Genomic DNA, 57,671 nt, shown 5'->3' on the forward strand with positions numbered 1-57,671 from the left:
TTGGGGATTAGCCAAGCGGTAAGGCAACGGACTTTGACTCCGTCATTCATAGGTTCGATTCCTATATCCCCAGCCATCTTCACACCACAAGGTGAAGTTAAGATTCATTGTATTGAGAGCCATTAGCTCAGTTGGTAGAGCACCTGACTTTTAATCAGGGTGTCGAAGGTTCGAGTCCTTCATGGCTCACCATTTTTCTTCTAAAGTGTGCGCGTGTGGCGGAATGGCAGACGCACCAGACTTAGGATCTGGCGTTTTACGACGTGGGGGTTCAAGTCCCTTCACGCGCACCATGTTTTTGCGGACGTGGCTCAGCGGTAGAGCATCGCCTTGCCAAGGCGAGGGTCGCGGGTTCGATTCCCGTCGTCCGCTCCATATAGATTTTGCGCCCTTAGCTCAGCTGGATAGAGCGTTTGACTACGAATCAAAAGGCCGGGAGTTCGAATCTCTCAGGGCGCGCCATTTATACTTCGTGATTCTTCAAAGTGACCTGTAGACAGATTCGAACGAATGAGTTCGTTGGAGCATAGGCTTCGATAGCACTACTTCGCAATCGGATGCGTAAGCTTCCGTATCTCTCAGGGCGCGCCATTTATACTTTCAGTACCATTCTATTAACGGGATGTAGCTCAGCTTGGTAGAGCACCTGGTTTGGGACCAGGGGGTCGCATGTTCAAATCGTGTCATCCCGATTTTACACCTATGCGGGTGTAGTTCAATGGTAGAACTTCAGCCTTCCAAGCTGATAGCGTGGGTTCGATTCCCATCACCCGCTTAATTGTTAACGATTAAACCCTTGTGAAGCAAGGGTTTTTTTCTGTTTTTCACCTTGTTGTGTTTTTACCCGCAGTGTGAAGTGAAGAGAACTGATATTATTATGATGGCGAGCACAATAGTATGAATACCATGAATTAAGGGGCTTATATCAATGACGGACAAAGTAATTCGGATCTTCAAAATCATCAACGCCATTCAGTCCAATCCCGGGGTTACAGCCTCGGATCTGGCGATAAGATGTGATGTCAACCTAAGAACCATTTACAGGGATTTAGAGATGATTAGCCATTTTGCACCTGTAACCAACGAGGGCAGAGGTACGGGCTATAGGTTTATGGGGAAGTTTTTTTTGTATCCGCTTGATTTCTCTGAGCAGGAAGCAGTGGCTTTTTCACTATTACCTTCTATCTTGAATCCGGATAAAATCCCTCCAGGTTTCCATACAGCCTATGATAAGGTTATGGGCACCCATCTGAAAGAAAAATCCAAATCCAATGGAATACTTGAGAACATAGCCGATATTATTCAAATGGGCAAACCTGCTTACCGCAAAGAAAGCCGAAACTTCCTGCAGCCGATAATCGGAGCGATTGTGGAGCAGCGCAGCATTCGGGCTATCTATCATTCCCAGTCGCGCAATGCTGTTACTCAGCGTGAGATTGATCCATATTACTTGATTCCGCGGGATCAGCGTTTTTATCTGATCGGGTACTGTCATCTTAAGGAGGCTATCCGAACCTTCCGTATCAGCCGTTTTCAGGAGGTAGAGGTGACCGATAAGGGCTTTGATAAAGGTGATTTTAATATAAAAAAATACCTGAAGAACACGTGGTCCATTAACCGTGGACATAAAAGTATTAAGTTCAAGGTGCGTTTTCATGCTGAAATTGCCCGATACATAAAAGAAGAAGAGCTCTTTGTTCATCCATGGATGAGCGATATGCAGGACGGCAGTCTTTTGTTTGAAGTGACTGTCAATAATGAGAAGGAATTCACCAAATGGATTCTGCAATATGGACCACACGCAGAGATTCTGGAGCCGGCCTCGGCCAGAGAAGGGCTGAAAGTGCAGCTTACCCAGTGGATGGAGCTTTATCAAAAGTGAGCTGCGATGCTGACAGAAATTATTGAGTAGAATTCACCTTGGATACGGTGTTGCCCCGAAGAGCATGTATAGCATTCTTTGAATAATTCAATTGCTAAAATAACCCCGGCCTCATGGCCGGGGTTTATTCATGTTAAAGGAGGCGGTCTTACTCGCCCTGTGGGACAGTCAGTCCCAAGCCTTCAGCTACGCGCTGGCCAAATTCGGGGTCTGCCTTGTAGAAGTGCCCAATCTGGCGGAGCTTGATCTCATCTTTATCAACTGGGGTCATGGCGCCAACAATATTTCGGATCAGACGGGCACGTTCTTCTTCACTGAGCAAACGGTAGAGGTCACCGGGCTGAGTGTAGTGATCGTCATGATTATAGGGTACACTGTCGGCTTTTCCGGTCACTTCAAAGGCTGCCGGCCGATGCGTTGGCGATTCTGCCGCGCCACCAAAGCTGTTCGGCTCATAGTAGACCGAACCGCCGCCGTTATTGCCGTGAATCATGGCACCGTCACGCTGGTTATTGTTCACTTCGGCAACAGGCCGGTTGATCGGCAGCTGGTTATGGTTCGCACCTACACGGTAGCGGTGGGCATCGCCGTAGGCGAAGAGACGGCCCTGCAGCATTTTATCAGGGGAAGCCTCAATCCCGGGGACAAACGAGCCAGGAGAAAAGGTAGCCTGCTCCACTTCCGCAAAATAATTCTCGGGATTACGGTCCAATACCATGCGGCCGACTTCAATGAGCGGATAATCTTTTTGCGACCATACCTTGGTGACATCGAAGGGATCAAAACGGTACGTATCCGCATCTTCTACAGGCATAATCTGAACATGCAGTCTCCAGGAAGGGAAATCTCCTTTATCAATCGCATTGAACAAATCCTCTGTATGGTAATCCGGGTTCTCACCGGCAATTTGCGCAGCCAGGTTCACATCTAGATTCTTTACGCCCTGCTCTGTTTTGAAGTGGTATTTGACCCACACTGCGACTCCTTCGGCATTTACCCATTTGAAGGTGTGGCTCCCAAAGCCGTGCATATGACGAAGTGTTGCCGGGATGCCACGGTCGGACATCAGAATCGTAACTTGATGCAGCGACTCCGGGGAAAGAGACCAGAAGTCCCAGACGGCATTGGGGTTTTTGAGATGGGTCTGCGGATGGCGTTTTTGGGTATGGATGAAGTCCGGAAATTTGATTGCGTCACGGATAAAAAAGACGGGCGTATTATTGCCGACCAGATCGTAATTGCCTTCTTCTGTATAAAATTTCACGGCGAAACCACGCGGATCACGTACGGTATCTGAAGACCCTAGTTCTCCGGCTACTGTCGAGAAGCGGATAAACATCGGCGTACGTTTTCCTATCTCTGACAAAAAAGCCGCCTTGGTATATTTGGACAAGTCCTGAGTGACTTCAAAATAACCATGGGCACCGGCTCCTTTGGCATGAACCACACGTTCGGGTACGCGCTCCCGGTTGAAATGCGCCAGCTTTTCCAGCAAATGCACATCCTGCAGCAGTGTAGGTCCACGGGTACCGGCAGTCATAGAATTCTGGTTATCCCCTACAGGGGCACCCCAGCTTGTTGTAAGTTTATTATGGTTCTCATTCATGAACAATTCCACCTCGGATTAGGATTTGATTTTAGATTAAGTATAAATACTATAATATCAAAAGAAAAAATAATATCAATCCTAAATTATAATTATTTTAAATAAGCTGAAGAAGTGAGCGGGGAAATCTACCTTTTTCTGTTGTGCTTAGGGTAAAGAATGAACGATAATGATTCTGTTAGATTTTCATGGAGTTAAAGCGACTAGGAGGATACAACATGCTGGATCGACTGATTAGGCTGCCGTTCACGATGACGGAGGAGGAGCGCCGGGAGCTGCGCATACATAGGTTTAGTGAGAATGTTTCCAGAGGCAAGCTGTTTGCCAAGATTTTCATAGGCATTGAATCGGTTCTGGCCGCGATTGACCTGACAGCTTCCATTACCAAAGTACACGAGAGCTTTCATTTCAGCTTCTATTTTGCAATGTATGTCTTCATGATCGGATTGAATGTAGCCTTTCTGCTGGGGGCGGCCGCCTATGAGAGAGAAGCCAAGTCGCTAAAGGGAAATCATCGCCTGTATGAGAAGCTGTTCACGTTATATACGTATATTTTTGTGCTGTGGGGTTGCGTCGTAACATTGTCGGATCAGCGGCTCTATGGGCAAGTGATGGCTTTTGTAATCAATCTGGTATGTATATCCGTCATTTTTTATTTCGATAACAAGGTGATGCTGAGGCTGTATGGAGTGTCAGCGGGGCTGCTGTATATTGGGCTTCCCTTTTTTCAACTGTCACTGAACGTGCTGATTGGGCATTATGTGAATCTGACGTTGTTTCTTTTCTTCACTTGGGTGGCGTCAAGGATTCTGTATGTGAACTATTGCAGCAATCATTATAACCAAATTCTGTTAAGAGGCAGCCACCGGAAGCTGGAGGAACAGATTACAAGAAATGAAAAGGTATATCAGGAGTTAGCCCAGGCCAACGGAGAACTGCAAAGGTTATCACTCATTGATGCGCTTACGGAAATTCCGAACCGCCGTGCCTTCGACCAAAGAATGCAGCAGCAGTTACGCTTAGACGAAGAAGCAGGTAAGAGGGTTGCCCTGCTAATGATTGATATTGATTATTTCAAAGCTTTCAACGATAACTACGGGCATGCTGAAGGGGATCGGATTATTAAAGAAGTGGCTCAGGTGATCCAGTCGGAAATGGAGGGGGAACTGCAGTTTGCAGCCCGGCTTGGGGGGGAGGAGTTCGTAGTTGCAGCTTTTGATACCGGAGTGAACGGGGCAATGGAGCTTAGTGAAAGAATCCGCGTGCGTGTTCAGCAAATGTCCATTCATCATGATTATTCCGGAGTCAGCTCCTATATTACGGTGAGTATTGGCGCCGCCACAGGTGAGGTGACCAATCCGGAGGAGATTGCGGGACTAATGGAACTTGCAGATCAGGGGCTATATTTGGCAAAAACGAGCGGCCGCAACAGAGTATCTACCGCAAGCACCAGCATGTAAGTATAAACAGCTTTGTTGTTCCTGGAAGAACATAAGGTTCCAAGTAGCGATACGATACATTACTTTCAGGAATATTAAACAGATAGACCCTGGGGGAGAAACTATAAAAAATCCCGCCTGCAGCACAGAAGCTGGAGGCGGGACAGTTACATAACCAACCTGTTAACCTTTGATATACATCCGGTTGTAATATTCCTCAAGCATCCGTTTGCTCGCGAATTCGGTACGGGTAGTCTCGATGCTCTTGCGCATCATCTGTACCCACTTCTCCTTATCTTCATAGAAGGTTGGGAGGACGCGGTTCAGGAGAGTATCGTAGAGGGCATCGCTGTCATGCTGGTCAAGCACAGCAAAGTCAGTGGTCTCAAAGCCATCACCAATCTGCCAGCCATTCTCGCCGTCGATGCAGGCTTCCGGCCACCAGCCGTCAAGGATGGAACAGTTCAGGACTCCGTTCATCGCGGCCTTCATGCCGGAGGTGCCGCTGGCTTCCAGCGGACGCCGCGGATTGTTAAGCCAAATGTCCGAACCACGTGTAAGCATCGCACCGATCGTCATATCGTAATTTTCGAGGAAGACGACACTTTTCGGATACTTCTTCATCATCGACACGAGGTTGCTGACAATCTTCTTGCCGTTGTCATCCAGCGGATGGGCTTTGCCGGAGAATACGATTTGGATGCGGCCGCTCTCCAGGTAAGGCTCGATAATCTCGGGCTGGGAGAAAATCAGGTCGCTGCGTTTATAAGGGGCAGCCCGTCGGGAGAAGCCGATCAGCAGATTGTCCGCGTTCAGTGAAATACCGGAGCGTTCTTCAATAAAGGTGATCAGCTCGTTTTTGATTTCTTTGTGTGTTGCCCATAGATCGCTGTCTTCTTCATAGGCCTGAATCATACGTTCATCGACCCAGGTCGGTGTATGAATAGCATTGGTGATGCCGATGATCTCCGAACGGCCGGCGACTTCCTTCCACATTTTATTCGCGGTATCGGCATGAAGCTGAGCCACAGCATTGGAGATACGCGACAGACGAAGGCCAGCTACCGTCATATTGAACGGATCGCCGCCGATGCGCTCCATCTGATCACGGGTCAAGCCGTTAAAAGCGCTCATATACTCCAGACGATCCAGCGGATGTGTCTCATTGCCTTCCTTAATCGGTGTATGTGTAGTGAACACAACCTCTTCCCGGGTAGCTTTCCAGGCTTCTTCAAAGGTGCTGCCGCCGGACATTTTTTCACGGATCAGTTCGATGGCTGCGAGCGCCGCATGCCCCTCGTTGAAATGGTAGACGTCAATCGGAATCTGCAGCGCACGCATGGCTTTTACCCCGCCTATCCCGAGGACAATTTCCTGCGCGATCCGCTCTTCCCCAAACCAGCCGTAGAGCTGGCCCGTAATCCAGGCATCGCCATTCTCAGGAATATCCGTATCCAGCAGATACAGGGGATTGTTGCCGAAATGATCGGTTTTCCAAACCTTGCAGACTACATCGATCTTGCGGACCTTAACGGTGACCTTCACGCCTGTATCCTCCAGGAAATCATAGACGTAATTGTGGTAGGAGTCGTAAGGATTGCCGTTAGCGTCAATCTTCTGGTCCGTGTAGCCCTGCTTCCATTTCAGGCCAATGGGGATAATCGGAGCGTCGATATCCTTGGCACCCTTGATATAGTCCCCGGCTAGAATGCCCAGGCCACCGGCGTACATTTTGAAGTCGGAGTGCAGCCCGTACTCCATGCTGAAATAAGCTACTGACGGTAAAGGATTCTGGTTCACTTGATAAGCCTCCTAAATACATAGTAGATTAAAAACTGGCGTTACTGCAGGCTTAATCTAAGGTGCAAACGTTTGCCCAAACGGGCAAAAAAACTTTTCGTGGAAGCGATTGCACACTTATTCTAGCACATTTGCAGAAAAAAAACATACTGAAGTTTAGAAAAAATACATGCTCCGATGAAAGGAATAATTATCCTTATAACTTGGATGCCCCCTTGAAGTAGGTCCGGTTAGCTAGGACTAGGGTAGCGTTGCAATCTCCGGCCCGAGCTGTTTATCCTAAAAACTTTTTTTCACTCATAAAATGAGGATCGGCAGCCGAAATAAATAAAGAATTATTACAACCTAAGGGGGAACCGAACACATGAAAAAAATCTTCAGTATCCTTGCAAGCTGCTTTCTGGCCATCAGCATGATGTCAGGAGCGGTACAAGCCAAGCCCGCAAACAATAATGGTAAGGGTAACGGTAAAGCAGAAGCTACAACTGCGGTACCTGCTAATGGACCAGCGCCAACAGACAAGGACAAAGACAAGGACAAAGACAAGGACAAAGGTAAAGAGACTAACAAAGGCAAGGATAAAGAAACTGTTACTACAGTTACATATGCTACATATGGAAATAAGGGTCACAATGGTTACAGAGGTCTTCTGAATGCTATCGAAAACGTGAAGGACAAGCCGGCAGGGGCAGTGATCGCGGAGCTTCTGTTGACCAAATATAATACTGAACTAACACCAGAAATGAAGGCTGAGCTAGAGGCCATTCAAGATAAGGATGCAGCGTTGTCGGCGCTAGCGGAAATGCTGAACGAAAAAGGCAGTGTAACCGATGCAGTATACGTTCAGAAAGAAGCGATTCTGGCTAACGTAAAAGATCTGAACTCTTATAAGAAGCTTGGTAAGCTATATGCGCAAACCGGCAAAAAAGGAGTGAAGCTCTACGTTAACGGCGAAGAGTCCACCTCAGGTGTTGCTCCGATTGTTACAGCCGGCAGTACATTGGTACCATTCAAAGCGATTGCTGAATCCTTGCAGGCTGAAGTGGTCTGGAATGGTAAAGAGCGCTCGGTTACCATGACCCGCGACGGGATTACAGTGAAGCTGTATATTGATAAAAAGACGGCTTATGTCAACGGTCAGGCTGTCACTCTTCAGGTTGCGCCGACTATCGTGAAGGGCAACACAGTTGTACCTGCCCGGTTTGTCAGTGAAGCTTTGAGAGCTACTGTGAAATGGGAGCCGGAATCCCAATCGGTTGTCATCTACGAAGAGTAGTAGTCTTCAGGAGCACCGGGCTGTATCGCAGTACTTTTTCACAATAGAGTAAGCTCGTATGAAGGAGAAGACACGGCAATCACTGCTGTGTCTTTTTGGGTTAGGGAGAAATGGGGTTTGATAAAACCGGGTAAACCCGAGTAAGATAGAGTGGAACAAGTTAGGATGGTGAACAGATTGGGTATAGTGATAATCGGCAGCCTGAACATGGATATGGTGGTACGCACCAATCGGGCTCCCGATGCCGGAGAGACGTTGTTCGGAGAGGACTTTACCTTGTCTCCAGGCGGAAAAGGCGCAAATCAGGCGGCAGCGGCAGCGCGCCTTGGTGCAGAGGTAACGATGATCGGAAGAGTGGGCAAAGATGCTTTCGGCAGTGAACTGCTTGAGGTCATGCGCCAGGAACAGATCCATACCGGGTATATTGGACAGAGTGAAACACTTGGTACAGGGATTGCTTCCATCGTTGTGGACGGAGAAGGAGAGAACCGTATTATCGTTGTGCCTGGGGCGAATATCGAGATGAGGCCAGCAGATATTGCCGCACTTGAACCGGTAATCAGCCAGGCGGAAATGCTAGTCATGCAGATGGAGACGGATCTCCGGATGTGTGCACATGCTGCTGCCATAGCTGCTAGACAGGGAATTCCGGTGATCCTGAACCCTGCGCCGGCCCGGGCTCTTGAGGATGAATTTCTCCAGCATGTTACCTACCTGACTCCCAATGAGACGGAAGCGGGCATCCTGGCAGGAATGGCCGTAAACAGTATTGATGATGCAGAGCAAGCGGCGCGAATACTGATGCAAAAAGGCGTTCGGAACGTTATCGTGACTCTTGGCCCCAAAGGGGCGCTAATTGTGAATCATGCCGGAAGCCTGCATATTCCGGGTTTTCCTGTACAAGTTGTTGACACGGTAGCCGCCGGTGATTCTTTTAACGGTGCTCTGGCCTGGCAGCTTACCAAAGGTAAGACACTGGACGAAGCGGTCCGATTCGCGAATGCTGTCGGTGCGCTTGCTGTAGGCAAGCAGGGTGCAATTCCATCGCTTCCGTACCTGGCAGAGGTTGAACAATTTCTTCAGGGTGCTGCTGAACAGTAAGTTAATCATTGCTGCACGTTATTACATAAGGAGCTGAAGGAAATGAGCGGCACAGTGACCGTTAGAAATGTAACCCTCGGTGAGGGTGTTCCCAAGATTTGCGTTCCACTGGTTGGAGCTACAGTGTCTGAGCTAGTGACAGAAGCAAAGTCACTGAAGGAGCTGGCACCGGATCTGGTGGAATGGCGGAGCGACTTTTTTGCACAGGTGGAGGATCTCGCGGCTGTACAGCAAACCTTGTCCGAACTCTCCTCTGTCCTTCCTGACATTCCGCTGATCTTCACGTTCCGCAGTAAAGAGGAAGGCGGCGAGCGGGCGATTACGGAGGAATATTATATCCGGCTGAATCAAGCGGCTGCCGAGAGCGGCCACGTGGATATTATAGATGTGGAGCTGTTCAAGGGAGACGATCTCGTTCGTGACTTAATTGCTGCAGCGCATGCCTGCGCGGTGTTCGTAATCGTTTCAAATCACGATTTCCACGGCACGCCCTCCCAGGAGGAGATTATCTCACGGCTGTGCAAAGCTCAGGAGCTTGGCGGTGATCTGCCCAAAATCGCTGTTATGCCGCAGCATGCGGGTGATGTGCTTACTCTGCTTGCTGCTACCCATACGATGCGTGAGCAATATGCAGACCGTCCGATCATTACAATGTCCATGGCCGGAGAAGGGGTAATCAGCCGTCTGGCTGGTGAAATCTTCGGTTCGGCGCTCACCTTTGGCGCCGCACACAAGCCATCAGCTCCGGGACAGGTGGCGGTAACCGAGCTGCGAAGTGTACTGGAGCTGCTGCACCGCAGTCTGTAGAGCTGTAACTCCGCGAGAGACAAGCCAGAGACAAGCCAGTTATTCCAAACTCCCCGGCTGCTGGAGTATGGAGTCTTTTGTAAGTGGTAGCTATAAGAAAACCGTCATCCATTCTGCTGGAATCCTCAGAGGTATTCCGGGCAATGGGTGACGGTATTTTTTTGGATAAGAAGAGAGTTGCCTCGGCCTAGTCCTGTGCCGTAATTCCCCGGGACTGAAACACATCCTTGGCCACAAAGGTTGCATTCAGCACACGCGGAAATCCGGTATAAGGGGCGCAGTGCAGGATGGCCTCCACGATTTCTTTAGGAGCAAGTCCAACATTAAGTGCTGCATTGATGTGAACAGTGAGCTGTGGTTCACAGCCGCCAAGAGTGGTAAGCGAGGATATGGTGATGAGCTGGCGCTGCCGCAAATCCAGTCCACCACGAGTATAAATATCGCCAAAAGCAAACTCGATTACAAACTTGCCCAGATCGGGAGAGATGTCTTTCAGCGATTCGATTACTTTTGCTCCCCCGGTACCGTCTACCTCCATCAGCTTCTCCCAACCGCGATCATACCGTTCCGTTGTCATAAGTTAAACCTCCATTAGAATTGTGATTTCATGCTCTATATCCAGACTACAGCTTAGAGCGCGCTCTAATGCAACGGTTCATTTGCTGTGGTATGATTTCAGCATGAATAACCTACTTACAATTCAGGAAATGTCCCGGCTGACGGGGCTGTCAGCACATACGCTGCGTTATTATGAGAAAGTCGGCATGCTGGAGGGCGTGTCCAGGAATGAGCAGGGCTATCGTGCCTATTCCGAAGCTGATGTGTCTTGGGTACAATTCCTGGTCATTCTGAGGGAGCTGGATATTCCTATCCGGGAAATGAAGCGTTATTCCGATCTGCGCAGCCAGGGTCCCTCCACCGTCCATGAGAGAAGACTGATGCTGGAAGCCCACGAGAGCAGAGTCCAGCAGCAGATGCGAAAGCTTGGTGAGAACCTCAGGAAGATTGCCGACAAGATTCAGTACTATAAAGGAATGGAGGAAGAGGCGGAAGCAGAACTAAAATAGAGCGGCAGCGGGATGACCGCTACCGCTCGAGGGCTTGCCAGGTGTTGACCTAAGAAAGAAGACTATGTTTTTTCATCAAGGGACTCCAGCCTGGATCAACGATTGAATAAAAACGCCAGCTGATCCTTAGATCCGCAATCAGGGTTACTCTTGCTCCGTCCCGGTATACACATGAACCGCATCCCTCAGGAAGGTGGCCGCGCCGGGACGGGTTTTGTCGTAGTAGGCGGTGAACCTCTCATCATCGACATACATTTGCGCTACTCCGGCATGGGCTTCCTTGGTATAGGTATCCCAGTAGAAGGTCAGCCATTGACGGTGCAGATCGGCGGCTTTCTGGGCCAGCACGCTTGCCGGATCACCGTCCTCCATGGCCTGCTCCAGTGCGGCGAACATCTCTGCCTCGAGCTGTTGTACCCTGTCGTGTTGCTCCTCCGTCATATCTCCCAGCTTGCGGTTCGATTTGTCTACAGTCTCATCGCCATATTTCCCGCGGATTTCTTGCCCATACTTCTGCTCGTTATCTTCGATCAGCTTTTTCTTAAAGCCTGCGAATTTCTCTTCATTGCTCATGGTTATTCTCCCTTCGGTTTGTGCCAATGTCCGCTCGACGTTCTGGATCAGTCTGTCCAACTGCTGTCTCCGCTGAAGGAGCTTCCCATGATGCTCGCGCAGGGCCTGGGCGCCGTCAAAGGACGGTGCGGTTACAAGCTCTTTGACCGCTTCAAGGCTTAGACCCAGCTCCCGGTAAAATAGAATCTGCTGCAGCCGGTCGACCTCGGCCTGGCCATAGATACGGTATCCCGAAGAGTTGATTCTCGCCGGCTTAAGAATTCCAAACTCATCGTAATACCGCAGGGTCCGCGTGCTGACTCCCGCAAGCGCTCCTAGCTTCTGCACTGTATACTCCATCTTTTCTTCAGCCTCCAGCTCATTCTCAGCATGTATTTGAATGGATCGCATCACGTCAGCGGTTTGCAATTTTGCAATACAGCTGCTTGCAGAATTAATGTACACCTTTACGTAGCGGCAATGTCAAACATTAATTATCGGAATCCCAATGCCTTTAGTTGAAAAAAAACAGCGGCAGTCTCCCTAGTATACCCACTAAGGGAACTGCCGCTGTCGTGTGATGATCCCGGAAGGATGTTACTTTTTACCGAGCTGTGCCGCGAAATAGGCCTGCAGCTCCGCCAGCTTGCGTGGATCAGCCAAAGCGTCTTCGGCCGGGAAATAGTGCTCGGCAACGAGCTCCCAGGTGGGAACAACCTTTTGTGCGTTCATCGCTTTGATCGCGATCTTGACCGTCTTGCGTTCTCTGGCGTTGGAGAAGGTGTCCACATAATGCTGGGAGCGCCCGAAGTCGAGATCCGGGAAGACGGCACGGAATATTTCAGCGGTCATCTTGGCATCGTCCAGTGCGCGGTGCGCAGATCCGGAAGGCTCCAGCCCGAAGAGGGCCATCGCCCCTTCAACGCTGATATCGTTGCTGAGGCCGCGGGCGCGCAGCACACCTTTGAGCAGATCGAAATAGGTGGCAGACAGCCAGTAGGCATCGTCCATTTTGTGCATGCGGATATCCTGAATGATCCGTTTCATATCCTCACCGCCCCAGGTCAGAAGCAGCACGCCGTCCATGCTCTGATCCAGCCAGGATCGAAAGGCCGTAATCACCTTAGGGAACCGGTCGGCTACGTCGATATCCTCTTGGGGAATTCCGGTTTTTTTCTTAATAAATGAATTCAGGGTAGAAAAGTATACAGGTTTGATCAAAGCCGAGAATTCATCCTTATATTGCAATGAAGCGTCTAACCGGACGGCTCCAATCTCAATGACCTCCATAGGGTGCTCGCTGGCAAATTTGCGGCCGTTGAATTCGATGTCCAGAATAATATAATCCACAGGTAATGCCTCCGTTTCAGTGACTGGCGCTAGGATTGCCTTAAAATACGCCGACTATTCTATTTTAGCAAAAAAAACGCAGGAATGGGGGGTTCAGAGGGAATCCGCTAGTTGCAACACCGTTCTTACGTATTCATGTATGTTTCTTTCTGAAGATCAGGCAAAAAAACTAACTTTGTAAAAATATAAGAGGAAAAATGCAGGAGAAAAGTCGCGGTACGGCGAATTTCCAGGGAGAAGGAAGAAAGGAATATATGATGAAGAACAAGCTGGAATTGGATTTGCAGACATTACAGAACGCTTACTCTTCTTTATGCGGATTATCGATTATAATTACCAACCATGCGGATGAACGGTTAACAGAACCCTCAGGTTTAACGGATATGGCACGACTTCTATTGGGTTTTGAGAGTAAGTCTGCGGAAGATACAATTGTTAGGATTATTGAAAAGGTTAGTGGCATTCCAAAGCCGATCGTATATGAAACCGCCTCTGGATTTAAGCTGCTGGTTGCCCCTGTAAATCTGGATAAGCAGTCTGGCTATTACATTATAGCAGGTGTATGTATAGAGGAAGGCAGCAAGGATCTTATCTCAGCACGAATATATGAAATGATTGATCCCAGGGAATGTGAACGCTGGATTCATGCTCTGGACAGTGTGGCAACGTATAATATAGAGCACACTGCAAGTATACTTCACCAGTTGGAAACTTTGGCAGATACGATTAGTATTCTTCTGGAACGGGAGAGGCGGGAAAATAATACTGCATACAAACTGCAGTTGTTGAACCTTACCCATCTGATTGACTCAAAAAGCCCGGACTGGCTTAAAGGCGTATTGGGTATATTCGCACGTGTTATGGGGCTTGAATATGCAGGATATGCCGGCAGGATCGACGAACAAGGACAATTTACGATCATGGAGACGACTGGCATGCCGGAAGAACACTCCTTAACAGGCGCTTCCTTTTTCCCGGGTGAAGGTTTCCTGGGGCGGGTGGGGCTTACCAAGCAGATGGGGTATTGGGAGAATTCTAACCGGGATCCGAGAAGCTACTTCTTTACGATGCGCGGAGTTCAGCTCAAAGTCCTTATTTGCTATCCCATAAAATATAAAGATCAATTCTTCGGGTTATTATTTGGCGGAGATGCTTCAAGAACGGAAATATCGGAAGACGAGGCGGATATGGGGTTGCTGGCAGCCCATCAGATCTCATCTTCTATGTACTACTTGGATGGTGAAAATATCATCGAACGGCGCAGTCAGCGGATTAAGGCTTTTCAAGAATTATCTCAGGCATTTGTTGCTGTCCAGGACTGGGAAGACTTTCTGCATATGTTTCTTGAATTCATACAGCAGCAGATTCACAGCACTTTTATTTGTCTATTGCTGCATCAACCCGAAAACGATGGAATGAAAATATATACTTCGCTCACTGCTCCCAATGAACTGTACTCTGGATATGCTGCAGAGGCGGAGAATGCCTATTTCGGCGATGGGATGCCTGGTTTTAGCATGCTGCACAGACCATTGGAACGTGAATGGGAAGGCATGGATGTAGTGGAATACCCTTTGGTTTCCGGCCAAAAACTGCTGGGAATCGTTACTATCCATTATAGAGATGATAGACAGCACCAGGAATATGATACGTTCATACAATCAATGAATAGTTTTATAGTAGCAAAATCACTGGTCTCGCAACAAGCGGCACCGTTAATGAATATAGACATCATTCACCTGCTTCAGGATGCTTTGTTCATGTGGAAACCGGAAGCGCATCAAAAGGCGATTCAGATAAAGGAACTCGCGGCTGGATTGTTACAAGAATTAAAGCGTGATCCCGAAGAGATTGAACTGAGCGCACAGGCAGGCCTGCTCTTCGAGTTTGACACGGATTTGCTTGCCGGCTACTTTGGGGAGGCCCCGCTGGTTATACTATTGCGTCAACTGCAAATGTACAGGTCAGGCCGAGATGAGGACATAGGAGGAATTTCCTATGCCTTACTGGGAAAAGTGCTGTTGATCGTTATTATGTTTTTGGAAAAGGGGTACAAGGAGTGGAAGGAAGCTCTTCCTATTCCTGTAGATGAGTCAACCTTGAGCACTGCGGAACAATTCTTACACACCCGGAGTTCATCCGCGGCTACCCAGGTTCCGATGGAGAATAAAGAAAGTCTGACTTCAAGAGAAGAAGATATCCTTAGTTATTTGGTGCAAGGAATGAATAACAAACAAATCGCTGAGAAGCTGTTTATCAGCACACATACTGTCAAAAATCATATCACCAAAATATATGAAAAGCTTGGCGTAACCGGCAGGGCCCAGGCAATTTCACAAATGTATCAGACCTCCATAAGCCGCACGATGAAAAAGCAGTGATCCCATATTTTAGGGGTCATTGCTTTTTTTTTGCTCGGAAAAGGGAAGGGATTCCTGTGGAAATTAGGAATAATTTGTCGATAAATAGGAACTAGGAACCATAGGCACAAGGAACTAGTCCTCTCATAATGAAGGGGAAATATTTCACAAACATCTTCATTTAGAGATAAGGAGTTTTCCGAATGCAATGTATATAGGGTGGAGAATGGAACTCGGGGAATCACATAACGGGGAGAGTAGTCTGTGGAGAGTTTGAAAGCTAACATTATCAGCAATCACTTAAAGGAGTGTTTCAATTGAAATTAAATATCCGAACCAAATTAACAGGCAGCTTTCTGCTGGTTATAGCGTTGCTATTGTTTATTAGTGGCTTGTCCATTGTTAAGATGGGGCAAATGAATGACAATTCATTACAGATGCGCGAGTATAACTTCCCTGGATTAGTCCAAATGGAGAATATCCGTGCTGATCTGTATAAACTCCGGGGCGACCTGATGAAAATCATCCTGGAAACGGATTCTTCTGAATTCGACAAGATCAAAGCAACGATCCAGGAAGATCAGGAGAATCTTGCCGTCAATATTAAGGCCTACGGAGAGCTCTCACTGGATACCGAACAAAGGGCTTCCCTGGAGATCGTCAAACAAAATGTGGAAAACTATAATACAGCGGTTCCTAGCATCATTGAGCTCGGAATGAATAATGAAAGTGAAAAAGGATACAAAGTAATGCTTGATGCCGTTCCTTATCTGCAAAAGGCGCAGGATACGGTGAACCATGAAGCCCAGAATGTAGTGAATGGCGCGAACAAAAATATAGAGGCTAATATTGACAGCTACACCTCTGGGAAAAATACTGTTATCGTCTCTGCGTCAGTAGCTACAATAGTGGCCCTTGTGCTCTCCTTCTGGATCTCGCAGAGCATCGTTGGTCCTGTGTCCAAAATTCTGGCGGTCATGGTCAAATTAGCCGGGGGGGATCTTAGAGAGCAGCTTACCCTGAAAAGCCGGGATGAGCTCGGCAAACTTGGCACTGCCGTAAATGAGATGATCATCAGCTTAAGGAATCTCATTGGCGGGACGGCTGAATCTGCTCAAAATGTAGCGGCTTCCTCCGAGGAAATTTCGGCAACCACTGAACAAATCGCTTCCGGCAGCCAGTCTCAGGCCCAGGCGGCACAAAATATCAATCATTTGATTCAGGATCTGGTCAAAGGTATCGATGAGGTTGCAAAGAATGCTGAGCAAGTCTCGGAGCTATCCATTCTGACACGTCAGGGTGCTGAAGAGGGAAGTAATGCCGTAAGAGAATCCAGTCTGGGTATGAACGATTTGTCGGAAAAGATGGAACTTCTTGAGCAGGACTCCCAAAAGATCGGGGAAATTATTGAAGTCATTGACGAGATTGCCGAACAGACGAATCTGCTTGCCCTAAATGCGGCGATTGAAGCGGCGCGTGCAGGAGAGCAGGGAAGAGGTTTTGCCGTTGTGGCTGATGAAGTCCGCAAGCTGGCAGAACGGAGCAGTGAAGCCACGAAGCAAATTGCTCATATAATCCGGGGGATGCAAAAGAATACAGTACTCAGCGTGCAGGCAGTTAGCGAGGTATCAGCACTGTCAGACCGGACAGAGGGGCTGATCAAGGGAATCGTTGATCGTGTGAATGAAACCACCCAGCAAATTACCGGTATTGCTGCGGCATGCGAGGAGCAGGCAGCGCAAACGAATGAGGTCCTCTTCTCCATTGAGACTATAGCAGCAGGAAGCGAGGAGTCAGCAGCAGCAGCGGAGGAAACAGCAGCGTCCTCGCAAATGCTCGCCGGATTAGCCGACGAATTAAATAACTCCATCTCAGCCTTCAAGCTGGCGTAGGGAGGATCAACTATGCAGGCAACGAGTACTGAACAATATGTAGTATCCCGTCTGGGCAGCGAGAAACATGCTATCAATATTCGTGATATCAATGAAATCATCAAAATGGAGCATATCACAGGAGTACCCAACAGCAAGCCATTTATTAGAGGCGTTATTAATTTGCGGGGCAGGATTGTTCCGGTGATCAGCCTGTGCATGAGATTTGGCATTCCCGAGACGCCTATGGGCGCACAGTCACGTATCATTGTGGTGCGTTACAAGCAGGAGGCGATCGGCATTATAGTGGATGCGGTAGAAAAGGTGACTTTTTTTCAGGAAATAGAGCCTCCGCTCGAATCCCACGAAGTGCAAGGTGCTCAATATTTGGAGGGCATAGGCCAGAGTCCGGACGGGTTGATCAGCATATTGAATGTAGAGCGGTTGTTTGGTGAAGGGTGAGGCATGAAGGAGAGCGAAAACGATGAGTGAATTTCATAATTCTGCATATTTGGGCGTTTTTTTAGATGAGATGGAAGAGCAGCTTCAACTTTTGGATGACTCCTTGCTGGTCCTGGAAAGCGTGGGTTGTCAGCAAGATACCATTCAAAAAATTTTCCGGGCTGCGCATACCTTAAAAGGATCTTCGGCCGTAATGGGTTTTAAGCAGCTCAACGGGCTAACCCATCAGATGGAAAGTGTATTTGAGCTGATCCGCTGCGGGCAACTGGAGGTGACCTCCGAATTATTGAACATTCTATTTGACTGTATTGATTTCATTAAGGAGCTTCGCCGTTCCATCCTTGGCGGTGTAATGGAGGAAGGAGACACAACGATTCTAATGGACCGGCTGGAAGGAATCCGGGATTCGGCTTCCAAGATTCCGCCACTTCATGAACAGTCAGTCAAAAAGCCCGCACCAGCGCTGCATATTGTCTTTGATGATAGTCAGAAAGGGAAAATACAAGCAGCCTTGGACAACAGTTACGAGGTTATGGCGATTCATGTTCATATGGCAGAAGAAGAATCCATGAAATATGTTCGGGCCAAGCTCGTGGAAATCAATCTGACAGAGCACGGGGAAATTGCTGCCTGCTTCCCGAAGCTGGAGTTGATCGAGAAGGATGACCTGTTTGCCGGAACTATAGTGTATGTTCTGATCACAAAACAAATTCAGCAGGACATTATCCGCAGTCTGACACAAATCTCCCAAATCGAATCCGTACGGATTGAATATATTACAAAATTGAATCTGGTCGGAACGGCCCCTGAGCCAGAATCCCGAAAGGCTGCAGCCAAAGCCAAACAGGTCCCGGTAATTTCCGAGAAAAAGGTACAAGTGGCACAGACGGTTCGCGTGGATGTGGAACGCCTTGAAAGTCTTTTGAATCTGGTGGGTGAGCTGATCATTGATAACACCAGGCTTCGGAGTATACGCGCGAAACTAAGCGAACAGTTCAAAAATAATGGCGATATTAATGTCCTGAATGACATTGCGGGCCATTTAAACATGGTCGTATCTGATCTCCAAGAAGGAATGATGAAGACACGGATGATGCCGATTGAGCATTTGTTTGGCCGCTTTCCGCGAATGGTCCGTGATCTGGCCCACAAATCGAAGAAAGAAATCGAATTCATCATTGAGGGCAAAGAGACTGAACTCGACCGTACCCTGATTGAAGAAATCAGCGATCCGCTCATTCATATCCTGCGTAATTCGGTAGATCATGGACTGGAGCTGCCGGAAGAACGTAAGGCTATGGGGAAACCGCCCAAAGGAAGCATAGTGCTCCGGGCCAGCCACCAAGGGAATATGATCGTGATTACCATTGCAGATGACGGCAGAGGCATAGATGCGGATAAAGTGAAAGAAATGGCGGTTCGCAAAGGATTCGTTACTCACGAAGAGGCCAGTCATATGACGGAAAAGGAACTTGTAATGCTGATTTTCCGTTCAGGCGTTTCCACAGCCCAGAAGGTTACCGATCTGTCCGGGCGCGGTGTTGGAATGGATATTGTGAAGTCGCACATTGAGAAGCTAAACGGGGTTATCGATATTGAAACGACCCGGAATGAAGGGACCGTATTTACCATAAAGCTTCCCCTAACCCTTGCCATTATCCGGTCGTTGCTGGTGAAGCTGGGTAAAAGTACATTTGCGGTTCCATTAGTAAATGTGATTGAAATCTTCAGATTGAAGACAGAAGATATACTTACTGTACAAGGGAAGGAAGTCTGTAAATTCCGCAACCAAGTGCTGCCTCTGGTGCGTCTCCACCGCAAATTGCAGGTGCAGGAGGAGATGGAACCGGTTAAAGACCGCTTATTCGTGGTGATCGTCGGATTGGCGGATAAACGGGTCTGTCTGGTCGTCGATCAAACCATTGGCAATCAGGAGATCGTAATCAAATCGCTTGGTAATTATATTGGCAATGTTTCTTATATTGCCGGATCAACGATCCTGGGGGACGGCCATGTAGCACATATACTGGATGTCGGCTTCATTGCCCGTGAGACAGGTTCCTCTTATGAAACATTGATGCCTGTAGACACAGATAGTGAACAGGTGGATGCCGAAAGTGAGAAATATGTGACCTTCAGGCTGTCAGGCCTGGATTTTGGAATTCCGATTGTGAAGATGAAAGAGATTGTTCCTGTACCTGAGATTCATCCTCTCGCCTCAGCGCCTTCACATGTACTGGGGATGATTCATCTGCGGGGAATCCTGTTTCCAGTGTATGATCTACGGCCCCAGTTGGGAATGGACTCCTATGAGCGAACTGCCGGCTCACGGATTATGATCTGCGAAGTAGCAGGGCACGAGGTAGGAATTGTAGTCGATGAAGTTGCGGAGGTATGCCCGCTCTCCAGAGCATACATGGAAGAGACACCGGATTATATGCGTCTGAATTCAGATATGCTTGATGCCATATACAAACAAAACCAACAATTTATCCATTTGCTGAATTTGGAAAGAATGCTGAATTTAGAAACTAAACGGAAAGAGGTTGGTTGACTATGGAGGATGTCTTGAAGAACCAGGTACAGCTGCTCCACTGGAGTACAGATGTAACGTTAAAAAACGTGGACGAATTCCGCGGAGCAGTTCAGAAGCTGGTCGATGGGGAGAAGGCGAAGCTTATACTTGAGCTCACAGAGGTAGCTTATCTGAATAGCGCGGCCCTTGGTGTTATTGCGGATGCCGTACTTGGTGCAGGGCGCACAGGCAAAGAGCTCATTATTGCAGGAGTACAATCAACAGTAGGTGAAATATTCGAAATTGTCCACTTCAGTTCACTGATGAAAATATTCACGGAAATAGACGAAGGCTACATCTATTTTGCAGGTGAAATGGAATGAACAAGCTGAACGATAGGACTTACGGGCAGATCCTGGTCATTCATACAAGAAGCGATATTGCTCTTGCTATGGAGACAACCAGAAGGATTGCACTGCTTACAGAATTTTCAGAGCATGAATCCATACTCTTACAGTTGGTCACTGAAGAAGCCTGCATGAATGCATTTGAGCATGGTTGTCCCTCTGGTAACTGTGAATTTAGAGTGTCGTGGCTGGTTGAATCCGATATCATGGAGATCAGGGTTTGTCAGAATGGAGAGTCCTTTGAACTGGAGAATGAACAAGCCCAGCCGGTCAAAATAGGATCACGTGGTAGAGGACTGGTCCTGATTCAAGGCATTATGGATGAAGTGCGCTTAATTCCTACGGGTCCTTACATAACTCTCTCTATGCGTAAGAAAAGGAAAGTGTAATGAACAAAAGGATATTTGACTTGTGGAGAGAAGAGACTTCCAAAAACTGGGCTTTCGTTATTCTCATCCTTCTTGTCGTATTGAATGTATATAATCTTGTATTTGTTGATAAAAAATTCGGGTATGAGTTTATCGTCGATCTGCTGACACAGTGTGTTATTCTAACCCCGCTGTACATCATGTTTGGACAGCAGAAAGGCCATACGAAGAACCTTAGAGAAAGTGAGCAGCGGTATGAATCGTTATTTCTCTATAATAATGCCGGGATATACGTCGTTGACCTCAGTGGTTACATCAACAGTGTAAGTCCCAATCTTCTGGACCTTCTCGGATATACAGAGGTGGAGATTAAAAAGATTACATTTACTGATCTGTTTCATCCTGCGGATATCCCGTTGATTCAGGAGACCTTTCTCGATATTATGAACGGGACTATTTTGTCCTCCTCCAGAAAACTGCAGATGCGTCATAAAAAAGGAAGATATCTTATCTTTGAATTGTCGAGTGTTGCCCTTATGGCCGATGGGGAAATCCGGGGCGTTATCGGTTTTGCCAAGGATATTACGGAATTTCAAAAGGTACAGGACAAACTCGGGGAAATCCAGACACAGCTCAATAATATTTACGGGAGTATTGATATTATTTTATGGTCGTTTGATGTGACCCGGAATAAGCTGCTTACCATCTCGCCGGCGTGTGAGAGAGTTCTCGGCTATTCTGCAGAGGAATACTATCAATACCCTGATTTATGGTCAGCACAAGTCTATGATGAAGATAAGGATTTGGTGAATGGTAGAATGTCCTCCGTTGTTGAAGGACGCCCCTATAATCCTACGCTTGAGTACCGGATTGTTCATGCAAGCGGAGAAATCCGCTGGGTGGAGAGCCGGATGTTTCCTTTAGTGGACTCCAGAAATGGAATCACGGGTGTAAACGGAGTAGTGCTGGATATTACCCATAAGAAGCAGATTGAAAAGGATAAGCAGATCGACCTTGATTTGGCCAGAGAGGTTCAGAAGAGCGTACTTAGCCAACCGATCGATACCCCTTCTTTATCTATTAACGCGAAGTACGTTCCCTGCCGGAACCTTGGAGGAGATATGTACGCCTGGTACCGCTTGAATGAGCACCGCTACGGAATTCTGATCATGGATGTCATGGGACATGGGGTTTCTTCAGCACTCATTTGTATGTCCATCCGTTCTTTGCTGAGGGGGATTATTAAGGCCCATCTAAGTCCGGAAGAAGTCATTAATGAATTAAATCATCATATGAACAAGCTGTTCAGTGTGTCCAAGGGAACCACGAATTTCTTTTTTACAGCCATTTATTTGATTGTGGACACAGAGAACCAGACGGTTGAATATATCAATGCGGGACATCCCAGCGGACTGCTTATTGATGAGAGCGGAGAAGTATTTCACATGAAATCATCCAGTCTTCCTATCGGCTTGATTCCCCAAATGAATCCTCAAACGCAAACTCTTTCTTTCAATGGAACAGTACGGATACTCTTATATACCGACGGGTTAATTGAAAAAACGGGGAGTTTACTGAAGGATCAGGTAGGTCTGTTGCTTCAGGTTATGGAAGCAAGCAGACTTGAGCCGATTTCGGCGGTTATGGACAATCTGCTTGCATTCAATAAAGTAAACCAGCAGGGGGAGCAGGAGGAGCAGGATGATATCTGCCTCATCTGCATGGAGGTACGCGGTAATACAGCCGTGACAACGGATATACCTTAATCCCGGATCAAATGGCCCTGTCCCAGCGTGATCTCCACAAATCCGGCCATGTGCCGGGCTTGATAACGGATGGGCTTAACGCTGCCCATGATGAGGATATTGCGGACATCGGCTGTGCCTTCAGAGGGAAGAGCGAAAGCTTTGATATAGGGGAACTGCCCGCTAAGGGTCGTATGGATGGCGCCCATCAGGCGGTCCTTTTCGCTTCTGCCCATCAGGTTCATAATCATAGAGCCGCGGCTGTTCAGCTTGGAAAGGACCAGAGCGAAAAACTCGCTGGAGAGCAAATGCCGTGGAGTACCTTCTGCCGTAAAGGCATCCAGGAGGATGTAGTCATACCGGTGGTCCGGCTCACCTTCCAGAATGCTGCGCCCATCCCCGACAATAACATTGTCCTGGCTGCAGCCAAAATGCTGCCTGCTGAGCGCTACAATCTCTGCACTGATCTCTGCGGTCTTAAAGCGTTTCTCTGCAAAGTAACCGGCAATCGTCCCGATGCCATGTCCAATGACAAACACATCTTCGAACAACGAACCGCCCGCCTCCATTAAGTGGATCATTGCCCTTGGATATTCGAAGACCACCCGGCGGGGGTGGTTCAGATCAAGCGCGCCTTGAATGGCGTCTCCCGAAAACTGCAGCACGCGGAATCTGCCTCTCTCGCCATACAATTCTGTGGTGTCGTAAACCTGGATTTCATGCCCTTCTCCGGTGGTGCTTAACCTTGGCTCCAAAGCGATCATTCTCCTTAAACAAGTGAAATGCGTTTATATTCGTTCGGCGTGATGCCGACCATTTTTTTGAACAGCTTATTGAAATAGGCGGGGTCCGGGTAGCCGACCTCGGCTCCGATCTCGTGGATCTTCAGATCATGCGCATTCTTCAGCAGCTGCTTGGCCCTGCGGATACGGATTTCAATTACATATTCGGTCAGGGTCAGCCCGGTTTCCTGCTTGAAGAGTTTGCTCAAATAGCTTGGTGTCAAAAAAACCATCCCTGCCAGCATATTCAAATCGGCATGCTGATTATAGTGGGCCGATACCCAGCGCTTCACGGTTTCGACGGCGGTGCTGGGCAGCTCCAGACGGTGGGTGCGGATTATGTCTAATGCGTCCGAGAAGGCGGAGATGAACATCTGCTTGATCTCTCCAAAGCTCATGCAGGTCTCGATCTGTTCCTCGAGAGAAGGTCTGCTGCCCACTCTGTATACGGCTCCGAATTCCTGCAGCTCCTTGCGTGCTGTGTCCTCAACTTCCCGGCAAGCCCGCAGAATAAGTTCTGGGCAAGCCCGCTGCGATTCCAGCAAAGAGAACATGGAATGGATGTGTTCCAGAACGCCGGACATATTCAGAATCTGCAGTTCGTGGATGAGCGGCTCTCGCACAGGCGGAAAGGGATCACTTAGGCATAGATCCGCAGCCGTAAGCTCCTGAGCAGTAATATAATGCAGAGGCTGCGAATTGTAAATCCCCGCATCACAGGCCAGCTTGGCTTCCAGATAAGCGGATCTAAGCTTGGAGGGAGTGCTGTACGTGCCGCTGACTCCGGCATGGAGGGGTTGTCCGCAGCTTGCCGCCCGGATAGAACCGCCGATACGATCCAATTCCGCAGCAGTTAAAGGCTCGGCAGAATACCAAATCCAGACATATAGACCCTTTCGGATTTCCAGGGGGTCAAGCAATGATTCCTTCTCTTGCCGCAGACTGTCTGAGCAGGCGCAGACGGTATCCGGGGAGCTCCCTTTAAGTACAAATACGGAGAAGTAAGGCTGGGGCAAGGTAAGGCTGCTTAGAAGGATTTCGGATGGCTGCTCGACATGCAGCAGCGAGAGCAGAAGCCCGGTACGCTGGCGTTCTTCTTTTTCCCGCAGCAGCTTCTGCTCTTCATCCAGACGATAGAGCACTTCAAAAAGCTGCTCTTTATTAATAGGCTTCAATAAATAGTCTACAGCAGAGCTGCGGATAGCTTCCCGGGCATAATTGAATTCCACGAATCCGCTCATCAGCAGCGTGCGTATCCGGGGATGACTGCTTTTGAGCGCTTTGATCAGCTCCAGACCATCGACATGAGGCATCCGGATATCTGTAATCACCACATCAATCTGAAGGGAAGGTAAGGCGTCGAGCAGCTGCTTGCCATCGGCATACGTTCCTGTGACAAGAAAGTCGCTGCTCTCCTTGTCAATCATCCGGGCCAGGCCCTCGCGAATCAGAATCTCATCATCTACAATCACAATTCGCAGCACGGAATCCCTCCTTAAGATCACTATTATTATTCCTCCCGGGGAAGGCTTGAGAGCGCATCAATACGCAAGATGACACGAGTGCCTCTGCCGGGTTCGCTGCTTACGCTTAAGCCGAGTTGAGGGCCGTAATGCAGGCGAATCCGCTCGTTCACATTCCTTAGCCCTATGCCGAACATTTCACCGTCTGCTCCGCTTCTCAGGCTATCGTTCAAGGCACGCAGCGTGTCCGCATCCATGCCTACACCATCATCCTCTATGCAAAACACCGCTTTACCATCCTCTTCCCACCCGCTGATGCTTAGTGTACCGGGACCTTCCTTCGGTTCCAGGCCGTGGAAGACAGCATTCTCGACAATCGGCTGCAGAACCAGCTTAATGACAGGAAGGGGTAGCAATGCTTCCGGCACTGCAACATCCAGCCTGAATTTGTCCGGAAAGCGGATCTGCAGGAGATGCAGATAATTCCGCACATGGTCCAGCTCGTGGCGGATCGTAACCATCTCTTCGCTGCGGACAATGCCGTAGCGCATTTGCAGTCCGAGCAGATAAGTCAGCTGTGCGACCCGCGGGTCCTCACTGCTCTCAGCCAGCATGCGGATCGATTCCAGGGTGTTATAAATGAAATGCGGGTTGATCTGGTTCTGCAGCGCCCGCATATCGGCTTTCTGTTTTCTTTTCTCCGTCATGGAGACTTCCTGCAGCAAATCTTTGACCCGGACGATCATCCGGTTAAAATGGCTGCCAAGCATACCGATCTCGTCATTGTATTTGGGATGCAGCCAGACCTCCAGATTGCCATGCTGGACCTGCTTCATCAGCCGGACCATCGATTTCAGCGGCTTTGTCAGGGCATGTGAGATGAACGTGGCGACGAACAGAGCAAATGCAATAATCGCGAGTGTGGTCAGAATCAGCGTATTGCGGTTTTTCTCCACCGGTGAGAGGATACGGGACAGCGGAATGGTAACCATTGTCGTCCAGCCGGTCTGCTGCGATACAGTGTAGACAGCCAGGTAGGGCTGACCGTCCAGTTCTATCTTGAAATGTCCTTGATCCTGATCCACATGACCCAGCAGCTTCTGCCGGGTAAGCTCCTGCTCCTCGGGAGTAGCCATCACCTTGCCGTCACCGGCATACATAAGCTCTCCCTGATCATCCACGACCAGCGTATTCCCCTGAGTCACAGCATTCACAGGGTCCACAATACCCTTGAACAGGTTGATGTCGATATCGAAGACGAGTATTCCAATGCTTTTCAAAGTGCTTACGGAATAGATCGTGCGCAGCACAGTGAAGACTTCCCGCTGTTCGGATCCATTCACCCGGATGCTGTGTCTGCCCTGAATGACTGGTGCCGTTCCTCCCGCTTCGCTGAGGGTCTTCCATGCAGCCAGCCGTTCCTCCGGGAAAATCATATTGATGCCCGCTGCCGTATCATAAAAAACGAAATCATACTGGTCCACCATATAGACGGCCAGGATCTCGCTTTTTGTGGGTTTCAGATAACTGAGGAACATCGACATGGCGGTATTTTTATCCCAATCGGTGTTCTTCTGCGTCAGGTAGAGCTGCACTTCGGTATTGTATAGCGGCAGCGTAGTATAGCGTTTCAAGTCGGCCACATAACGGTCCATCGTATCTGATGCATTTGAGGTCATTTGACCCGCGCTGCCCGTGGCACTTTCCAGAACGGAGTTGAACATGGAGCGGGAGGACATATAGCTGACATAGGTAATGGGCAGGGAGATCAGAAAGACAAAAACGACAATCAGCTTCCGCTCCATCGGCAGGTCAGCCAGGAACAACCACATTTTGCGAAAAATCCTCAGGATTGTTGACACCACGTTGTTATTCCTCTCCGTACATCCCCTTATTTGACTGCGCCGCTGGTTACACCTTCAAAAATATAACGCTGCAGGAAAAAGTACAGAATCACTGTCGGCAATAGGATCAGCAGAATCGCAGCGCAGATCAGGTTCCATTCGCCCGAGTTGACCCCCTGAAAGCGCATCAGGATGGTGGTGACCACACCAAGGCTCTGTTTGGGCATATAAAGATAAGGGATGTACATGTCATTGTAAATGCTGATCGTCTTCAGGATCACCAGCGTAGCTGTCGCCGGGGTCAGAAGCGGGAAGATGATCGAACGGTAGATTTTGAACAGGGAAGCACCCTCCACCATGGCACTCTCATCCAGATCCACCGGAATGTTGCGGATGAACTGCAGATACAGAATGATCTGGATCACGTCTGCGCCGATGTACAGGACAATTGGAGCGCCGAGCGTGTTGTAGAGGCCCATATTTTTGATGATGCCGAAGGTGGCAACCTGAGTAGTGATGCTGGGAATGATGGTAGCGACCAGATAAGCTCCGAATACAACCGGTTTCAGCTTAAAAGAGAAGCGGCCAAGTACATATGCAACCATTGTCCCAAACAGAATGTTCAGGGTCAATGTAATTATGATAATCACTAGGACGTTACCGAAGCCGCTGAGAAGACCTCCGCGCTGAAAGACGGCGACAAAGTTGTCGAAGTTCAGGAAGCTTTTGGGAAGTGCCATGGAGCTGCTTGAATTGAATTCATCCGTAGATTTGAAGGCATTGACGACTACCACATAAGGCGGGAAGAGGACGACAAAGACCCCGACCAGGAGCGAGAAGTATTTGATCCAATTAACAAAACGGAATTTGGTGTGTGCCATGTTTACTTGTCTCCTCCCCGGTTAAGAACCAATTGCTGCACCAGCAGCACGATGACAACAAAGAACAGCAGGATGATACTCATTGCCGATGCCAGGCCGTAGTTGTTAAAAGCGAATGCGGTATCGACCACGCGCTGCACATAGGTCTGGCTCGCGCCTGCAGGTCCGCCTTTGGTGAGTACGAACGGCAGGTCGAAGACTTCGAGCGCACCGGTAACGGTCAAGAAGAGATTTAGTTGAATAACAGCCTTCATATTCGGCAGGGTCACTCTCCACAGAGTCTGAAAGGAGCCGGCACCGTCAATCTTGGCCGCTTCATAAATGTCGCGCGGAATGGCTTGCAAAGAGGCGATATAGATTACCATATTGTAGCCCATGAAGCGCCAGAAGCCGGTGGACGCGAGGGAATAGTTAACGAGACCTTCAGTCCCGAGCCAGCTGGTCTGGGCCAGAGATGAAAGCCCGATGCTGTTCAGGAACAGATTCAGCGAACCATTGGTGGTATCAAAAACATAGCCGAACATAAATGCAACGGCGACCCCGTTCATAATATAAGGCAGGAAGAGCATAATCCGGAAGCCGTTACGTCCCCGCAGCTTGCTGTTCAGTACGACTGCGAAATATATGGCGACGATATTCTGGACAATACCCATGACGAAGTAAGCAAAGTTATGGGTGAATACTTTGAAGATATCGGGATTGCTGAAGACCTCACGGTAATTGTCTAGGCCAACCCACGGCTTCTCGGGGCTGTAGCCGTCCCAGTTCGTGAAGCTGTAGTAGATAAGTTTGATAGCCGGATAATACGTAAATGTAGCCAGCAGTACCAGTGGAATAAGCAGAAAGGATACGATAATAATCGTCTTCTGTTTGTTATAGGATAACGTTCCGAACATGGCTTGACCTTCTTTCCTTAAGCTGTTGACGGCAAAATGGATTATCCGAAAAAGGCGATAATCCATTTTGCGCCATATTTATGGAGTTTATCAGTTACAGCCTGAACCCAAGATCAATAGCCGAGGTCTTTTTTAGCTTTGGCCCACGCTTTGTTCCATTTGTCGAATACAGTCTGCGGATCTTTGGCAAGTACAAACTCTTGAGCCATTGCCGGCAGGTCGAGCTGTGCTTTGTTCGTTATTTCGATTACTTTTGCATTATCCACAGTGCCCTCTTGAAGCGTTACACCGGTGGACTGGAATTCTTTAAGCTGTGTCAGATTGGATTCTCTGTCTTTCAACGGAGAGATAAATCCGGCGAAGTCTTCATAACCGGAATCCTCAATCATCCATTTGACGAAGGCTTTAGCTGCATCTACATTTTTGCTGTCCTTAGCCACGCAATAGAAGAAGTCAGGACTGAGCGGAGCGGTAAGAGTCCCCGAGTTGTCATATGGCAGCGGGAAGAAGCCGACGTTGTCTGAGGTTCCACCTGCGCCGATGACTTGATTGATGACCCAGTTACCCAGGAAGTACATGGCGAATTTGCCGGATGCGATGTCTTTCTTCGATTGTTCCCAGTTGGTGGAGTTGATGTCTTTTTCCAGGTAGCCTTTTTCGTTAAGCTCTCTCAGGAGGCTGAGTGACTTGCCGTATCCATTATCCATAGTAAAAGGAGTGTCCGAGGTCAGCTTCTCATTAGGGAAGTCGGGTTTGCCTTCAATGATACGTGGAACAGCATAGACCCAGTCATTCAGCGGCCATTTGTCTTTGAAGTTGGAAGCGAGCGGAATGATACCTTTAGCTTTGAGTTTTTCACAGGCGGCCAGGAATTCATCCCAGGTCTTGGGGGTTTCTGTGATTCCGGCATCGGCGAACGCTTTTTTGTTGTATACGATACCGGAGGTGGAGTTACCCGTTGTAATTCCGTAGAGCTTACCTTCATAGGATTTGAAATCTTTAAAGGTAATTTGATCGTTCAGGCCAAGATCGTCCAAGGAAGCGAAATATTTTGGCAGATCGGAGTTAGGTATGGCAGGAACGAACATGACATCAGGCAACTCCCCGCTAGCCATTCTTACTTTGGCCTGCTGGTTGTAATCGGTATTGGAGGCTTCGAACTCAACCTTGATGTTGGGATACTTTTCATTAAAACGCTTTGCATATTCGTCATACTCTTTGCCGATCATGTCGGTTCTGTTGGTCAGGAAAGTGATTTTGCCGCTGATGTCGGTGCCGCTTGCGGCTGCCGGTTCAGTGGTTGCTGCTGCATCACCACCGGTACTCTCTGGCGCCGTAGTCGCTGCTGGCTCGTCTGTGGCTGTAGCAGCATTCTTATTGTTGTTGGAGCCGCAGCCTGTCAGGGATAAAGAGAAAATCATGATGATAACAAAACATAACGAAAATAACTTGTTTCTCATTGCGCTGTCCCCTTTTCGTTTAATTGTTAGCGTTTACATGACTTATTATAGCGGTAAACCTTGTGTTGAGAAATGGATTGAATTATTATTTATTGTCTTTATTTATTCTGTTTAAATGAATATAATTAGCCTGTTGCTAACATTAGGATAACAAAATACAATGGAAATGAACATTATTCGTGAAAGCGCTAGCTTACAATCATTTAGGGTGCATGCTTCTGAATCGAGTCTTGTACGAGGAGATTACAGGAAGTCTATGCCCACAAAACTTTTAGGAGGTTCCATGAAGCACATACAACTGAATTTGGACCATTGGCAATTTAGAGCTTGTGGAGAGGATGAATGGCTGCCGGCGGTCGTTCCGGGAACGGTGCATACTGATCTGCTCTGCAATGAACGAATTCCACACCCTTTTTATGGTAAGAACGAGCATGAACTGCAATGGATCGATAAGAAAGACTGGGAATACCGGACCGTCCTGCAGCTGGACGGGGAGTGGCAGGACCTGGATTGTACCGAGCTGATCTTCAAAGGACTGGATACCTATGCGGATGTCTATGTAAATGATGTGCATGCGCTCTCGGCGGACAACATGTTCCGGGCCTGGACCGTGGATGTGAAAGGGCTGCTGCGGACCGGGGACAATGAGATTCGCGTAAGATTCCGGTCTGTCGTGAATGAAGATCTGCCGAAGCTGCAGCAGCTGGGCTATGCGCTGCCGGCACCTAATGACCAATCCGAGCTGGGCGGACTTGGGGAACAGCAGATCAGTGTATTTGCCCGCAAAGCCCCGTATCATTACGGCTGGGATTGGGGGCCAAGATTCCTGACGAGCGGCATCTGGCGTGAGGCTGTGCTGGAAGGCAGGGATACTCTTGCTATTACAGATTTGTATATCCGGCAGAATGTGGTGAACCGGGAAGAAGCCCGGGTGACTGTGCTCGTGGAAGTGGATGCCCCCTCCGGCTGGAACGGTCAAATGCGGATCAGCAGCGGTGGTCAGGAATGGATGCAGTCCGTTACAGTACAGCCGGGCAAGCAGACATTGGAGCAGGAGGTCGTCCTGAACCAACCCCGTCTATGGTGGTGTAATGGCCTTGGTAAACCTGAGTTGACTGCTTTTCGGGCAGAGATGCTGCAGGAAATGAAGGCCGTGTCGCAAGCTGAAGTTACCACCGGGCTGCGGGAGATCAAGCTGGTACGGAAGCCGGATGACCGTGGCGCTTCCTTTTATTTTGAGCTGAACGGTGTGCGGGTCTTCGCCAAAGGTGCCAATCATATTCCGAATGACAGTTTTTCTACGGAGGTTACGGAGGAGCGTTATCGTCACGAGATTGCTTCGGCAGCAGCTTCTCATATGAACATGCTGCGTGTATGGGGCGGCGGCATTTATGAAGAGGAAACCTTTTACCGGCTGTGTGATGAGTATGGGCTGCTGGTCTGGCAGGATTTCATGTTTGCCTGCAGCATGTACCCTGGGGATGAGCTTTTCCTGGAGAATGTGCGTGAGGAAGCCGTCTATAATGTGCGCAGATTGCGCAACCATCCGTGTATCGCTTTGTGGTGCGGCAATAATGAGATGGATTCGGCGTGGTCTCACTATGAGGACAACATGGGCTGGGGCTGGAAGGAAAAATACAGTCAGGAGATCCGCGAAAAGCTGTGGGAGGATTATGAAGCGGTGTTCCACCGTATTCTGCCGGCGGCAGTGGCCTCCTGTCACCCGGAGGTGGACTACTGGGCATCTTCACCGATGCGGGATCTTACCCATGACCTGAATCAGCATGCCACGCGAATGGCCGGGGAAGGGGATGTGCACTACTGGGGGGTATGGCACGGAAGCGAGCCTTTTGAGAACTACAATATTAAGATTGGCCGCTTCATGAGTGAATACGGATTCCAATCCTTTCCGGAGCTGAAGTCTGTACTGAGCTATGCAGAGGAGAGCGATATGGCGCTGGAATCCGAAGTCATGCTGGCTCACCAGAAGAACGGGCGCGGCAATCTGCTCATTAAGGAATACATGGATATCTATCTGCCGGAGCCAAAGGATTTCAGAAGCTTCCTCTATATGAGTCAGATCCTTCAGGCGGAGGCGATGCGGATCGCAATTGAAAGTCACCGGAGAAACAAGCCGTATTGCATGGGTACGCTGTACTGGCAGATGAACGATTGCTGGCCTGTGGCTTCCTGGGCGGGCATGGATTATTACGGCCGCTGGAAAGCGCTGCAATACACAGCTCGCAATAGCTATAAGGAGCTTCTGCTCTCCATTGACAGCTCGGACGGGGACAGCCTCAAGGTCCATGCCGTATCTGACCGTCAGGAAGCGGTTGAAGGCGAACTGCAGGTCCGGCTGCATGACTTCAGTGGTGCTGTGCTGCAGGAATGGTCACAGCCCGTGACCCTGGCAGCGGACTCCGCAGACATCGTATTTACAGCCGGACTTGCCGGACTGCTTGAAGGACGTGAGCCAGGCAATCTGCTGCTGGCTGCATCTTTGCTGGTTGACGTCCAACCGCTGGATCACAAGCATCATTATTTTGCATCCGCCAAAGAAATTATACTGCCCCGGCCGCACCTCACGGTGGCGGAGGTTCCCGGCAGCAGCGGACTTAGCTTAAAGGTGACCACGGATGTACTGGCGAGAGGGATATATCTGACAGCGGAAGAGGAAGGGATTTTCTCGGATAACTTCTTTGACCTGCTTCCGGGTGAGGCTAAGACTGTCGAATTCTTCCTGCGCGGCAGCGGGGAAGCGGACTTCGTTCCGGCTGCTCCGAAGGGTCTTGAGATCCGCTCGATGGCAGATTATGTGGAACAGAGCCTTTAGTTAAAACTTAGAAGAGAGAAGGAATTAGGGCCATGGCGATATGGATACAGGAAGACAAGGGGATATTCCATCTGCAGAGCAAGGGCATGAGTTACATCATCCAGCTGGTCAATGATTATCCAGCGCATGTCTACTGGGGGAAAAAGCTGCGCCACGGCAGCAATCTGGATGGCTTGCACCCGCTGGTGACCGGTGGCTCGCTTGACCGCCTGCCGCAGGAATACCCGCAGTACGGTACAGGGGATTTCCGCGTTCCGGCTTATCAGGCCAAGCTGGAGGATGGGACCCGGATTACGGAGCTGCGCTACACCGGTTACCGGGTGCTGGCAGGCAAGCCGAAGATTGCCGGACTTCCTGCGGTGTACGTGGAATCTGAGGAGGAAGCCGATACCCTGGAGCTTATGCTGCGCGACGAGTATGCCAAGCTGAACGTTGTCCTCCGATATACCGTGTATAACGAAATGGATGTCATTGCCCGCTCTGTTGAATTAGTGAATGACGGGCAGGCTCCTCTGCAATTGCTGCGGGCACTGAGTACCTCCGTGGATTTCCCGTCCGCAGATATGGATATGATCTACCTGTCCGGTGCCTGGTCGCGGGAAGGCCGTCTCACCCGCAGACAGCTGGAGCAGGGCAGTATTTCGATTGAGAGCCGCCGGGGGATGAGCAGCCATCAGCATAACCCTTTTGCCGCGCTGGCGAAGCGTGGAACGGATGAGCGCCAGGGTGAGGTGTATGGCTTCTCTCTAGTGTACAGTGGAGGCTTCGAAGCTGTGGCGGAGGTGGATTCCTTTGGAATGACCCGGCTGGCTATGGGGGTCAACTCCTTTGACTTTTCCTGGCTACTTGCGCCGGGGGAGAGCTTCCAGACACCGGAAGCAGTAATGGTCTACTCGGCAGAGGGCCTTGGCGAAATGTCGAGAACCTATCACAGGCTGTACCGGACACGTCTCAGCAGAGGCGAGTACAGGGATAAGGAACGGCCGATCCTGGTGAACAACTGGGAAGCGACCTATTTTGACTTCAACACCGACAAGCTGGAGGCGATTGCCGCTGAAGGCGCGAAGCTCGGGATCGAGTTATTCGTGCTGGACGATGGGTGGTTCGGCAAGCGGGATGCCGATAACTCCTCACTTGGCGACTGGGTGGAGGACCTGCGCAAGCTGCCGGGTGGCCTCTCCGATCTGGCAGCCCGGGTGAACGGCCACGGGCTGAAGTTCGGCTTATGGGTAGAGCCGGAGATGATATCACCGGACAGTGATCTCTACCGCAGCCACCCCGACTGGTGTCTGCATGTCCCGGGCCGCCGCCGCAGCGAACTGCGGTGGCAGCTGGTGCTGGATTATACGAGAGAAGAGGTGCGGGATTATATTTATGAATCCCTCAGCCGCATCTTCTCCAGTGTACCGGTAGCCTATATCAAATGGGATATGAACCGCTGCCTGACTGAGATCGGCTCGGCGCAGCTGCCGCCCGAACGTCAGGGTGAAACAGCGCACCGGTATGTGTTAGGGCTGTACGACCTGCTGGAACGTCTGACTTCGGCATTTCCGCATATTTTGTTTGAGAGCTGCTGCAGCGGCGGCGGGCGCTTCGATCCAGGCATGCTCTACTATATGCCTCAGACCTGGACCAGCGATGATACGGATGCGGTGGAGCGCTTGAAGATTCAATACGGAACCAGTCTTGTCTATCCGGTAAGCTCCATGGGGGCCCATGTAAGTGCAGTACCGAATCATCAGGTGGGACGAATCACTCCATTGTCCTTCCGGGGAGATGTCGCCATGTCCGGCAACTTCGGCTATGAGCTCGATCTGACCAAGTTCACTCCGGAAGAGAAGGAACTGGTGAAGGTGCAAGTCGCTAATTATAAGGAAATCCGCAGCCTGGTCCAGCAGGGCAACCTGTACCGGCTGCAGAGTCCGTTCGAGGGCAACGAGACGGCCTGGATGTTCGTCTCGGACGATCAGCGCGAGGTGCTGGTCTGTTACTTCCGGGTGCTGGCGGAACCGCACCCGCCGCGCCGGACGCTGCTGCTCAGCGGCCTGAACCCGGAGCTGGACTATCGGCTCGCGGACAGCGGGGAAGTCTATGGCGGTGACCGCCTGATGCAGGCGGGGCTGACGCTGCCCGATATCCAGCGCGACTTTGTGAGCGGATGCTTCCGGCTGCAGGCTGAGGCATAAACGGTGTTATAGCAATAGGGGAGGCCAGGGAGACTTGGCCTTCCCTATTCGTGCATATGAGGAAATAGGCAAGGTGATGATTGGCGATAGCTGTTAGAGCGGCTTAGTAACGGCAGAAATGCCGTTGTTGAGGCCCAAGCGGCGGGTTCTGGTACGAACAATCTTTTGGACAAAAAGTTGTCATCGTTCGTGTTTGGCGTTACTTTCGTGTGAGATGTGGATTTTTTCTTGCCCGAAATACAATAAATATGTATAATAGCAATTACTATCGATGTGATTGTACGATATTCTGTTTCTGAAGGTGGTTTCATGGCAGAACTGGAAAACAACGAGCAGAAGAAGAAGATGTGCCAGATCTACAATGAGATCTCCAAGGAGTTGTTTGGTTTTGGTACGACCCTGCTCCGTGTTACTGTTGATTCAAGGGTCATTACCTTTCACGCCAAGCACCGCAGATCTCCCCGATCTACCGCATTGGAAGGCGAGGCGCCGGAGCTTAAGCAGGAAGTGGACTTTCGGATGTCGCTGCTGTTCAAGAAGAGATTCAGGGAGAGGCTTGAAGCAGACATGGGACTGACGATTGAGGTTCTGCTCAGGGATTACGACGCACCGACGGGTTGGGCTTTTACGAACATGATATTAGCCGGAGAATGACAGATTGAACATGATATTCGCGGATTTTCGTTTTTGATCTATCTTAAGCGAAGACCGTCCTTCTATAACGGGTAGCTCTTTTGCTTTGTTTACACAAAGAAAAGTGTTCTTGTTCCTACAAGAATGCTTTTCTTTTTTTTGTGAAAAATAAGGGGATTCATGATTTTATTACCAATAGGAGGTGCTGCGAACCCCGGCTCTGATGCCATGCTATTTTGAAGAGAGACTGAACCTGCACTTCTGGAACCACCGCATTACTGCTGAAATTGTACCGCAAATTAATCTGGGAGGTTATTTACGAATGAAAAAAATGATGACTGCGGGCCTTGCCCTTACACTGACTGCTGTGCTTGCTGCTTGTGGAAATAACACTGCCTCGAACAATGCTGCTACGAATGATGCTGCCACCAATAACGCGGCTACGCCGGAAGCGACACAAGCGGGTGCTCCCCAGGAGCTGGTGATTTCTACATGGGGCTTCTCAGAGGATTTCTTCAAAGAGTCGGTGTATGCACCGTTTGAGAAAGAGCATAATGTGAAAATCGTTGTGGAAATCGGCAACAACGCTGAGCGACTGAACAAAATCCGCCAGGGCAGTTCCGATGTGGACGTAGTGTATCTGTCGGATTATTATGCGCAGCAGGCAATTAATGAAGGATTATTTGAGACGATTGACCGCAGCAAGATCCCGAATGTCGAAAAAATCTATGATATTGCCAAAGCACCGCTGGGTGCAGAATACGGTCCTGCGTACACAGTAGGCCGACTGGGCATTGCGTACAACCCTGCCCTGGTAAAGGGTGAAGTGAAATCCTGGAGCGACCTGTGGACCCAGTTCGACAAGAACCTTGCGCTTCCGGCTATTACGGCTACAGCCGGTCCGATGATTGTAGATGCAGCATCTCTAGTCGCAGGGGGTACGGAGTTCAATGAGGATCAGGCCTTCACGAAGCTGAAGGAGCTGGACAGCAATGTAGTTAAGTATTACAGCCAGACTTCGGAGTATGTGAATATGTTCGGCCAGGAGGAAATTGCCGGTGGTCCGATCATGGAGATGTACTTCAAGGATCTCCAGGCTGCTGTGCCGGATGCCAAGTTCGTTGCACCGTCTGAAGGTGCGTATGCTGTAATGAACACGGTCAACGTGGTCAAAGGAAGCAACAATAAGGAGCTTGCCGAAGCGTTCATCAACTGGCAGCTCAGTAAGGAAGTACAGGAGAAATCCGCCAAAGCCAAGGTTGATTCCCCTGTGAATACTGAAGTGGTGCTGACAGATGAAGAAGCAGTGGGCGTAACCTACGGTGCGGATGTGATCAGCAAGCTGCGCAAGCTGGATATGTCCTTCGTGAACGATCACATTACAGAGTGGACGGACCGCTTCAACCGTGAGATTGGCGGCTAAGGATGACTGGACTTCAAAAAGTCATTCTGGACGTAGATACGGGTGTAGATGATGCCTTGGCGATCATGCTGGCGGTGACAAGCGGGAAGTTTGATATTCTCGGGATCACCACGGTCAGCGGCAACGTCTCACTGGATCAGGCAACCCTGAATACCTGCAAAATTCTTGAACTGCTCGGCGTATCCGGGCAGATTCCGGTCTACCGCGGAGCTGATAAGCCGCTGGTCCGTGATGTGGTGTTCGAGCACCGTGTACACGGATCGGACGGTATCGGGGGGGCACTGGGTGAATGGACAGTAACGAAGCAGGCGGAGGCCGAAGCGGCAGAGGACTTCATAATCCGCCAGGTGCTGGCACAGCCCGGGGAGGTCACACTGATTATGACAGCGCCGCTGACCAATCTGGCCCATGCGCTGCAGAAATGTCCAGAGCTTGTGCATTATACTGCCGAGGTGATTGTGATGGGCGGTGTGGTGCAGGGCTGTGGGAATATCACGCCAACGGCGGAGTACAACATGTACGTTGATCCCGAAGCCGCAAAACAGGTGCTCGCCGCAGGGTTCCCCCGGCTGACACTGGTGGGGCTGGATGTTACCCGCCAGGCGCTGCTAAGTGCGGAGGATATTCACAAGCTGCGCATTCCTGCGATCCGCGATTATGTGGAGACAAGCACTGCCGGCTACCGGAAGCGTTACTATGAGCGCAACGGTGTCCAGGCTTGTGCCCTGCATGATCCCCTGGCGGTTGGCGTGGCGCTGAACCGTGAATGGGTCACCGTGCACGATTACTACGTGGACGTGGAGACCCGCAGTGAACTATGCGACGGGCAGACGGTCTGCGATTTCCAGAGCCGGCTGAACCGGCCGCCGAACGTCAGTGTCTGCCTGGAGGTGGACGCACCCGCTTTTCTGGAATACTTCATTAAGAGTCTGAATCAAGAGCCGAAGAAGGACGGGAGTCGTTAGAATGAACAAAAAAGCGATGGTTCTCCTGCTGCCGGGACTTCTGTTCCTGGCAGCCTTCATGCTGATACCTATAACGCTTACTATTGCCTCAACTTTCGTGCAGGACGGAAAGCTGACACTGGAAGGATATTTGCATTTTTTTCGTGACGGGTATTTTAACCGCATCCTGCTGACTACGCTCCGGGTAAGTGCCGTAACCACGCTGGTCTGCATGGTGCTTGGATACCCGGCGGCTTATTATATCTCGCGGACGAGTGCGCGCAAGAAGAGTATTCTGCTGGCGCTGTCGATTTTTCCGCTGCTGACCAGTCCCGTTGTCCGCTCCTTCAGCTGGATGATTATTCTTGGTAAAAAAGGGCTGATTAACTCTTTTCTGGTGAATATCGGGCTGTTCGATAAGCCGCTGGACATTCTCTATACACCGGCAGCCATGATGATCGGGCTTGTGCATCTGTTCCTGCCGCTGATTATCATCACGCTGCTCGGGGTGATGGAGAATCTGGATCATGAGCTGGTCCGGGCGGCACGCAGTCTGGGGGCCTCCCCGTTCTCGGCGTTCCGCAAAATCACCTTTCCGCTGACCCTGCCGGGTCTGATTATAGGCGGTATTCTTGTTTTTGTCGGCAGTCTGACGGCTTATACTACGCCTGCGCTGCTGGGCGGCAAGGAACGGGTGGTCTCGACCTTTTTGTATCAGAACGCCATGACGCTGAACGATTGGCAGGCAGCTTCGGTGATCGCTGTGATCATGATCGTTATTACATTTGTGGTTGTGGGGCTGATGAACACCTGGGCCAATCGATTAAATCCGAAGGGGTGAGAAGATGAAGGAAGGAAACCGCGCGCTGTCCTTGTACACGCTGCTGGTCTTTATTTTTTTGCTGGGTCCGCTCGTCATTATATCCATTACTTCCTTTGAGCCGGGCACGGTCCTGAAATTCCCCCCGGAGGGCTTGTCGTTGCGGTGGTACCGCAATATTTTCGAGGTCAGCGCGTTCATGGAGACTTTTAAAACCTCAATAATGATCTCGCTGCTCGGCAATCTGCTGGCACTGCTCCTGGGGGTTCCCGCTGCTTATGCGCTTAGCCGCTACCGGTTCCGCGGGCGGGATACACTGAATGCAATATTTCTCTCGCCGGTACTGATTCCCGGGATCGTGCTGGGCTTCACACTGCTGCGCTACCTGATTGTGGTGTACCATTTGCCGATTGTGGCAGGACTCCTGATAGGGCATACCGTGATCATGCTGCCTTTTATTATCCGGGTGATTGCTTCAAGTCTGGAGAATTTCGATTTTGCCGTGGAAGAGGCGGCGCAGAGCCTGGGGGCTACAAGATTGTTCACCTTCTTCAAAGTGGTTCTGCCCAACATCCGCTCAGGCATTCTCGCGGCGGTGCTGATTGCTTTTCTGGAATCCTTTAATAATGTGGACATTTCTGTGTTCATGACGGGTCCGGGGATCAGTACCTTGCCCATCCAGATGCTGACTTATGTACAGAATTATTTCGATCCTACGATTGCTGCGATTTCGGTCATTCTGATGGTGCTGACGGCAGCCCTGATGTTCATCATCGAACGGCTGATGGGATTCGCCTATTTCACCAAACGGTAGTGTATTTCACCAAACGATACGGAGGCATAACGCAATGGCGCTCTTAAGTCTGGAACATATATCGGTTGCTTATGACAACCGTCTGATCCTGGAAGATTTCAATCTGTCGCTGGCCAAGGGGCAGCTTCTGTCCCTGCTCGGACCGAGCGGGTGCGGCAAAACAACCACGCTGCGGCTGATCGCCGGATTCCTAGGCGCGGAAGCAGGCAATTTCATGTTCTCCGGAAAGGATTACACCAAGGTTCCGGTAGAAAAACGGAATTTCGGCTTTGTGTTTCAGAACTACGCGCTGTTCCCGCATCTGTCGGTATATGACAATGTGGCGTTCGGCCTTAGACTGCGCAAGCTGAAAGAGGCGGAGGTCAAGAAGCGGGTTACGAGGATGCTGGAGATTGTCAGTCTGGGCGGCTTTGAGAAAAGACTCCCGGCTGCATTGTCCGGCGGACAACGCCAGCGGGTGGCAATTGCCCGGGCGCTGGTGATCGAGCCGGATCTGCTGCTGTTCGATGAACCGCTCAGTAATCTTGACGCGAACCTGAGGGTTAACATGCGGGTGGAAATCCGCCGCATACAGCAGGAACTGGGTATTACGACAGTCTACGTCTCTCATGACCAGGAAGAATGCTTCTCGATCTCCGATCAGGTCGCTGTCATGAACAACGGCAAGATCGAGCAGTTGGACCAGCCGCAGGCGATCTTCAAGTATCCGGCTAGCGAGTTTGTGGCGCGGTTCATCGGGTTCGGGAACTTTATCTCTTTTGACGGAAGGAATGACGAGGGGACGGATATTGAGCTGCGCCGAGGCGCTATGAGTTTTCTTGCGGTCAAACGCCCGAATGGGGAAGGCAATACCGGACTACTGGGAGCCATCCGTCCCGATGATCTGCAGCTCCTCAGAAGCACGTCGGATTCCGCTACCACAGGCAACACCCTGCCCGGCACTGTGCAGGTCAGCACGTATCTGGGCCGCAGCTATCAGTATCAGGTAGAGACGGAGCTCGGCGTATTCACCGTCAATCAGGAGATGGAGCATCCTTTTGCGCAAGGGGAGCAGGTCACGGTTTATTTTCCAAAAGAGAAGCTGGTGCTGGTGCAGTAGCGCTTATAAGGAGCATACATGATGATTACAGATCAACTTATATTGAACGCTAAGGTGTATAACAGTTACTATAAACGGTTCGACCCGGCGAATGTCGCTGTGAAGGACGGGCGGTTCCTCTATATCGGGCCGCTTGGAGCGGAGACCTTTGAGGCGAAGGAAATCATTCAGGCAGACGGGCAATATATGGTCCCTGGCCTGATTGATATCCATCTGCATATCGAGAGCACGATGATTACTCCGGAGACTTTCTCTTACGGCATCCTGCGGCATGGGGTAACGACGATTGTCCCTGAGCCTCATGAAATGGCTAATGTATTCGGGGTAGAGGGTGTGCATGAGATGATCCGGGCGAGCAGGGAATGCGCAGTGGATATGTTCTATTCGATACCGAGTTCGGTTCCGGCTACTACGCTGGAGACAACCGGAGGCTCGATTGAAATCAAGGATATCGACGAACTGATGGAGACGGAGCAGATGATCTGTCTGGGGGAAGTGATGAATTATGTAGATGTCATCCGTGATCCCGGGGGCAAAAGCAACCGTATTCTCCAGCATGTCCGCAGCCGTTATCCCGGTCTTGTGATTGAGGGCCACACGCCGAAGCTGCTCGACCTTGACCTGCACCGCCTGATCTATGCCGGGATTGATTCGGATCACACCCATCAGAGCATTGAAGGCCTTAAAGCACGGATTGCAGCGGGTATGTTCATCGAGATTCAGGAGAAATCGATGACCGCGGATGTGGTGGATTACCTGATAAAACATGCTGTCAGCGAGCATTTCTGCTTCGTGACCGATGATGTGATGACGGATTCGCTGATGCAGACCGGACATCTTGACCATCTGGTGCGCAAGGCTGTCGCCATGGGGATGGCCCCGGAGGACGCGGTCTATGCGGCTACGTTCACCCCGGCCCGCCGGATGAAAATGGTTGACCGCGGCGTGATTGCGCCGAACAAAACCGCTGATTATCTGCTGCTCTCGGATCTGGACAGCTTTGTTATCGAAGCCGTCTACAAACGCGGTGCTCAGGTCTTTGACCGCAAGCTTCAGCTTCCGCAGGCAGAGACAAGTCCGCGGTTCCCGGCACATTTCTATACAAGTGTACAGCTGCCTCCGCTGACTGCCGCTGACTTTGCAGTGCATTCAGAGCTGCCGGATGGCCGTTACGGCTCCAGGGTGATGATGGTCAACAGCATCTCCACCTTTACCGAGGAAAAGCATGGGAAGGCCACAGTTAAAGACGGAATGCTTGAGTGGCAACAGAGCGGGTTCGGCCTGATCGCGACCTTTGAGCGCTACGGCAAGAACGGCAACCGCGCCTATGGCCTGATCGGCGGCGATACGATTAAGCGCGGCGCCATTGCTACCACTTATTCGCATGACAATCACAATCTGCTGGTCGTGGGCCACAACCCTGAGGATATGGCTATGGCAGCTAATACAGTGATTGCCGAACAAGGGGGCTTCTGTGTCGTATTGGATGGCAAGATTATCGCTTCGCTGGCTCTGCCCGTTGGCGGCATCCTGACCGAAGCACCGCTCGAAGAGACAGCAGAGCGCGTGCTTGGACTGCGGACCGCGATGGAATCGCTGGGTTACAATCATTACAATCCGATTATGTCCATCAGCACACATTCCCTTCCGGTCAGCCCGGCGCTTAAGATCACGGATCATGGTCTGATCGATGTAGGCAAGGGCTGTGTCGTGCCGCTGTTGTTCCCGCTTGGGGAAGAGTAGGCTGCGTTTGGAGCGAGAATGGGCCATAAATTTTGCAGAGCAGGGTATCCCGGTAGGGGGTACCTTTTTTTCTGCTTCTGGTGGGGGGCTTCACGCTAGTAATGGATTTATGAGCTTCTGTACGACGCCGATCCCATGGCAACACTGCCCTCCCTCCCCAATCTGCTTACTTTGTCTCAAGTAACCTTCGGTTTCGGCCAAAGGTTTTTTGTGCTAGCCATTTTGTATATAATGGAAGCATTGCTTGATTTCGGAGGAGGCAGAGCTGATGACGGAGGTGGACCGGATGAACGAGGTGGACCATGTGGAAAAGCTGAGAGAGCAGAAACATCAGGGGAAGAGGAAGAAGCCAAACCTGACGCAAATATTTGTTTTTATTTTCCTGTTAGGATTAAGTGTGTTTGTCGTGGGGACGATCGTGCAGTCCTTCACCTCTTTCGAGAAACGTGTGTCCGGACGGATCCATCTGCAGGATATAACCTCTATTGAAGTCATCCAGTCCCTGCCGGTAACGACAGATGAGGTGACAGTCACTGTAACTGATCAAGCGGAGATTGCTAGCATTATGAATGCTTTTGCCGGGGTGAAATTGATGAGCTCTTACGCTTCCCACGATTTCACCAGAAGCTACTGGATTAACATCTTTGTAGACGGTTATCCAAGATTCGTGATTAGACTGGATGATCAAAAGTATATCTCCATCCACGACTCGTCCAGAAACGATAAGTACAGCAGCGGATCTTTTAAAATCATCAATGACTATGACATGCAGTCTATCGACCGCCTGTTCGACGGAGTTGGCAGATTCCATTGACTTGCGGATGACCCGCACCTATGATGATAAATAATATAAATGTTCATACGAACAGAGGAGCGAGACAGTATGGCTATGGAGATTGAACGCAAATTCCTGCTGCCGGAGTACCCGGAGCGGTTAATTCAGGAAGGTCATGTGCAGGTACTCACCCGGCACAGCATCGACCAGACGTACCTCGCGATTGAGGACGGGCAGGAGCTGAGGGTGCGCAAGATCACCGACCTGGATTCGGGCGAAATCACGTATACCCACACCTTCAAGGACGGCAAGGGGATCAGTCGCCAAGAGATTGAATATAACATTTCGGAAGGTTTGTATACTCAGATGATCGAAGCGGTACAAGCTGTGCCTCTGGTCAAGACGCGCATTACCGGTATTTGGAATGGCACGACTGTGGAGATTGACTTGTACACTCAGCTTGAGCTTACCGTGCTGGAGGTTGAATTCGATTCACTGGAGGAAGCGGAGAGCTTCACAGCCCCTGAATGGTTCGGCAAGGATGTAAGCGTGGAGAAGAAGTATAGTAATAAGACTGTCTGGAAAGAGCTGCAGAACCGCTAAGCGCCAGGCGACGGACCCTGAGGATTTTATCACAAAAGTTGACACAGAAGTAACGGACTTTAACGCGTAAACGTGTTAATATAGAGTGAGTTTACAGCTGGTTCAGTACGGCTTCATTATCAGCATATAGAATGTGAACTTATAGACCAGCCTGTATGAAGGATAACTAAAGAGGGGTTCAGGAGGATGAGAGAGGTATGGAGTATATAAGCACAAGAGGCAATGTGAAAGCTAAGGGCTTTATTGATACGGTCCTGATGGGGCTGGCGGATGACGGCGGGCTGATGGTGCCTTTTCAGATTCCGGTGATTTCCCCCGAGAAGCTGGCAGAGTGGAGAAGTCTTAGCTTCCAGGAGCTGTTCCTTGAAATTTTTTCTTACTATACCAATGATGAAATTCCCTATAATGATCTGAAAGAAATGGTCTACACCAGCTACGGCAACTTCCGCGCGCCGGAGGTGACGCCGCTGCACCAGGTGAATGATTCCTTGTATGTGCTGGAGCTGTTCCATGGTCCTACCTTTGCCTTTAAAGATGTGGCCCTCCAGTTCATGGGCGAGCTGTATTCCTATATTGCCAAGGTGCGTGGCGAGATCATCCATATTCTCGGTGCAACCTCAGGGGATACGGGAGCGGCGGCGATTCAAGGGGTGCGCGGCAAAGAAGGTATCAAGATCTGTATTCTTCATCCGCACGGCAAGGTCAGCAAGGTACAGGAGCTGCAAATGACGACAGTCGACGACAGCAATGTGCTGAATCTATCGGTTGAAGGCAACTTCGATGACTGCCAGAAGGTGATTAAGGAGCTGTTCGCCGATCTGGATTTCAAGGGCCGGTATCACCTGCGGGCGATCAATTCGATCAACTTTGTGCGCATTCTGGCGCAGACCGTTTATTACTTCTATGCCTATCTGCAGATTGAGGGCAGCGACGAGAAGAAGATCAACATCAGTGTGCCTTCGGGTAACTTCGGTAATATTTTCTCAGGCTATCTTGCCAAAAAAATGGGGTTGCCGATTAACAAGCTCATCATCGCCACCAACGAGAATAACATTCTCGAACGTTTCGTGCTGACCGGCGAATACAAACCAGGCAGCTTCACGGGAACCTACAGCCCGTCCATGGACATCCAGGTAGCGAGCAATTTCGAGCGTTATCTGTATTATCTTCTGGATGAGGACGCGGTAAAGCTGTCCGCATATATGGCGGAGCTGCAGACATCAGGCAAAATCACTGTCGAAGGCGAGGCTTTTGCCCAGGTGCAGCAGGATTTCTCCGCGCTGGGGGTCAAGAATCAGCAGTGCCTGGATACCATCGGCAAATATGAGCAGGAATACGGCTATCTGCTGGACCCGCATACAGCCTGCGGTATTGCAGCCTATGAAGCGTTCAGTGATCCTCAAGACACGAATATTACCTTCGCTACGGCACATCCGGCCAAGTTCGATGAGGCGATCGCCCTAACCGGCATCAAGCAGGAATTCCCTGCTCCCATCTCGGCCCTGTTCTCCATGCCGCAGTTCATGACTGTGGTGGAGCATGACAAGGCGGAGATTGTGCGTCAGCTGGTGAAATTCTACGAATAGAATGGAACGAGCAGCGTTGCCGGACATCCTCCAGCAGGCCGCTTGAATGTAACTTAATGCATATAGCCCTGTTCCCGCAAAGGACAGGGTTTTGTTATGTAAACGGCAGGTGCTTTTTTTCACAACTATTGGTTTGCGGAATTTGTCGGAAATTACCCTTGAAAAGTAGACATTGCTATCCCGGAATGAGAAAATAGCAGGAAGAGACTCCATATGCCAAGCCGAAGCGGCTTTTATATTAATCAAAGGACGGGATCATTCATGACTATTCGATTCGGAGTCGTAGGGACCAACTGGATTACAGACCGCTTCATTCAAGCGGGTCTAGAGAACGAGGAATTTATTCTCACTGCTGTATACTCCCGTACGGAGGAGAAGGGACGCGATTTTGCTGCTAAATATGCAGGGGCCTCCATTTATACTAATCTTGAGGAAATGGTGACCAGCGGGGAAGTGGATGCGGTGTACATTGCCAGTCCCAATTCGATGCACGCCGAGCAGTCACTCATCTGTTTGAACCACGGGATGCATGTGATCTGTGAAAAACCTGCGGCCTCCAACAGCGCGGAGCTGCGTGCAGTTCTTGAAGCGGCCCGCCGCAACGATGTGCTGTTCCTGGAAGCCATGAAGTCTACCTTTATGCCCAATTTTGGCGTGATCAGAGACAACCTGTACAAGCTGGGCCAAGTGCGCCGTTATTTCGCCAGCTATTGTCAATACTCCTCGAGATATGATGCTTACCGCCAGGGAACGGTGCTGAATGCCTTTAATCCGGTCTATTCCAACGGTTCGTTAATGGATCTTGGCATCTATTGTCTGTATCCGATGGTAGCGCTGTTCGGCAAACCGGAAGCTGTTCAGGCTGTTGGGTTGATGCTCCCTTCGGGAGTAGATGGTGAAGGCAGCATCATCATGCGTTATCCCGATATGGATGCCGTGGTCATGCATTCCAAGATTGCCGATTCGTATCTGCCTGCCGAGATTCAAGGCGAGAACGGCACGATGGTTATCGACAAGATCAACCAGCCGTACCAGGTCAAAATCCACTACCGCGACGGAACGGTCGAAGAGCTGACCCTCCCGCAGGTATTTGAGCCGATGTATTACGAGGTTGAGGAATTTATTAGTCTGATCAAGAGCGGGCAGCGCGAGAGCAGCGTGAACAGCCACGCTAATTCACTGGCGGTCTCCGAGGTGATGGAGGAAGCCAGAGCACAGATCGGCCTCCGCTATGCCTCGGACCTGTAGCCCTTAGCACGGATGAACATTGAAATGGGGAGCGGAACTTGAAAACTTTTAAAAAGGTCTACATCGAGATTACAAGCGTCTGCAACCTGGCCTGCAGCTTCTGCCCGCCTACCGAACGGCAGAAAAACTTCATGAAGCTGGATACCTTTAATACGATTCTTGACGAGATTAAGCCGCACAGCAATCATATTTATCTGCATGTCAAAGGCGAGCCGCTGCTGCATCCCAAAATCGGCGAGTTGCTCGACGCTGCCCATGCCAAAGGGTTCAAGGTCAACATTACAACGAACGGAACGCTGATCCACAAAGCAGGGCCCAAAATTCTCGGCAAGCCGGCGCTGCGGCAGATGAACTTCTCCCTGCACAGCTTTGACGGTCATGCGGGCTCGGAGAACCGTGAGGGGTATGTGTCGGAGATTATTTCTTTTGTGCGTGAGGCGTCTGCCCAGGGCGTCATTATCTCCTTCCGGCTGTGGAATCTGACCGAGGACAACCGGACGAATCTGGAGAAAAGCCGCAACCGCGAAACGCTGGCGCTGCTCGAAGAAGCCTTCAATCTGGACTTCAAGATTGAAGAAAAGGTTGTGCCGGGCAGCGGGGTGAAGATTGCACCCCGGGTGTATTTGAACCAGGATCACGAGTTCAAATGGCCGGCCTTACACGAGCCGGAGGATGACGGCAAGGGCTTCTGCCATGCGCTGCGCAGCCAGGCGGCGGTGCTGGTCGACGGCACGGTGGTGCCGTGCTGTCTGGATGGCGAGGGTGTAATTAACCTCGGCAATATCCATGAGAAGCCGTTCTCGGAGATTGTCGAGGGCGAGCGCGCAAACAATCTGTTCTATGGCTTCTCCCGCCGCGAAGCGGTGGAAGAGCTGTGCCGCAAATGCGGGTACAGACAGCGGTTTGGGAGTTAGTAAGGGAAGGTAAGCTTGAGCTGGAAAAGAGGGAACGGATGCCTACTGTACTGGTAGCGGACGACGATGCGAATATTCGCGAGCTTGTCTGTTTATTTCTGCGCAACGACGGATTCACAACTGCCGAAGCTGCGGACGGCAAGGAAGCACTGGCTGTCTACGCCTCCACGAATGTCGATCTTGTCGTGCTCGATATTATGATGCCGGTTATGGACGGCTGGACATTATGCAAGGAGCTCAGAAGAGCCAATCCCGATCTTCCGTTACTTATGCTGACGGCAAGAGGCGAAACCTGGGAGAAAGTGAAAGGGTTCGAGCTGGGGACGGACGATTATATGACGAAACCATTCGATCCGCTGGAGCTAACCGCCCGTGTCCGGGCATTGCTCAAACGATACCGTATGGGCTCCACGCAGACGATCCAGTTCGGCAACGTCACCCTTGACCGGCAGACTTATAAGGTGATGAGAGGGACGGAGCCGCTCACATTGCCGCTTAAGGAATTTGAATTGCTGTATAAGCTTGCTGGAACACCAGGACAGGTCTATACCCGTGAGCAGCTGATCGACCAAATCTGGGGGATTGATTACGCTGGAGATGACCGGACGATAGACGTGCACATTAAACGCCTGCGCGAACGGTTCGCGGCGACACCTGATTTTCGGATTGAGACGGTCCGCGGGCTGGGGTACCGGCTTGAGGTTTACGAATGATCAGATCCTTATATACACGTGTCGTTCTGACATTTCTAGTCTCCGTAATCGGAGGCACGATCATTGCTTTTTTTGTGGCAACCTGGATATTTAAAGATCAATTGAACGACAACCTGCAAGTCACGTTACTTGATTTTGGACAGGACATTGCCCGGATGTACGAGACCTTACCTGTGAGTGAAGCAGACGCGTACGTAAGCGGTATGAAACAGCTTAATTCCTATTATGTTCGAATCTATGATGGGAAGGGGCAACTCCAGTCTTTGGGAGTGCTTCAGGAGCATAATCCGATCACTGTGACTGGGGAACAAATACAGGAAGTGCTTGAGGGTAAAGTTTTTCAGGGCAAGACGAATGGCATTAATCCTATCCTCTTAGGACTGCCGTTACACACAGAAACGGGAACAAAAGCGATGTTTGTAGAGCAGCGTGCCTCCTCTTCCTCTTCTTTTATTATCAAATGGATCATAAACTTTTTGACCTATTCGTTGATTGCGGGAAGCTTGTTGATTCTGGTGGCCGCGATGTTCCTGATCAGTCCGATCAAAACACTGACTAAAGCGACCCGCCGCATAGCTGCTGGAGATTTCAGCGTCAAGCTGAATATTAAGCAAAAGGGTGAACTCGGTACCTTGGCACGCAGCTTCGAAGAAATGATGGATGATCTGCAGCGGCTTGAGCAGATGCGCAGGGATTTCGTATCGAACGTATCGCACGAAGTTCAATCGCCGCTCACCTCGATATCCGGTTATGCCCTGGCGCTCAAGCAACCAGGTATTGCAGAAAACGAGCGGAGCCGTTATCTCGATATCATCATCGCTGAAGCAGACCGGATGTCCAAGATGAGCGACAGCCTGTTAAAACTGAGTCTGCTTGAATCACAATCACAGCAGCTGCAATTCACCACGTTCAGCCTTGATGAACAGATCAGACGGGTCATCGTCGCAATCCAGCCGCAATGGATGGCCCGCAACATCCGTTTCGAGCTTGATTTGAAGGCCGTCCGGCTCATGGCTGATTATGATCAATTAAACCAGGTATGGACGAACCTGATCGGCAATAGCATCAAATTTTCTATGGACGGCGGCGTTATTCATGTCAGCATCAGGCAAGATGGTAACAATGTGACCATCCGGATATCCGACAACGGTATTGGTATTTCTCCCGAGGACCAGAAGCGTATATTCGAGCGGTTCTTTAAGGCCGACCGCTCCCACAGCCGTAAATATAGCGGCAGCGGGTTGGGACTTGCCATCGTGAAACAAATTGTATTGCTGCATCAAGGCGATATCCGGGTGGAGAGTGAGCCCGGCCGGGGAACCACCCTTATGGTCACCTTGCCAATCCTAATGAAGGCTGATTAGCAGGTGCATTGTCCAGGTTACGGCATGATCTTCAAGCCCTGTGCTTGTGACGCCGTAGCTTTTTTTTGTCTGTTCATACTCCGTTCATATTGTCGTCACGGGGAGTACATCTTCGTTGCATAGACTTGCCTTAACGGATCGTTAAGACAACCGGAATCACTGATGAGAACAGGAGAAGATACGAGTGAAACCAGGAGAGGCAAGGGGAACGGAGACGGGCACGGGAATGAGAAAAATACTTAGAATTGTACTGAAATCTTTAGCAGGATTAGTTATAGCAATAGCCCTTTTTTTAGCCATTGTATATGTAGTTAATCTGATCAGCAATAAATCGGAGCAAGGTAAAATCCAGCCCTATGGCCAGTTAGTCCCTGTGGACGGGAAGAACATGAATGTTCTGATTCAAGGAAAAGGTGAAGAAACCGTCGTAGTGCTGCCCGGTTATGGGACAGGAGCGCCGGCACTTGATTTCAAGCCGCTGGTAGAAGAACTGTCACCCTTTTACAAGGTTGTTGTGATTGAGCCGTTTGGTTATGGATTAAGTGATAGAACCGGTAAAGAACGAAGCACAGCGAATATTGTAAGTGAGATTCATGCGGCTTTACAGCAGCTTCAGATTGACCATTATACCCTAATGGGGCATTCCATTGCAGGCATTTACGGACTGGATTATGTGAACAAATATGCCGATGAAGTGAATGCATTTGTCGGGATCGACAGCAGTGTTCCCACGCAAGGCGGTATGGATGATGAATTACCGGTGAAAACGTTGGAGCTTCTCGACAAATCGGGTCTCATGAGATTGCTGAAGAAAATAAGCGGTGATCCCTATGCCGGACTTCCATTCGATACTGAAATCAAAGAACAAATGAGAATGATATCGAATAAAAACTCCAGTAATGCCACAGTGATGAATGAAATGGAACACATTTCTTCTAATTTTGAAGCCGCTAAAGCGTTGACATTCCCGAAGAACCTTCCCCTCCTTCTATTTGTACAAGCGAATAATACAGACGTTGAAGGATGGCTGCCGCTGCATGAAGGGCAAGTCAAAGATTCTGTACATGGAAAAGTGATCACACTTGAAGGAGGCCATTACCTGCATCATACCAGATCCAAAGAAATCGCCCGGGACTTCAGAGCGTTTATGGAGGAGTCCCAATAAGAGATTGCTCTATTCCCCAATCATAGAAACAGCGGCAGCCATGGACGAGAATCAAAGTCCTGGGTTGCCGCTGTTTATTTTCTTGCTAAATGCAAGTCGATCCTCCCTCCTTAAGTCCCCACCCGTTCCGTATAGACATTCTCGAAAAATGCCTTTTTGAAGTCATCCTCCCGTATGAAAAAGTATAATAACCCGGACAAGTCCCAACTCATCCCGATCTCATCACTAGAATCCGCCTGAAACAATAGGAGTTGATCGCTGGGGTGGCCTCCGTATTGCAAAGGCGTCATGTGGCCCAAGAAGCGAAACCCGATTTCCCGATGATAGGTTTCCATGAAGTCTGTCCAGAATCCCAGCGAGTATTTATCTAAATCCCCTTTGTTTCGGATCAGCTTGTTCTCTGCCACATAATCGCTGTCGGGGATAGTTAATTCAAGCTTTTTCTCGAGTAGGGCAGATTTGAATATTTCGGGGTTCAGTAGCCCCTTTGGCGGTTCCATTCTTATCAATTCTGAAGTGTCGGTGGTATAATAAACCGAATTGTTATTCATTTTGTCGTCATCATATCGCGGGTCGTCGTACCACAGGTCAGGGTCATACACATAAAAGAAGTACAGAATGCCGCTTGCGGGGTACTCCGGATCTATCTCATCCATTGGGAATTCTTCCAGGTTAATTTGAGCGACAAAGGACATGGGATGATGCTTCCAGGAGGGCCACTGAAAGGTGGAGGGGACATCAGGAAGCCCGCCGATTTTGCTGGTTCCAAGCTGAATGGTGTCATCGTCCACCATCGTGGGTGCCATATAGAATCCGGGCCTAATGTGCTTTTCTAAGGTGCCCCAATAGTTGGCCAGACCTGCTTCTTCCAGCATCGAACGGATGTCACCCATGGAGGATTCTGCCATCTGACCGGCCAGAGGGGGTTTCACTTGGTTCGAGCCTTCGTGGTGCTCTGCTGAACCCGTTGTTAACGAGATGAGAAATATGAGGCATGCACTTATCATTTTGAATATATTCACGATTCATATCCTGCCTTTCAAAATGCTTATTCTACAAGTGCTCTTGTCCCCATGTTATATGACTTATCCTCCAGTGACTACCGATATATTCATTCAGAACAGATGTGCCAAAAACCTTATGTCTCCGTGCGGCAAGTCTGTTGTTTGATGGTGTTACGGTTCGTTTAATTCGTACTAATGAGAGGTTCGGCACTTATACATACTTTAGGAGGAATTCGCATGCTGAAATCCCTGCAAGCCATTGAAGAATACCGAGAAATTGGACAGCTGTCCGGCGGGGGCTTTTCCTGGCTGGAATATATTGTTCAAGCAGAAGAAACCATTGTCAACCTGGAACGTGTGGACTCGCTGCATGAGCTGGAATACATTAATCCGGTGCTGGATTACGTAGAACGAAGCCTGCGTCTGCTGGACAGTCTGCCGCTGTCCTACTGGATCAAGGAGCTGGCGGAAGAGACGCTGGTCTGGTCGGAGACGGCGAAGGGTGGCACCCTCCGGCAGCGCAGGCTCTGGCAGGCGGAAGGCATTAATATTTTTGTGCATAATATCGGTTCGGCCCAGCTGTACTTGAGGCATGCGGGGGAGTATGGTCTGCATTCTATTCGTGGGATGGAGGCCGGCGGTACCGAAGCCGCGAAGCAAGAGATTGTGCATCGTCTGATTGAAACGCATGGCCTGATCGGGCAGCAGATTCGCGGTGAAGTGCCGCCCTCTGTCAACCGCCCGCTAGCTTCGATGGTAGAGGAAGGACTGCTGACCGCCGATGAGCTGGAGCGCCTGCTGTTTGCACTGAATCACTGCATTATATCTGCAGTATCCCCTGAGCTGTGGCAGGAGGTGCGGACCCAGGTTATGGAGCTGATCGCCGTGATCTCGTCGGGGGATCTGCAGCATGCCGAAGTACCGATGAAGGAGCGCTTGCAGAGAATGCGTGCGGGGGCGATTGCGGCAGGTGAGGATTATGATACTGAATGGAGCAGCCTGTTGCACGAGGGATTCAATCCCGATGTTCTGGAGCCGATGCAGCCGATCACATTCTGGTATGTGGAATCAGCGCTGCAGACCTTTTCGCTGGAGCAGTTTCTTAAGGTTATGACACTCACCGCCTGCGGCAGTAAGCTGTCCGGCCTGAACCATATCAGCTACGAGGCGGTAATGAACAGCATTTATTATGATTACAAGGGTGCCAAGAAGATCAATGTATACAAGAAGCGGATTATTGAAAAGTATTTGTCCGGACTGTCCTGGGAGGATATTCTGGACGGTTCTACCCCTGCGGGCAATCCGCATCTGATTCACCGGCTGCGGCGGGAGGAACACCTGCCGGACACACTGTTCTTCCATTTCGAATTCTCTCCGGCAGCGGAGAAGCTGATTGAGTTCTGTATGGAAGCAGAGAAGTCGGCACTATATGAACGGGCCGTGCTGCTGCTATTCGATCTGTTTGAGCTGCGCCGGGATGCCTTTGACCGGTTCCACAATGAGGATACGTACTTAAGCCAAATGAATGAGACAGCAGACTATAAAGCGGTCATTCTGGAGTATGTCACCGGACAGAAGGTGCTGGACATAGGCCCTGGCGGCGGCGTGCTGCTGGATCTGATCGAAGAGCGGATGCCGGGAGTGATTCCTGTGGGCATTGATATCTCCAGCAATGTGGTGGAGGCGCTACGCCAGAAGAAGCAGCGGGAGGGGCGGCGCTGGGAAGTGCTGCAGGGCGATGCGCTGAACCTGAAGGAGTATGTGGAGCCAGGAACGGTGGATACCGTGATATTCTCCTCCATTCTGCATGAGCTGTATTCCTATGTGCCGCTGAACGGGGTGAAGTTCAACCATGAGACCGTAGCTGCGGCGCTGGCAAGCAGCTTTGAGGTTCTGGCAGAGGGCGGCGTTATTATTATCCGTGACGGTATTATGAGCGAGCCGGTGAATCAGCGGCGCCGGGTGCGTATGCTGGAGGCGGACGGGATGGCGGCGCTGGAGCGCTATGCCAAGGATTTTGCCGGACGGAATATTCAAGTTGAACACGTAGACGAGCAAGAGGTGCTGATGCCGGTGAACGATGCGATGGAGTTTCTATATACCTACACCTGGGGAGAAGAAGCCTACATTCATGAGGTCCAGGAGCAGTTCGGCTACTTCACCCCCTCGCAGTATAAGGCGTTCATTCAACAGACCCTGGGGGAACGGGCGAAGATTGAGGTCTTCCGCCATTATTTGCAGGAGGGCTATACGGAGGCGCTGAAGGACCGGGTAGTGGTGATGGATGAGAACGGACAGGAGGTCTCGCTGCCGGACAGTACCTGCTTTATAGTGATTCGGAAGGCAAGAGAGAGCCATTGATCCGCAATAATTGCAATAAGGTTAAATAAAATTTCTCCCATGGAAATATTTATGAATAGGTGGATTCTGCCGATATATATTGGTAATTATCCAATATTAGCGGCTTATTGCCGGATTAGGCAAATTGATACATATTCAGGAGGAACGAAATGGGAGAGAAAAGCAGGATTGTATTACCGATACTGGGGGCATTATTGGCAGCGGTTATAGGCGGTGCGGTATGGGCTGCCCTTGCCATCCAAACCGATTATGAGATTGGTCTTTTGGCCTGGGCCATCGGTGGATTAGCCGGATTTGCGGTTGTGAAGCTGAGCGGAGGCTGTACGAATGTAGCGCATCAGGTAATCGCGGTGATCGCCAGCTTGCTGGGGATTTTCCTCGGAAAATATTTCATCTTCAGTTATTTAATCAACGAAGGTCTGGACGGAATGTTCGCGAGTGATCTGATCACGCTGTTCATGGACAACATCAAAGAGTTCTTCGGTGCGATGGACATTGTGTTCGGCATTCTGGCCATTCTTACCGCCTGGAAGATGCCGGCCCGTCTGGCCAAACAGCCTGCGGCTCCGGACCTGAACCTTCCTTCTTAAGCTTCGCGGAAGAAATTAGAAAGTGAACAAACCAATCAGCAATCAGCATACAACAACCCCTTAGGCCATCGCCTAAGGGGTTGTTGTATATCCAGTGCAGATGGAGAGATCAAAGGACTCAGGCTACCATCCGCCAGCTCAACAGCGCTTGCGGAACTCCGAAGGGGAGCATTTCATCGACTTACGGAAGACTTTGATGAAGTAGCTGACGTTGTCGAAGCCGACTTCGAGGGCAATGTCGGAGATTTTGCGTTCGGTCTGCTGCAGCAGGTCTGCTGCCTGGCGGATCCGGTAGGAGTTGATATAGTCCACGGGTGTTTTTCGGGTCATGGCCTTGAAGAAGCGGCAGAATTGCCCTTCACTCATGGGGATCAGCTCCGAGAGATCGCGGGTGCGGATCGGTTCCTGGTAGTTGTCCTGGATATAGAGAATGACTTTTTTGAGCCGGCTGATCTTGGTGGTATCGGCGCTCTCTGACTGGCTGTGATTCACTGACCGGCCCTCAATGGCGATCTGGGAGAGCATGATGAGCAAAGTTCCTTTTATAAAGGATTCGAATCCGGGCATTTTAAGATCATAGGCCTCCATCATGCGCTCCAGATGGCGCAGTAGCTCCAGCTGCCAGGGGATGTCCGGCGACAGCTGCCGCGGGAAGCTCTGGCGTTTCTCCAGAAGAGGCTGAATCACGTTCTGCTGAATGGTATCATATTGAGCGCTGGCCAGGAGATCGGGGTGAAAGACCAGTGCACAGAAGCGGCAGGGGCTGTCATTCAGCGCATATGCTGCATGGATATCGCCGGATTCTATGAATACGGCTTCGCCCTGGCGGAGTGTGAAATAGTCGGTATCGACCTGGAACATAATCTCTCCCTCCAGCAGCAGGAAGAACTCGGCTTCCTCATGCCAGTGTGTATCTAGGACAGGAGTTCCGGCGGGAAGTTCGATCCAATAGGCGGAAAGCGGGAACATGACATCGCCATGAACACGGTCTTCTTTGAGCAGACGCTGCGAGGTGCGGTCCATTAGGGGCCTCCTTTTCGAGAAAACATCAGAATAATGTTATAAATAAACTATAATATATTAGTTTTGTATAATTATTATCGTTATAATGCAACTATAAACACCAAATTGAAGGGTGGCAAGTACCACATGAAATTTACAGACGGCCTCTGGCTGGTTCGTGACGGAATCAACATCAACGGTGCAGTTCAAAACTATGTAGTGGAAAAAACAGCTGAGGGATTAACGGCTGTTACACAGACGACTCCAATTACAGGACGTTCAGCAACCCTGAACTCCACGCTCCTGACCGTGAAATTCCATTCCCCGCTTCCAGGCGTGGTGGGCATCAAAATCATTCACAATGATGGCGTATTGGACCGTGGTCCAGCCTTTGAATTGACTAAGGGAACCGGCGACCACGTTCAAATCGAAGAAACCGATGCACAGACCGTGCTCATCAGCGGCGGACTTCGCGTTGTAATCAACAAAGGGGCTGGGTGGTCCGTAGATTTCTTCCGGGGCGACGAGCGTATTACCGGCAGCGGTTACAAATCAATGGCCTACATTACCGACCAGGACGGCAACACCTACATGCGTGAAGAGCTGGATATCGGCGTAGGCGAATTCGTCTATGGTCTGGGCGAGCGGTTTACCTCTTTTGTCAAAAACGGACAGGTAGTAGACATCTGGAATAAAGATGGCGGCACCAGCTCCGAGCAGGCTTACAAGAACATTCCTTTCTATGTTACAAGCAAAGGCTATGGCGTATTTGTTAACCATCCCGAACTGGTATCGTATGAAATCGCTTCAGAAAAAGTGAAGAAAGCGCAGTTCAGTGTAGCCGGCGAAAGCCTGGAATACTTCATCATCGAAGGGCCTTCCATTAAAGAAGTCATCACCAAATATACTTCGCTAACCGGTAAGCCAGCGCTTCCGCCGGCATGGACCTTCGGCCTGTGGCTGACTACTTCGTTCACAACCGACTACGATGAAGCGACTGTGAATTCCTTCGTTGAAGGTATGGCTGAACGCGATCTGCCGCTGCATGTCTTCCACTTCGACTGCTTCTGGATGCGTGAATACCAATGGACCGATTTCCAGTGGGACCCGCGCGTATTCCCGGACCCTGTCGGCATGCTGAAACGCCTGAAGGAAAAAGGCCTGAAAATCTGCGTGTGGATCAACTCCTATATCGGACAACGTTCACCGCTGTTTGAAGAAGGCAAGAAAAACGGCTATCTGATCAAAAAAGCAAACGGCGACGTGTATCAGACAGACCTGTGGCAAGCAGGCATGGGACTTGTAGACTTTACGAACCCTGCAGCTTGTGAATGGTATGCCGGTTACCTGCGTGACCTGGTGGATATGGGTGTAGACAGCTTCAAGACCGACTTCGGCGAACGCATTCCTACCGATGTGGTGTACTTCGACGGCTCCGACCCGCAGAAAATGCACAACTATTACACGCAAATGTACAATAAAGTGGTCTTCGAAGTACTGGAAGAAAAGCTCGGCAAACATGAAGCTGCTGTATTTGCCCGTTCAGCTACGGCTGGCGGACAGCAATTCCCGGTTCACTGGGGCGGTGACTGCTACGCAGATTATGAGTCGATGGCAGAAAGCCTTCGCGGCGGGTTGTCCCTGGGCTTGTCCGGCTTCGGATTCTGGAGTCATGACATCGGCGGGTTCGAAAATACAGCTCCTGCGCATGTGTTCAAACGCTGGCTGGCCTTCGGCTTGCTCTCGAGCCATAGCCGTCTGCACGGCAGCACCTCTTACCGTGTACCTTGGGCATATGATGATGAAGCTGTGGATGTTACCCGCTTCTTCACCAAGCTCAAATGCAGCCTGATGCCTTATCTGTATGATGTGGCCGGACAGGCACATGAGCTGGGCTGGGCTTCGATGCGTGCAATG

General features: G+C 50.2%; 46 protein-coding genes and 7 tRNA genes (1 of these 53 running past the window's edge). 40 read left to right on the forward strand and 13 right to left on the reverse strand.

Features of this window, described 5'->3' with window-relative positions:
- Window position 1: 1 nt before the first annotated feature.
- From AC0MA3_RS17280 to AC0MA3_RS17315, 8 genes are all read left to right on the forward strand, one after another.
- Window positions 2-76 (forward strand) — tRNA-Gln (locus tag AC0MA3_RS17280).
- Between the two features lie 40 nt (window positions 77-116).
- A tRNA-Lys gene (locus AC0MA3_RS17285) sits at window positions 117-192 on the forward strand.
- A 17-nt stretch (window positions 193-209) separates the two neighbouring features.
- Window positions 210-293 (forward strand) — tRNA-Leu (locus tag AC0MA3_RS17290).
- A gap of 7 nt (window positions 294-300) precedes the next feature.
- Window positions 301-375 (forward strand) — tRNA-Gly (locus AC0MA3_RS17295).
- A gap of 10 nt (window positions 376-385) precedes the next feature.
- Window positions 386-462 (forward strand) — tRNA-Arg (locus tag AC0MA3_RS17300).
- A gap of 156 nt (window positions 463-618) precedes the next feature.
- Window positions 619-692: transfer RNA gene (locus AC0MA3_RS17305), tRNA-Pro, on the forward strand.
- Between the two features lie 12 nt (window positions 693-704).
- A tRNA-Gly gene (locus tag AC0MA3_RS17310) sits at window positions 705-775 on the forward strand.
- Between the two features lie 153 nt (window positions 776-928).
- Window positions 929-1,882, forward strand: coding sequence for a helix-turn-helix transcriptional regulator (locus AC0MA3_RS17315; protein ID WP_379163749.1), 954 nt, complete (start codon window positions 929-931; stop codon window positions 1,880-1,882).
- A 148-nt stretch (window positions 1,883-2,030) separates the two neighbouring features.
- Here the strand turns inward: AC0MA3_RS17315 and katA are convergent, their stop codons facing one another.
- Window positions 2,031-3,488: a catalase KatA gene (gene katA / locus AC0MA3_RS17320; protein WP_474657105.1), complete on the reverse strand. Its 1,458-nt coding sequence runs from the start codon at window positions 3,486-3,488 to the stop codon at window positions 2,031-2,033.
- Window positions 3,489-3,706: 218 nt separating this feature from the next.
- On the opposite strand from katA, the gene AC0MA3_RS17325 reads away from it, so the two are divergent.
- The gene (locus AC0MA3_RS17325; protein ID WP_474657106.1) at window positions 3,707-4,948 is read left to right on the forward strand and encodes a GGDEF domain-containing protein; all 1,242 of its coding nucleotides are present in this window, start codon (window positions 3,707-3,709) and stop codon (window positions 4,946-4,948) included.
- Window positions 4,949-5,110: 162 nt separating this feature from the next.
- Here AC0MA3_RS17325 and glgP read toward each other — a convergent pair whose 3' ends face one another.
- Entirely contained in the window at window positions 5,111-6,727 is a 1,617-nt protein-coding gene (glgP, locus tag AC0MA3_RS17330; RefSeq protein WP_474657107.1) for an alpha-glucan family phosphorylase, read from the reverse strand.
- Between the two features lie 364 nt (window positions 6,728-7,091).
- Here glgP and AC0MA3_RS17335 point away from each other — a divergent pair, with 364 nt between their 5' ends.
- From AC0MA3_RS17335 to aroD, 3 genes are all read left to right on the forward strand, one after another.
- Window positions 7,092-8,003: a stalk domain-containing protein gene (locus AC0MA3_RS17335; RefSeq protein WP_474657108.1), complete on the forward strand. Its 912-nt coding sequence runs from the start codon at window positions 7,092-7,094 to the stop codon at window positions 8,001-8,003.
- A 186-nt stretch (window positions 8,004-8,189) separates the two neighbouring features.
- Entirely contained in the window at window positions 8,190-9,104 is a 915-nt protein-coding gene (gene rbsK / locus AC0MA3_RS17340; protein ID WP_474657213.1) for a ribokinase, read from the forward strand.
- Between the two features lie 42 nt (window positions 9,105-9,146).
- Window positions 9,147-9,911 carry a type I 3-dehydroquinate dehydratase gene (gene aroD / locus AC0MA3_RS17345; protein WP_474657109.1) on the forward strand — a complete coding sequence of 255 codons (765 nt, stop codon included), beginning with the start codon at window positions 9,147-9,149 and terminating at the stop codon, window positions 9,909-9,911.
- Between the two features lie 187 nt (window positions 9,912-10,098).
- Here the strand turns inward: aroD and AC0MA3_RS17350 are convergent, their stop codons facing one another.
- Window positions 10,099-10,488 carry a carboxymuconolactone decarboxylase family protein gene (locus AC0MA3_RS17350; RefSeq protein WP_474657110.1) on the reverse strand — a complete coding sequence of 130 codons (390 nt, stop codon included), beginning with the start codon at window positions 10,486-10,488 and terminating at the stop codon, window positions 10,099-10,101.
- A gap of 103 nt (window positions 10,489-10,591) precedes the next feature.
- Here AC0MA3_RS17350 and AC0MA3_RS17355 point away from each other — a divergent pair, with 103 nt between their 5' ends.
- Complete coding sequence (locus tag AC0MA3_RS17355) at window positions 10,592-10,978, forward strand: MerR family transcriptional regulator (protein WP_474657111.1); 387 nt, start codon at window positions 10,592-10,594, stop codon at window positions 10,976-10,978.
- A 144-nt stretch (window positions 10,979-11,122) separates the two neighbouring features.
- Here the strand turns inward: AC0MA3_RS17355 and AC0MA3_RS17360 are convergent, their stop codons facing one another.
- Window positions 11,123-11,890, reverse strand: a complete 768-nt coding sequence (locus AC0MA3_RS17360) for a MerR family transcriptional regulator (RefSeq protein ID WP_474657112.1) — start codon at window positions 11,888-11,890, stop codon at window positions 11,123-11,125.
- Between the two features lie 237 nt (window positions 11,891-12,127).
- Window positions 12,128-12,880 carry a 3'-5' exonuclease gene (locus AC0MA3_RS17365; protein WP_474657113.1) on the reverse strand — a complete coding sequence of 251 codons (753 nt, stop codon included), beginning with the start codon at window positions 12,878-12,880 and terminating at the stop codon, window positions 12,128-12,130.
- Window positions 12,881-13,077: 197 nt separating this feature from the next.
- Between AC0MA3_RS17365 and AC0MA3_RS17370 the strand changes: the two genes are divergently transcribed.
- The 7 genes from AC0MA3_RS17370 to AC0MA3_RS17400 all read left to right on the forward strand — a co-directional run bounded on the left by AC0MA3_RS17370 (window position 13,078) and on the right by AC0MA3_RS17400 (window position 22,629).
- Window positions 13,078-15,261, forward strand: a complete 2,184-nt coding sequence (locus AC0MA3_RS17370; RefSeq protein ID WP_474657114.1) for a LuxR C-terminal-related transcriptional regulator — start codon at window positions 13,078-13,080, stop codon at window positions 15,259-15,261.
- A gap of 296 nt (window positions 15,262-15,557) precedes the next feature.
- Window positions 15,558-17,132 (forward strand): methyl-accepting chemotaxis protein, encoded by a 1,575-nt coding sequence (locus tag AC0MA3_RS17375; RefSeq protein ID WP_474657115.1) that lies wholly within the window; start codon window positions 15,558-15,560, stop codon window positions 17,130-17,132.
- 12 nt (window positions 17,133-17,144) lie between these two features.
- The gene (locus AC0MA3_RS17380; protein WP_379163715.1) at window positions 17,145-17,573 is read left to right on the forward strand and encodes a chemotaxis protein CheW; all 429 of its coding nucleotides are present in this window, start codon (window positions 17,145-17,147) and stop codon (window positions 17,571-17,573) included.
- 22 nt (window positions 17,574-17,595) lie between these two features.
- Complete coding sequence (locus tag AC0MA3_RS17385) at window positions 17,596-20,127, forward strand: chemotaxis protein CheW (RefSeq protein WP_474657116.1); 2,532 nt, start codon at window positions 17,596-17,598, stop codon at window positions 20,125-20,127.
- Between the two features lie 2 nt (window positions 20,128-20,129).
- Window positions 20,130-20,471: an STAS domain-containing protein gene (locus AC0MA3_RS17390; RefSeq protein WP_379163710.1), complete on the forward strand. Its 342-nt coding sequence runs from the start codon at window positions 20,130-20,132 to the stop codon at window positions 20,469-20,471.
- Window positions 20,468-20,884, forward strand: coding sequence for an ATP-binding protein (locus AC0MA3_RS17395; protein WP_379163706.1), 417 nt, complete (start codon window positions 20,468-20,470; stop codon window positions 20,882-20,884). The genes AC0MA3_RS17390 and AC0MA3_RS17395 overlap by 4 nt, the downstream gene beginning before the upstream one ends.
- Window positions 20,884-22,629, forward strand: a complete 1,746-nt coding sequence (locus AC0MA3_RS17400; RefSeq protein ID WP_474657117.1) for a SpoIIE family protein phosphatase — start codon at window positions 20,884-20,886, stop codon at window positions 22,627-22,629. Before AC0MA3_RS17395 ends, AC0MA3_RS17400 begins: the two co-directional genes overlap by 1 nt.
- On the opposite strand, the gene AC0MA3_RS17405 is transcribed toward AC0MA3_RS17400, so the two are convergent.
- The 6 genes from AC0MA3_RS17405 to AC0MA3_RS17430 form a co-directional block, all read right to left on the reverse strand.
- The gene (locus AC0MA3_RS17405; protein WP_379163700.1) at window positions 22,626-23,372 is read right to left on the reverse strand and encodes a spermidine synthase; all 747 of its coding nucleotides are present in this window, start codon (window positions 23,370-23,372) and stop codon (window positions 22,626-22,628) included. The two genes, AC0MA3_RS17400 and AC0MA3_RS17405, sit on opposite strands and share 4 nt — an antisense overlap.
- Before the next feature lie 5 nt (window positions 23,373-23,377).
- Window positions 23,378-24,874: a response regulator gene (locus AC0MA3_RS17410; protein ID WP_474657118.1), complete on the reverse strand. Its 1,497-nt coding sequence runs from the start codon at window positions 24,872-24,874 to the stop codon at window positions 23,378-23,380.
- Window positions 24,875-24,900: 26 nt separating this feature from the next.
- On the reverse strand, window positions 24,901-26,718 hold the full coding sequence (locus AC0MA3_RS17415; protein WP_474657119.1) for a sensor histidine kinase: 1,818 nt from the start codon (window positions 26,716-26,718) through the stop codon (window positions 24,901-24,903).
- A 26-nt stretch (window positions 26,719-26,744) separates the two neighbouring features.
- Window positions 26,745-27,578 (reverse strand): carbohydrate ABC transporter permease, encoded by an 834-nt coding sequence (locus AC0MA3_RS17420; RefSeq protein ID WP_474657120.1) that lies wholly within the window; start codon window positions 27,576-27,578, stop codon window positions 26,745-26,747.
- 2 nt (window positions 27,579-27,580) lie between these two features.
- Window positions 27,581-28,474, reverse strand: coding sequence for a carbohydrate ABC transporter permease (locus AC0MA3_RS17425; RefSeq protein WP_474657121.1), 894 nt, complete (start codon window positions 28,472-28,474; stop codon window positions 27,581-27,583).
- 113 nt (window positions 28,475-28,587) lie between these two features.
- Complete coding sequence (locus AC0MA3_RS17430; protein ID WP_474657122.1) at window positions 28,588-29,934, reverse strand: ABC transporter substrate-binding protein; 1,347 nt, start codon at window positions 29,932-29,934, stop codon at window positions 28,588-28,590.
- A gap of 283 nt (window positions 29,935-30,217) precedes the next feature.
- Between AC0MA3_RS17430 and AC0MA3_RS17435 the strand changes: the two genes are divergently transcribed.
- The 17 genes from AC0MA3_RS17435 to AC0MA3_RS17515 all read left to right on the forward strand — a co-directional run bounded on the left by AC0MA3_RS17435 (window position 30,218) and on the right by AC0MA3_RS17515 (window position 50,797).
- Window positions 30,218-32,767, forward strand: coding sequence for a beta-mannosidase (locus AC0MA3_RS17435; RefSeq protein ID WP_474657123.1), 2,550 nt, complete (start codon window positions 30,218-30,220; stop codon window positions 32,765-32,767).
- A 32-nt stretch (window positions 32,768-32,799) separates the two neighbouring features.
- Window positions 32,800-34,953, forward strand: coding sequence for an alpha-galactosidase (locus AC0MA3_RS17440; RefSeq protein ID WP_474657124.1), 2,154 nt, complete (start codon window positions 32,800-32,802; stop codon window positions 34,951-34,953).
- 309 nt (window positions 34,954-35,262) lie between these two features.
- Complete coding sequence (locus AC0MA3_RS17445; protein ID WP_379163677.1) at window positions 35,263-35,607, forward strand: DUF2294 domain-containing protein; 345 nt, start codon at window positions 35,263-35,265, stop codon at window positions 35,605-35,607.
- A gap of 301 nt (window positions 35,608-35,908) precedes the next feature.
- The gene (locus AC0MA3_RS17450; protein ID WP_474657125.1) at window positions 35,909-37,009 is read left to right on the forward strand and encodes an ABC transporter substrate-binding protein; all 1,101 of its coding nucleotides are present in this window, start codon (window positions 35,909-35,911) and stop codon (window positions 37,007-37,009) included.
- Window positions 37,010-37,011: 2 nt separating this feature from the next.
- Complete coding sequence (locus AC0MA3_RS17455; protein WP_379163671.1) at window positions 37,012-37,974, forward strand: nucleoside hydrolase; 963 nt, start codon at window positions 37,012-37,014, stop codon at window positions 37,972-37,974.
- Window position 37,975: 1 nt separating this feature from the next.
- Entirely contained in the window at window positions 37,976-38,794 is an 819-nt protein-coding gene (locus AC0MA3_RS17460) for an ABC transporter permease (protein ID WP_474657126.1), read from the forward strand.
- A gap of 4 nt (window positions 38,795-38,798) precedes the next feature.
- Window positions 38,799-39,587: an ABC transporter permease gene (locus tag AC0MA3_RS17465; protein ID WP_379163665.1), complete on the forward strand. Its 789-nt coding sequence runs from the start codon at window positions 38,799-38,801 to the stop codon at window positions 39,585-39,587.
- A 34-nt stretch (window positions 39,588-39,621) separates the two neighbouring features.
- Window positions 39,622-40,686 (forward strand): ABC transporter ATP-binding protein, encoded by a 1,065-nt coding sequence (locus AC0MA3_RS17470; protein ID WP_474657127.1) that lies wholly within the window; start codon window positions 39,622-39,624, stop codon window positions 40,684-40,686.
- A gap of 21 nt (window positions 40,687-40,707) precedes the next feature.
- Entirely contained in the window at window positions 40,708-42,429 is a 1,722-nt protein-coding gene (locus tag AC0MA3_RS17475; RefSeq protein WP_474657128.1) for an adenine deaminase C-terminal domain-containing protein, read from the forward strand.
- Between the two features lie 268 nt (window positions 42,430-42,697).
- On the forward strand, window positions 42,698-43,243 hold the full coding sequence (locus AC0MA3_RS17480; protein WP_474657129.1) for a hypothetical protein: 546 nt from the start codon (window positions 42,698-42,700) through the stop codon (window positions 43,241-43,243).
- A 69-nt stretch (window positions 43,244-43,312) separates the two neighbouring features.
- Window positions 43,313-43,807, forward strand: coding sequence for a CYTH domain-containing protein (locus tag AC0MA3_RS17485; protein ID WP_474657130.1), 495 nt, complete (start codon window positions 43,313-43,315; stop codon window positions 43,805-43,807).
- 197 nt (window positions 43,808-44,004) lie between these two features.
- Window positions 44,005-45,393: a threonine synthase gene (gene thrC / locus AC0MA3_RS17490; protein WP_474657131.1), complete on the forward strand. Its 1,389-nt coding sequence runs from the start codon at window positions 44,005-44,007 to the stop codon at window positions 45,391-45,393.
- Between the two features lie 261 nt (window positions 45,394-45,654).
- Window positions 45,655-46,641 (forward strand): Gfo/Idh/MocA family protein, encoded by a 987-nt coding sequence (locus AC0MA3_RS17495; protein ID WP_379163647.1) that lies wholly within the window; start codon window positions 45,655-45,657, stop codon window positions 46,639-46,641.
- 38 nt (window positions 46,642-46,679) lie between these two features.
- Window positions 46,680-47,555: a radical SAM/SPASM domain-containing protein gene (locus AC0MA3_RS17500; protein WP_474657132.1), complete on the forward strand. Its 876-nt coding sequence runs from the start codon at window positions 46,680-46,682 to the stop codon at window positions 47,553-47,555.
- Window positions 47,556-47,593: 38 nt separating this feature from the next.
- Window positions 47,594-48,268, forward strand: coding sequence for a response regulator transcription factor (locus AC0MA3_RS17505; RefSeq protein ID WP_379163761.1), 675 nt, complete (start codon window positions 47,594-47,596; stop codon window positions 48,266-48,268).
- Window positions 48,265-49,632: a sensor histidine kinase gene (locus AC0MA3_RS17510; protein ID WP_474657133.1), complete on the forward strand. Its 1,368-nt coding sequence runs from the start codon at window positions 48,265-48,267 to the stop codon at window positions 49,630-49,632. Before AC0MA3_RS17505 ends, AC0MA3_RS17510 begins: the two co-directional genes overlap by 4 nt.
- Window positions 49,633-49,858: 226 nt before the next feature.
- Complete coding sequence (locus tag AC0MA3_RS17515) at window positions 49,859-50,797, forward strand: alpha/beta fold hydrolase (protein ID WP_474657214.1); 939 nt, start codon at window positions 49,859-49,861, stop codon at window positions 50,795-50,797.
- A gap of 110 nt (window positions 50,798-50,907) precedes the next feature.
- Here the strand turns inward: AC0MA3_RS17515 and AC0MA3_RS17520 are convergent, their stop codons facing one another.
- A complete protein-coding gene (locus tag AC0MA3_RS17520; protein ID WP_474657134.1) occupies window positions 50,908-51,819 on the reverse strand; it encodes a DUF1963 domain-containing protein in 912 nt (303 codons plus the stop codon).
- 219 nt (window positions 51,820-52,038) lie between these two features.
- Here AC0MA3_RS17520 and AC0MA3_RS17525 point away from each other — a divergent pair, with 219 nt between their 5' ends.
- Window positions 52,039-54,162 carry a class I SAM-dependent methyltransferase gene (locus tag AC0MA3_RS17525; RefSeq protein ID WP_474657135.1) on the forward strand — a complete coding sequence of 708 codons (2,124 nt, stop codon included), beginning with the start codon at window positions 52,039-52,041 and terminating at the stop codon, window positions 54,160-54,162.
- A gap of 149 nt (window positions 54,163-54,311) precedes the next feature.
- Window positions 54,312-54,752 (forward strand): hypothetical protein, encoded by a 441-nt coding sequence (locus AC0MA3_RS17530; protein WP_474657136.1) that lies wholly within the window; start codon window positions 54,312-54,314, stop codon window positions 54,750-54,752.
- 138 nt (window positions 54,753-54,890) lie between these two features.
- Here AC0MA3_RS17530 and AC0MA3_RS17535 read toward each other — a convergent pair whose 3' ends face one another.
- Window positions 54,891-55,775 (reverse strand): AraC family transcriptional regulator, encoded by an 885-nt coding sequence (locus AC0MA3_RS17535; protein WP_474657137.1) that lies wholly within the window; start codon window positions 55,773-55,775, stop codon window positions 54,891-54,893.
- A gap of 126 nt (window positions 55,776-55,901) precedes the next feature.
- On the opposite strand from AC0MA3_RS17535, the gene yicI reads away from it, so the two are divergent.
- Window positions 55,902-57,671, forward strand: the 5' portion of a protein-coding gene (yicI, locus tag AC0MA3_RS17540) for an alpha-xylosidase (protein ID WP_474657138.1). It continues 552 nt past the right edge of the window; 1,770 of the gene's 2,322 nt are visible here — the first part of the coding sequence; its start codon is at window positions 55,902-55,904; its stop codon lies off the right edge, out of view.

Source organism: Paenibacillus sp. LS-5 (genome assembly GCF_056121505.1).

Coding starts and splice junctions, on each gene's coding strand:
- AC0MA3_RS17460 (WP_474657126.1), top strand. CDS start 37,976: ATGAACAAAAAAGCGATGGTTCTCCTGCTGCCGGGACTTCTGTTCCTG.
- AC0MA3_RS17425 (WP_474657121.1), bottom strand. CDS start 28,474: ATGTTCGGAACGTTATCCTATAACAAACAGAAGACGATTATTATCGTA.
- AC0MA3_RS17325 (WP_474657106.1), top strand. CDS start 3,707: ATGCTGGATCGACTGATTAGGCTGCCGTTCACGATGACGGAGGAGGAG.
- AC0MA3_RS17400 (WP_474657117.1), top strand. CDS start 20,884: ATGAACAAAAGGATATTTGACTTGTGGAGAGAAGAGACTTCCAAAAAC.
- thrC (WP_474657131.1), top strand. CDS start 44,005: ATGGAGTATATAAGCACAAGAGGCAATGTGAAAGCTAAGGGCTTTATT.
- AC0MA3_RS17405 (WP_379163700.1), bottom strand. CDS start 23,372: ATGATCGCTTTGGAGCCAAGGTTAAGCACCACCGGAGAAGGGCATGAA.
- AC0MA3_RS17360 (WP_474657112.1), bottom strand. CDS start 11,890: ATGGAGTATACAGTGCAGAAGCTAGGAGCGCTTGCGGGAGTCAGCACG.
- AC0MA3_RS17450 (WP_474657125.1), top strand. CDS start 35,909: ATGAAAAAAATGATGACTGCGGGCCTTGCCCTTACACTGACTGCTGTG.
- AC0MA3_RS17515 (WP_474657214.1), top strand. CDS start 49,859: ATGAGAAAAATACTTAGAATTGTACTGAAATCTTTAGCAGGATTAGTT.
- AC0MA3_RS17505 (WP_379163761.1), top strand. CDS start 47,594: ATGCCTACTGTACTGGTAGCGGACGACGATGCGAATATTCGCGAGCTT.
- AC0MA3_RS17315 (WP_379163749.1), top strand. CDS start 929: ATGACGGACAAAGTAATTCGGATCTTCAAAATCATCAACGCCATTCAG.
- AC0MA3_RS17355 (WP_474657111.1), top strand. CDS start 10,592: ATGAATAACCTACTTACAATTCAGGAAATGTCCCGGCTGACGGGGCTG.
- AC0MA3_RS17465 (WP_379163665.1), top strand. CDS start 38,799: ATGAAGGAAGGAAACCGCGCGCTGTCCTTGTACACGCTGCTGGTCTTT.
- aroD (WP_474657109.1), top strand. CDS start 9,147: ATGAGCGGCACAGTGACCGTTAGAAATGTAACCCTCGGTGAGGGTGTT.
- AC0MA3_RS17395 (WP_379163706.1), top strand. CDS start 20,468: ATGAACAAGCTGAACGATAGGACTTACGGGCAGATCCTGGTCATTCAT.
- AC0MA3_RS17420 (WP_474657120.1), bottom strand. CDS start 27,578: ATGGCACACACCAAATTCCGTTTTGTTAATTGGATCAAATACTTCTCG.
- AC0MA3_RS17430 (WP_474657122.1), bottom strand. CDS start 29,934: ATGAGAAACAAGTTATTTTCGTTATGTTTTGTTATCATCATGATTTTC.
- AC0MA3_RS17535 (WP_474657137.1), bottom strand. CDS start 55,775: ATGGACCGCACCTCGCAGCGTCTGCTCAAAGAAGACCGTGTTCATGGC.
- AC0MA3_RS17335 (WP_474657108.1), top strand. CDS start 7,092: ATGAAAAAAATCTTCAGTATCCTTGCAAGCTGCTTTCTGGCCATCAGC.
- AC0MA3_RS17475 (WP_474657128.1), top strand. CDS start 40,708: ATGATTACAGATCAACTTATATTGAACGCTAAGGTGTATAACAGTTAC.
- AC0MA3_RS17525 (WP_474657135.1), top strand. CDS start 52,039: ATGCTGAAATCCCTGCAAGCCATTGAAGAATACCGAGAAATTGGACAG.
- AC0MA3_RS17380 (WP_379163715.1), top strand. CDS start 17,145: ATGCAGGCAACGAGTACTGAACAATATGTAGTATCCCGTCTGGGCAGC.
- AC0MA3_RS17510 (WP_474657133.1), top strand. CDS start 48,265: ATGATCAGATCCTTATATACACGTGTCGTTCTGACATTTCTAGTCTCC.
- AC0MA3_RS17485 (WP_474657130.1), top strand. CDS start 43,313: ATGGCTATGGAGATTGAACGCAAATTCCTGCTGCCGGAGTACCCGGAG.
- AC0MA3_RS17445 (WP_379163677.1), top strand. CDS start 35,263: ATGGCAGAACTGGAAAACAACGAGCAGAAGAAGAAGATGTGCCAGATC.
- AC0MA3_RS17385 (WP_474657116.1), top strand. CDS start 17,596: ATGAGTGAATTTCATAATTCTGCATATTTGGGCGTTTTTTTAGATGAG.
- AC0MA3_RS17390 (WP_379163710.1), top strand. CDS start 20,130: ATGGAGGATGTCTTGAAGAACCAGGTACAGCTGCTCCACTGGAGTACA.
- AC0MA3_RS17480 (WP_474657129.1), top strand. CDS start 42,698: ATGACGGAGGTGGACCGGATGAACGAGGTGGACCATGTGGAAAAGCTG.
- AC0MA3_RS17470 (WP_474657127.1), top strand. CDS start 39,622: ATGGCGCTCTTAAGTCTGGAACATATATCGGTTGCTTATGACAACCGT.
- AC0MA3_RS17495 (WP_379163647.1), top strand. CDS start 45,655: ATGACTATTCGATTCGGAGTCGTAGGGACCAACTGGATTACAGACCGC.
- AC0MA3_RS17530 (WP_474657136.1), top strand. CDS start 54,312: ATGGGAGAGAAAAGCAGGATTGTATTACCGATACTGGGGGCATTATTG.
- katA (WP_474657105.1), bottom strand. CDS start 3,488: ATGAATGAGAACCATAATAAACTTACAACAAGCTGGGGTGCCCCTGTA.
- AC0MA3_RS17455 (WP_379163671.1), top strand. CDS start 37,012: ATGACTGGACTTCAAAAAGTCATTCTGGACGTAGATACGGGTGTAGAT.
- AC0MA3_RS17350 (WP_474657110.1), bottom strand. CDS start 10,488: ATGACAACGGAACGGTATGATCGCGGTTGGGAGAAGCTGATGGAGGTA.
- AC0MA3_RS17370 (WP_474657114.1), top strand. CDS start 13,078: ATGCAGGAGAAAAGTCGCGGTACGGCGAATTTCCAGGGAGAAGGAAGA.
- AC0MA3_RS17435 (WP_474657123.1), top strand. CDS start 30,218: ATGAAGCACATACAACTGAATTTGGACCATTGGCAATTTAGAGCTTGT.
- AC0MA3_RS17440 (WP_474657124.1), top strand. CDS start 32,800: ATGGCGATATGGATACAGGAAGACAAGGGGATATTCCATCTGCAGAGC.